Below are 46,265 nucleotides of genomic sequence, written 5' to 3' on the forward strand. Positions count from 1 at the left end.
CTGACGGGGAAATTTGCGTGTGAGGAATTATGGGCTGATGAGGAAATGCTGGCGTCGCATCATTTGCTTGCGCCAAAAGGAGTGAAGCCCCGTGCGGAATCTTTTGCATGACATGAACCCGTCCGTGAAATTTATTGCAGTGACCTTATCAATGATGGCCATCGCCTTTTTCTTCAATCCCTGGACACCACTGATTTTCTGGATTGGCGTTTTACTCTTTCAAGTTTTCATGAGCCGGCTCAATTGGAAAGTATGGGCGCTGTTCATGCTGCCGTTTGCTATCGGCGCTTTCGGTTATTTATGGACAACCATTGTGTTCGGCGCAGAAACCGGCGGCCAAATCATCTGGTCGTTCGCCGGTTTGGATGTCACCGATGAACAACTGGAGACAGCCCTGTCCCTCTCTTTCCGGGTCTTGGCGTTTTCCACTTTGTCTCTGATGTTCGCCTTCACAACCGATCCGGTAAAATTTATCATGAGCTTGATGCAGCAATTGAAATTATCTCCGAAACTTGCTTATGGCGTGATGGTCGGCTATCAATTCCTTCCGGTCATGAAAGACGAATTCACCCAAATCCAACAGGCACAGCGCTTGCGCGGAGCCGTCGAGGAAAAGAATGCATTCAAGCGGCTGCTCGATATGCGGCGGGTTCTGATGCCGATGCTTGCCGGCGCTGTGCGTAAAGCGGAACGCTCCGCTTTCGCCATGGAAGCCCGCGGATTTACCGGCGAAGCGCGAACCGACTATTATCAACCCGTCCGGATTGGCCGCATTGATTTTTGGATGTCTGCCCTTTTTGCATTGCTGCTGGCTGCCAGTTGCCTGGGCGGGATTTGGTTAAGCTGAATATAAAACAGGAAGTGAAAAGCTGGCGCCTTTCGCTTCCTGTTTTTCTTTTGTGTCTTTGTTCGTTGTTGCTGGTTTTGAATTTAATTAAATGCCCTTATGTAGTTTTATACAAGTATTACACTTATAGGACTACATAATATTTTTATTTAACAAATCCCTTCACCTTACTTCTATTAATTCGTCTAAAGGCAGTTCCAGTGCACGCATGGACAAAATAATTCTGAAGCAGATCATGCTCTTGTCCGGACAATGCCAATCCGCTGTCCGCATATTTTTCGAGCCATCACTAGAAGTTTGTCAACTGGTTCTCCCATTGTGTTCCGGCAGCCAGTTTAACCCTTGAGGCTCGAACAACGCCACGATGCGTTCGAAATCAGCGAAGGCTTTGATTTTCCCGTTATTCGATTTAAATGGCTTTGGGAAGGAATCACCAAAGCATTGATAATGCCAATTCATTAACCGAGAAAATTTGACTTCCTTCTTCATAAAGATCTGTTGATTGCATTTTTTTCTTGTTTTCTTTGTCTTTTGTGTTGTTGGCTTTACTTAGATGAATATAAATACCCTTATGTAATTTTCTACATGTATTAGAGAAAAACCGCTTTATTTTTAAAATGTAAAAAACAGCCGCTTTTGCTTGCGGCTGTTTCATTACTTTATCTCAGGGCTTCTAAGGATCGCTTTGTTATAAATCAGCCCAAAGCCGTTTTTTTCCATGTTCCGGGCTGAAGCGGTATTCGGTTCGGTAGTCACCGTGATATGCGTACAGCCCTTCTCTTTTGCATAGCGGATGCGCTCTTCAATCAACCGGTTCTGATGTCCCTTCCCCCGGTATGCCTGAACCGTGCTGGCCAAAAACAATTCGCCTAGCCGCCCGTCGATTGCCAGTGTCCCGCCCGCAGCGCTTTCCCCGTTATCCTTCAGCAGAAACCCCGTATTGTCGGGAACTTCCAAAAAAGTCCGGGTAGCTTCCATCGTTTCTTCACTGACCGTATTGTCTTTTGAAATGCCGAGGGCTACAGTCCAAGCCCATTCAAAGCTGTCTTCATTAGCCACTTCTGCAATCTCCACCGTGTTGTTGGGGAATGATTTTTCCACAGGCTTCCAAGCTTTCAAATCCAGCACCCACACCGCCAAAAATTGCTCCAATGTATAGCGCTGTTCCTGCAGCAATGCCAATAACAGCGGATCGCAGAATGGCGTCAGTTCAAACCGCGCATGTTTGACCTCTTCTTTGCTGCGGACAAACTCCTCGATTGCCGCCAAATCTTTTTTGGCGACAGTTTGATCCATGCCAAAACCGACGCCGAAACTTACACTGCCGGTGCAGAAGAAATCGCCTTTTCCTTCCAGCGACAAGCAGTCCGACAAGGTGGAAGGATTCAATTCCTGCTGTTTTTCAATATAGGATTTTGTCCCTTTTCTTTTGATGGATTCAATTTTCTTCGCCAGCTCTTTGTTGTTGACGATCGCCATGCCTTTCACCTCCAGAAAGTTCAAAAGGCATTCAAATTGGTTGCCCATTTGAATGCCTTCCTTTTACAGACTGTTTGTTGTTGCATACGTGATTTCGTCTTCGTCGTGCACATCGACGCCGTTGTTGACATGGACGATGGTCCGCAGAATCAGTTTCCCTTTCGGATTTTCCAGGATCCATCGTTCATCCGGCACAATTTCGAATTGATGCATGACCGTTGCTTTTGATTTAACAGATCCGATAAATTCGAGTGATTGTTTCGCGACAATATTTTCAATCACATCAAAATCACTGTCTTCCCGGTAATCCTCGATTTGCTTAATAACGTTCAGCTCAATAAATTCGATTTCCTGGTCGCTGTTGCCACCGGTAAAATAAACCGTCCCATTTAAGGTCTCGCCTTCTTCTAAATGCGGTCTTTCGACGACTGTATTGACTTTCAGTGAACCAATCCCGATGGAACTAAGAAATTGTTTAAAATGCATAAAGTTGCACCCTCCAGTATTTACTAGTCCTTCTTTACCACTAATGAAGTTTTCCTAAACCGTTAATGCAATTCGGTGTAATCGTATTGATGTTCCAGATTGGATTCATGTTTGTTGTAGCGCCGTTTGAATAATTTGTAGAAATGGGCTACCAGCACTTTCAGAATGGCGTAAGCCGGAATTCCAAGAATGACTCCTGCAATGCCGAACAAGGAACCGGCGGTCAGCAAGACAAATATGATTGTGATCGGATGGATGATCATCGTTTTCCCCATAACCTGCGGTGAAATCAAATTGCTCTCGAAAATCTGTACGATGGTCCAGACAATCCCTACTTTCAACAGCATAAATGGCGAAATAACAATGCCGACAATGGCAGCCGGTGTAAACGCGATTGCTGGGCCAATATACGGCACGACACTTGTAACGCCGGCAAGGAAGCCGAACAGCAACGCGTAGTCAAGTCGGATGATCAGGAAGCCGATGTAGACCATCACACCAATGAAGATTCCGACAATGATTTTCCCTTGGATATAGGCCCCGATTTGGCGGTCCGCTTCACGAAATACCGATTTCGTGTCTTCACGAAAACGCGGAGGCATCAATTTCAGGATATATTCCGGAAATTTTTCTCCATCTTTCAATAAGTAGAACAAGATAAATGGCACAATGATGATTGAGAGAACGACCCCGGTCACAGTACTGATGAATTCCGTCAAACGTGCCAGCAGGCTGGTAGCGGTTGTCTGGAAAGTTTCGTTGAATGTCTCAGGCAGCGTCGTCAGCAGCTGTTCGATATTAAAACTCGAATCCACGTAGTAATCGCCGACATAGGAAGTCCTCAAAAAGGCATCCACATTGGTCAACAGCTGCATGAAATAATCCGGAAACTCCATAATCAGCCGCTGCGTCTGTTCGCGCAGGAACGGCAGCACCAGAACGATAAGCAAAGTGGTCAGTCCGGTCAATGCCACAAAGATAATGACAATTCCCCAAATCCTTGGAATTTTGAGGCCTTCCAGCATCCGAAGAACCGGACGCAGCAAATAGTACAGCACGAGCGCCAAGATGACCGGCAGGAAGATGGTCCGCATAAACAACAGAAGCGGATCAAAGATGAACGACACTTCCCGGAAAATGAATATGACCAAGCCGATCAGCACTAATGCGATCAAAGTAAATAAGGTATTGGTTCCTCCGAGAAAACGGATAAAATTCGTATTGAAAAAAGATTGCTTTTCCGTCTCCATGCCACTCCTACTTTCTTTAAAATTCGTTATGCTGTTATTTTAGCATATTATCTGACATTTTAATTAAGTGGTTGGGACAAAAATTCCGAAAGCGCCTGGCGATTTTGTTCGACATCGATTTCAAGGACAGCACCTGCATTTGGGTAGCGTGCATCCCAGAACGTACCTTTGACAGGCACCGTCAAACGGCCAATATCACTTTTACCGCCTTTGGCAAGTTCGATGGCCAGCTTCACCTGGTCGGATGTCGGCAAATCAGTCTCAATATACCCTTGAACCGCCCCTGCCAGTTTCGGGTATTGCGGGATTGCCGAGATGCTGATCATTTCATCTTTTAACGCAGCCAAAACTTGCTGCTGGCGGCGCACGCGCCCAAAGTCCCCTTCATTGTCTGCGCGGAAACGCGCATAGCCCAGCAGTTCTTTGCCGTTTAAATCATGGACGCCTTTTTTCAGGGACACCCCGATTTTTTCGGACATATCTTTTTCCACATCGACTTCCACGCCGTTTGGCGCTGCTATATCGACCATTTGTTCAAAGTTCGCAAAATCGATTTGGGCTACGTGATGGATTTCCACCCCAAACATTTCACGCAGCGTATCGGCGAGGAGATTGGGGCCTCCCAAGTAATAAGCCGTGTTCAATTTATACGATTGGTATCCCGGTATATCTGCATAAATATCACGCATGAATGAGGTCAGTTTTACTTCGTCTGTGTTTTTATCGTGCGACATCAGCATCATTGTATCCGACCGCGACTTTTCTTCCCCGCGGGAATCCACACCGATGATCAAGATATTCTGGAAATCCCCATTCTCCGGATCTCCGTCAAATTCCAATTTAGGCAAATCTGTATTTTCAGCTAGTTTATATCCACTTTGAAATTGCACAACAGCATAAATTCCGACTGCAACAATCGCCAGCAACAGCAGGAATAAAATGCCTCTGAATCGAAGCCTTTTTCTCTTGCGCCGGCTCCGGCTTGGCTTGAGTTCTTCTTCCATAATCTACACGTTCCTTTCTAGTTGATGCCTTACATGGGACGTCATAAGGCATGAAGAAGTTTCTGCTCAACTATTATAAACATATTTATTGTCGTAAAACAGTGGGAGTGGTAAGATTTTTTCTATATTAAGGCGAAAGGAGCCACCTTTATGACAGAAAAAGCTACATTTGCAGGCGGCTGCTTCTGGTGCATGGTCAAACCGTTCGACCAGTTTGACGGCATTGACAGCGTCGTTTCCGGCTACACCGGCGGGCATGTTGAAAATCCAACATATGAGCAAGTCAAAACCGGCGCTACAGGCCATTTGGAATCAGTGGAAATCACTTTCCAACCCGATGTTTTCCCGTACGAACAGCTGCTTGAAATCTTTTGGCAGCAAATCGATCCGACCGACAACGACGGACAGTTCCAGGACCGCGGTTCGCAGTACCGCCCCGCCATTTTCGTACACAACGAAAAACAGCGTGAGCTGGCCGAACAGTCGAAGCGCGACTTGGATGCAAGCGGCCGCTTCAAAAAGCCGGTCGTCACGGAAATTCTGGAAGCCGGACCGTTTTATGCGGCCGAAGACTATCACCAGGATTTCTATAAGAAGAACCCGGAGCATTACAAAGAAGACCGCGCCATTTCCGGCCGCGACGAATTCCTTTCTGAGACTTGGGAAAAAACCGAAGTCAACAAATAAACCGGCTATTGTGTACAGTGCGAAACCTTTTATGGTTTTGCACTGTTTTTTTTGTGAGTTAGGCTAGTGGATGAGTAATCGGGCGCAATAACTGCAAAACCGGGCATAAATCATAAAAAGGCGCCCATTTTCCGGGCGCCTTTCCTTCTATTATAAACTATTCAGCGCAATTTTTTTGCCAAGTACAATCTCACGTAGTTCCAGAAGCTCCTGAATTTCATAGGTCGGCTGGATGCCGGTCGGATTTTCTTTGCCAAACGGATTGTACCAGCACGTATCGATGCCGTAATGATTGCCGCCTTGGATATCCGAGCTCAGCGAGTCGCCGACAATGAGGACCCCTTCTTTTGATGACAGCCCGAGCTGTTTAAAAGCGTAGTCAAAAATGCCGCTCTGCGGCTTTTGGTAGCCTGTTTCTTCTGAAATGATCACATGCGCAAAACGGTCGCTGAGCGGGGAATTCTGGATGCGTGCTTTCTGCACTTCCCCAAAGCCGTTGGTGATTACCGCGAGTGTGATGCCGTTAAGGCTATTCAATAGCTCATCTGCCCCCGGCATCAAATGCGATTCCTGCCCCAGGAAATCCAGATACAATGTTGAAAAGGCTTCAGCGCTGATGTCCAGCTGGTGCTCCAAGAACAAGCGCTTGAAACGCTCGATTCCCAAATCGCGGATGGCAATCCTGCCATGTTCCAGGTCTTGCCAAAGAACTTGGCTGATTTTGCGGTAGCTGCTGTGGTAATCTGCAAAACCGGTCGGCAAATCATGTTCCATAAACGTATTATGCAACGCTGCGGTCTCGGATTTTCTGAAATCCATCAAGGTATCGTCAATATCGAAAAAAATGGTTGTGTATTGTTTCATCCTAACTACCTTCCCTTATCCGTTAATCGTTTTCAAACCATCCTTTGGAATAAAACCAGGCGAACATGCCGGTTCCAAGAAGCAGCATAATCGTCAATACGGCAAAATAGCCGCCGTCCCATTCCAATTCCGGCATGTGCACAAAGTTCATGCCGTAAATGCCGGCAATGAAAGTCAGCGGCATGAAAATGGTCGTGATGACCGTCAAAGTTTTCATGATATTGTTCATGCGATAAGAATTCAGCGAAATGTAATTGTCGCGGATATCGGATGTCAGCTCGCGGTTGGAATCGATCATTTGGCTTAATTTGATCAAATGGTCATAGATATCCTGGAAATAAGCCCGCTTGTGTTCCTGCAGAATGAAACGCTTGGATTCCAGGATCCGGTAAACCAAGTCCCTCGTCGGCACCACGATTTGCCGCAATTTGAACAAATCGCGCCGCACCGTAAATGTGGTTTCCATGATCGTCTTGTCCGCTTTTTTCACCCGGTCGGCGTCTTCAATGGTCGCCAGCTGGTCTTCCAGATGCTCGACCAGCGGGAAAAAAGAATCCACCACTTTATCCATCAGTTTATACGTCACTTCCACCGGCTTAAACTGTCCATGTGCACTTGGCGGACTGAAATAATTCCAGGTCAAATTGACTTCTTTTAAATCCTGGAAATGGAACGAAACGATAAAATTGTCCCCGATAAACACATCGACTTCCTGCGCTTCCAATGTTTCCGGATCGAGCGAATGGAAAACCAGGAAATTCATATCGTCGTAATACTCGAGCTTTGGCCGCTGAAGCGAGTGGATGCAGTCTTCAATCGCCAAAGGGTGGAAGTTGAAATGGCTGCTGAGCAGTCCGATTTCCTCGTCAGTCGGATCGACAAAATCAACCCAGTACCATTTCATCCCTTCCAATTCCGCCAAAGGCGGATCAAATACCATCATATTTTGTTGGTTGATTGCTTGGATTCGGATCATTTACTTTCCCTCGCCTTTTTTATTCAACAATAATGCACAAACCGCCAGCACCAGGATATAGCCCAACAGCAAATTTAACGTGATGTCATGCGTGCCGTAGCGGTCATACAGGATGCCGATGCCAAACGGCATGATGCTGGAAATGATGTAGCCGCCGGACTGGATCATGGCGGTCCAGCTGTTGACGTCGTCTGCACGTTCATTTTCATCGAGCGGCATCAACAGCGCAATCGGAAACAAACCGCCAAGCGTAACGCCGAGCAGAACTGCGGCAAGCCAGATAAAGGCGGTCCCTTCAATCATCAACAACAGAATGCCGGCAGCACCGGATATCAGCGACACAAATGTCCAAAGAAGGCGGCTTGGAAATTTCCCTAAAAGCGCCGGAATCGACAAATTGCCAACCAGCTGGACAAGTGACATGACCGTCAAGACCGCTCCAGCCGCCAAAATGTTCATGCCTTTATCGCTCGCAATCGGTGCAAGCCATGTAATTAATGAGAAAAACAGAGCAGACTGGAAAGCGAAAAACAGCAGCATCACCCAAGCCCGCTTGTTTTTCCATGGAGAAAGGGCGGGCTCTCCCCTGATTTCCACCGCATCGCTTTCCGGTTCTTCTACGTGCTGCCAAAGAATCAACGCCGCGATGGCAAGCAAACCCCAGCTCGCAAGTGCCAGCGGCCAGTCAAGAATCGTGTAAAACACACCGGTCAAACCGGAACTGAGCGTTGCGCCAAGCCCCATCCCGAACGAATACACACCGATCAAAGAAGCCGTGCGTGTCGGGAAATTGCGTTTGATCATGGCCGACAAGAGCGGACTGATGATGGCAATCGCCAAGCCGATGAAAAAGGCGCTGGCAAGCAGCACAGGATAAGATGGCACAAGCCCGCGGACCAGCGTCAATGTGCCAATAACAATAATTAAAATCGAAATCGAACGCTTCATACCGAATTTCCGGTTAAACCCGACCGCGAGCGGTGCAAACAGCCCCATGCAAAATACCGGGACAGAGGTTAACAGGCTGATCTGGCTATTGGATAATGCCAAATCGGTGCGGATCGTTTCAAGCAGCGGCCCGATGGAAGAAATGGCCGGCCGCAAGTTCAGCGAGACGAAAAAAATGGCCAATACCATCAGGCCAAGCACCGATTTTTTGGATGGAGCAGTCACAAATCATTCCTCCTTGGACAGTTCAGGCATACAAACTTGTGTTCCCGGACCCGAGCCATTAAAATGGATGTGAAAGGCGGGCACAAGGATGAAACTCGTAAACTGGAGCTATGCAAAACGCTATAATATCAAAGCCATTTTTGACGAATTCCCGCACGTTGTGGTGCTGTTCCGTCAAATCGGCGGCTATTATTTCATCTTTTCGATGAAAGGCTTAACAAAAGAACATATTCCGACGCGCAAAGACTATGTACGCATGGAATATTTACTCAATAAAGATCTCGGGCTACTTGAAGCCTATAAAGAACGCAAATATAAATAAGATTTCCGATTGCGCTTGATGAGCCAACACTTCTGCCGCTTCCCTACATTTAGAGAGGCCGGTTTCAAAAGTTCGGTTAAAATTTCTCTTTCTTAAGTTTATCCCAGTCTGCTGCTGAATGCTATCGATTTTAGCGGTATTCATGGTATACTATTCTTATTGTGAAATTTGGGAGGTACGTATAAATGATAGCAGTAAATGATGTAAGCCTTCGCTTTGGCGACCGCAAACTTTTTGAAGATGTGAATATCCAGTTCAACCCGGGGAATTGCTACGGCTTGATCGGCGCCAATGGTGCAGGGAAATCGACATTCATCAAAATTTTGTCTGGCGACTTGGAAGCGCAATCGGGCAACGTAACAATGGGATCTGGCGAGCGTCTGGCCGTCCTGAAACAGGATCACTTCGAATACGAAGAATATCCGGTTCTTGAAACAGTTATTATGGGGCACAAAAAGCTTTATGAAATCATGGCTGAGAAAAACGCCATCTATATGAAAGAAGACTTTTCCGATGAAGACGGCATGCGCGCCGCTGAACTTGAAGGCGAATTCGCTGAGTTGAACGGTTGGGAAGCTGAATCCGAAGCGGCTATTTTGCTTCAGGGCCTTGGCATTTCCGAAGACCTCCACGACAAAAAAATGGCTGAATTATCCGGTTCAGACAAAGTGAAAGTTTTGCTTGCGCAAGCGTTGTTCGGCAAACCGGACGTTCTTCTTCTGGATGAGCCGACGAACCACTTGGACTTGAACGCCATCAAATGGCTGGAAGAATTCCTTATCAACTTTGAAAACACCGTTATCGTCGTATCACATGACCGTCACTTTTTAAACAAAGTATGTACACATATTGCCGACCTTGACTTCGGAAAAATCCAATTGTATGTAGGAAACTACGACTTCTGGTACGAGTCGAGCCAATTAGCAACCCGTTTGGCAAGCGACCAGAACGCGAAAAAAGAAGAAAAGATCAAAGAACTTCAAGCGTTTATCGCCCGTTTCTCTGCGAATGCTTCCAAATCGAAGCAAGCAACGTCGCGGAAGAAAATGCTTGATAAAATTGAGCTTGACGACATCCGTCCTTCTTCCCGCAAATACCCATTCGTCAACTTCACGATCGGCCGCGAAATCGGCAACGACGTGCTGACAGTGAGAGACCTGAGCCAAACCGTTGACGGCAATAAACTATTGAACAACATCAGCTTTAATATGAACAAAGACGACAAAATTGTCCTGATCGGCGATCCGCTTGCAAAATCGGCGCTTCTCCGCATTTTGGCTGAAGAAGACGAGCCGGCAGAAGGTTTGGTCCGTTGGGGTGTTACCACTTCACGCGCTTACTTGCCGATCGACAACTCGGCTTACTTTGAAGGCAGCGAGCAATCGCTGGTAGATTGGCTTCGCCAATACTCACCGGAAGACGAAAGCGAAACGTTCCTTCGCGGCTTCCTCGGCAGAATGCTGTTCTCCGGCGAAGAAGTGAAAAAGAAACCTTCCGTCCTTTCCGGAGGAGAAAAAGTACGCTGCATGCTATCGAAAATGATGCTCTCGCATGCCAACGTCCTGCTTTTGGATGAACCGACCAACCACTTGGACTTGGAATCGATCCAGGCACTCAACAACGGCATGATCGCATTCAAAGGTGCAATGGTCTTCACTTCGCATGACCATCAGTTTATCCAAACCGTTGCAAACCGCGTGATCGAGATCCGCGAAGACGGAAGCATCCTTGACAAGCAATTGACATACGATGAGTTCCTTGAGTGGAAAGAAACACAAGGCATTACAAATTAATAAGCAAAATCCCGCATACCGAAATCCGGTGTGCGGGATTTTTTCATTTGTTGATTCAGTTAGAAGACAAAATTAACAGGCGGCTCACTTTTGCTGATTTCCAGAATTTATTTGGACTGCTCTCGGCAAAGGGGCCAACCCATGCAAAAACCGCGGCATTTACGCCGCGGTTTTTTTAATTCATGAAACGTTTTACCAAGCGGCCTGCCGGCAGTTTGGAAACGTATTTATTGCCCGAATGCGTGACTCCGCGGACTACGGACAATAATTCAACATCCCCTGCCCAGTGTTCTTCAATCACTTCGATTGGGAATTTGTTCAATAAAGTATTGATGATGAATACTGCCACAACCACATCATCCAGGAAGCCCCCTGGCCCTACCAAGATTTCCGGCAGAAAATCCATCGGTGCGAAGAAATACAAAATCCCTGCTCCAACAGCCCCTTTGCTTTTCGCATCGATGCGTGAATCGAGCATCAATCTAGTCAGCAAGTGGAACAGATCCGGTGCAAACAAGACGTATTTCCCGATTTTGCTGACGAATCCTGAACGCTTGTCGAGCCAGTTCTCTATTTTGCTGCGCAATTTTTTATAGAAATCCTGCTGTTCTTCTTCGCTCGGAAGCGGTTTTTTCAAATAATCATTGGCATTGGCCATTGCGAATCCCCCTCTTATTTCAGTCTTAGCGTACAAGCTGATTTAGAGGAATTATACCCTCATCTATAGGTCAACTAAACAATTACCGCAGCATTCTGCAAAAAAAGAACCGCAAGTCTTTGCGGTTCTTCCTGAATTTCTTCTATATAAAGATCTTCATTTCAATCCCACTGCTGCGAAAGCGGCTTTCACACTTTTCACTTCCTGGCTGTCCACGCCGTATAAATCGGTTGCTGCCTGGACGCTTGCTGCCTGCAGCTGTCTGAATTTAGTCGTCGGCGTCAAATACTGGGTCAATGTCCGGTAAAAGATCTTCCCGGTTTTTTCGATGCCGATTCCTTCCACCTTCACGTTGAAATGGGTTCCGCCGTTTGCGAGCAAGTAGGCGGCTTTATTGCTGATTGACGAATTGATGTGGACGCCGCCGAAGTCTTCAAGCCCCAAATAGCGTTTTGTGTAATGGTCCGGCAAACCGTTTAAAGTCGGATCGGCAAGTGAGCGAAGGGCATCTCCACTCACTTCGGGCGTATAAACATCCTCGCCGATTTGCCAGTCAGGCGTTTTGCTGTAGGCATGTTCAATCAACACGCCGAAAATGTCCGACATCGATTCATTGATGGCTCCCGCATCGTTCCAGTAAATGAGCCCTGCGGTCGATTCGGTTAAGGCATGCGTCAATTCATGGGCGATGACATCGAGTGACCCCGACAAAGGCAGGAACTTCTTGCCGTCGCCGTCTCCATAAACCATCTGGCTGCCGCTCCAAAATGCATTGTTGTAGTCTTTGCCGTAATGGACCGTCGATACAATCGCTGCACCTTGGCCATCGTAGCTATTGCGCCCATGCACCGTTTTAAAATAATCAAAGGTTAAGCCGGCGTAATAATGGGCATCCACGGCCGCTCCGTCAAAAAGGGCGTCCAATTGATGGTCGACATCCAGCCACAGCGTTCCGGGAATTTCCGTCCCGTTCGCAGCATCATAAGTGAAAATCCCCTTGCCGCGCGTCCGGTCCGTCAAATAAGAACCTGCACTGTTCAACACCGTGTTCACTTTTTTCCGGTCGCCCAAAACGCCGATTCCGTCAGTAAGCGAATCGTTCCCTTCCGGTGCTGCTCCGTGGATTTGATTGTAGTATTCCAGAATTGCCCCCGTTTGGGCATCAACAAAATAATGGTAGTTGCCCGGTGCCGGCGATAAAAACTCATACCGGATATGGTAAGCAAGTACTGGAACTTCCTTATCCAGATAAATGACCAGCTCCGGTTTTTCGGCAGGAGCCATCTCCATGGCACGCCCGTAAAACTTCTCCAAGCTTTCAATCGCAGCGGCTGAAGCCTGGCCAGAATCCAAAGCTGCTGTTTCCGTTAAACCAGGAACCTCCATTAAATTCGGAACCAATTCACCGGACACCGACTTCAGCACGCCATTTGAATCGACGTGTGCGGAAATGATGGAACCGAATACCGGGATTCCGTTGAAGAGTTGCTGAAGTTTCACATTAACCAGGCCCAGTTCATCCGTCGTTTCGCTGACGGTTTGAAATTGAGCCGATTCGCCTTCAGCCAGGCCATACAGCTTCTCCTTTTCACCCAAATAGGCATGGACAATTTCTTGTGCATCTCCAGGTGAACTCGGCGTCAAGCTCCCAGCAATAAACGCAGGAGTTGTGCTATCCGAATCGACATAAACTTGTTCCGTAATCCCCGAACTTTGTGCGCCATAAACAGGCGTAGGCAAAATCAGTATGGCGGCCACTGCCAAGCAATACAAACGGCTCCTCTTCAACGGGATCCACTCCTTTATTTGTCATCCGTACATTTTGCGTTACATACATCTTACCTCCTTGTTTTTTCAGAATATATAGTCATCTTTATCTGTTTTGACCGAGTTGAATCAGGTGCAAATACCTGTATTGGAAAACGCAAAAAAGGCCACCCATAAGAGTGGCCCTGATTGTAAAATTCAGTTCACGCCGACCGCTGAAAAGGCAGCTTTCACACTGGCCACTTCCGCACTGCCTGCACCGTATAAATCCGTTGCCGCCTGGACAGTTGATACGCGGTAATGGCTGTAGTTCGAGTTTGGCGTTAAGTACTGCGTCAATGTCCGGTAGAAGATTTTTTCGGTTTTGGCGTTGCCGATGCCCGTCACTTGGACGCCGTAATGGGTGCCGCCATTTGCCAGCAAATAGGCAGCTTTGTTGCTGATGCCTGAGTTGATATGGACGCCGCCATTATCACTCGTGCCGACATAGCGTTTCGAGTAATGGTCAGGATCTCCGTTCAAAGTCGGATCGGCCATGGAACGAAGCGCATCGCCGGCTACTTTCGGCGTATAAATATCTTCCCCGATCAGCCAGTCCGGTTTGTTGTTGGCATGGTATTCCACAAGGGTCCCGAAGATATCTGAAATCGATTCATTGATGGCGCCTGATTCGTTCTGGTAAATAAGATCGGCTGTCGTGTCTGTAACTGCGTGCGTCAATTCATGGGCGATTACATCAAGCCCCCCTGACAACGGAATAAACGTTGTGCCATCGCCGTCGCCGTATACCATTTGCGAACCGTTCCAGAAGGCGTTATTGTAGCTGCGGCCGTAATGGACGGTAGAAACCAACTGTGCCCCTTGCCCATCATAGCTGTTGCGGTTATGGACATTCTTGAAATAATCGAACGTCTGTCCAGCATATACATGGGCATCTACAGCAGCGCCATCGTATGCGGCATTATACGCGTTGTCGGCATCGAGCCACAGCGTTCCCGGTATTTGTGTACGGTTCTTTGCATCGTATGTAAAAATGCCGTTGCCCCGTGTCTTATCCACTAAGTACGAACCTTTGCTGTTGACCACCGTATTCAAAGATTTTATGTCCCCGAGCACGCCTTTTCCGCTCGCGACAGAATTGGTGCCGGATGGTGCTGTAACTCCTGAAGATGGCTTCGCTTCATGGATTTGATTGTAGGAATCAAGCACACTTCCGTTTTGGGCGTCAATGAAATACTGGTAATTGCCCGGTGAAGGCGCTAAAAATTCAAATTCGACGCTGTACGCATATTTTGCAGTTCCTTCATCTATATAGACAACCAGTTCCGGTGCTTCTTCATGATCCAGTTCCGGCGATGCGCCAAGCTTTGCTTTTAAATCGGCCAGTGCCAAGGCAGAAGCTTCGGCTGCTTTTAATTGATGCCCTTTATTGAGTTTCACTTGTTTCGATAATTCGGGAACCAGTCCGCCGGATACGGAAGTCAGCACCCCTTCTGAATCAACATGGGCGGAGATGACAGAACCGAAAACCGGTACACCTTTATAGACTTGCTGAATCTTCAAATTGGTAAAGCCCAGATCGTCTTTCTTCTCGCTGAGTACTTTGAAGTTTGCTGCAGCATCTTTTCCGATTTTATAATGTCCTTCTTTTTCAGACAAATAATCGTAGACGGTGTCTTTTGCAGATTTTTCCGATGGCACAGTCAATTTCCCGACAATGAAATCAGTCTTTCCGCTTTTTTGATTGACGTGCACTTTTTCGTTGACGGCATTACTTGGAGATGCATAGACGGAGGAAGAAGCTGCCGATAAGGCTAATGCGGCGGCTAAACTTAATGTCAGTAGTTTCTTAGATTTCATTGGGTTTCACTCCTTTAATTTGCCGTCATTGTCTGGCGGTTTATTAAAGAATAGCGGTTTGCCCAAATTGAGGATATAGGCTTCAATATCTGTTTTTTATTTCCTTAAATGATGTTATTTCACCTCCGCATGTACGAATGTTCAAAATATTTTAATTTTTAATACTGCTTATGTACTGTCTTTTGATACGTTTTTGCCGATGCCATAAAAGTTGATGGTACTTTTTAGAGGCTTATGTTCCAAGCCAATAAAAAAGACCTGCTCAGTGATGAGCAGGTCTTGGAGATTAGATTTTAGTTACATTTGTAGCTTGAGGTCCGCGGTTGCCTTCCTCTACTTCAAATTCTACTTTTTGTCCTTCGTCAAGCGTTTTAAAGCCTTCGCCTTGAATCGCTGAGAAGTGAACGAATACGTCATCTCCGCCTTCAACTTCGATAAATCCGAAACCTTTTTCTGAGTTGAACCATTTAACTGTACCTTGTTGCATGTGTAAAACCTCCTGGGAATAAAAAAATTTTCAATATGGAATTTTTCCATTAAAAAAATTCACATATTCAAAAAAGTACCATCACTTGCTGATCACTTTTTTGAATAGGTGAATAGCTGTTTCTGGTGTAATCTTTAGTTCTATAAGTCTATTATAGCAATTAAAACTGATAAGTCAAATAAATCTAAAAACTTTTTATAGGCTTTTTGTTGTGCATCCATAACAATCCATGATAAATTTGAAGATTTTCTTCACAATCTTCGCAAAAAGCCATCTCGCCTTCATTCCAGAATGCGACGGCTCCCTGCCCTTTCGACTTGGTGCTGGAGAATTTTTGGCCTAAGCTTTTTTTCATTTCTTCAAAATAGGCGAGAGCTTCCTCAAACTTGTCGAAGGTTTCGTGTTCACAGATGTCTTTTTCCCATCCTTCCAACATCCACCACGGTTCTTCGAAGCCTTTCAAGTAAAAAATTTCATGCATTCAAATCTGCTCCATTCTGTCCCTATAAGCATTCTCCCAGAACTGTCTAAATATGTCTAGTGCTTTGATTGCCTTTTTTCTGGCAGTCGCAAAGTTTGTATTGGCCTCTTATTCCTTGTAAAATAGGAAGGAGACAAGGAATCATTTGAAACTTATAGCGGCTTATTTCGTATATATAGTAACAGCTGCACCAAAGGAGGACAGTTTCATGAAGCCTTTTGAAAAATTCATCCAACGGCAGACAGTCAGCCTGCCCCTTATGACCGTTATGTTTCCCGTATTGTATATGGGTGCAGAAATCGGGCTGATCGCGTCGGGAGCCGTGGCCGCCGGAACCTATCTTGCCAGCACCTCTACCATGAAACATGTACAATATTCGTCCGATTCGAAAAAGCTTGGCATGACCCGGAGCGAATACAAAAATGTACGCAACCAAGTAAAAGAAGCCAAATTAAAAATCAAACAATTGCAGAAGAGTTCTTACCAGGTGCGTTCAATCTCTTCGTTCAAGCAGTTAATGAATATGGCGAAAGTCGCCAACAAGATTGTCGCCCATGTGCAGCAAAATCCCCGCAAGTTTTATCTGGCGGAATCGTTCTTTTATTCGCATCTGGAATCCGCAGTGGAATTAACGCAGAAATACGCTTTGCTTGTCGGCCAGCCGGTAAAAGACCGTGAGTTGAAAGTGGCTCTTCAAGACACACGCGAAACGCTGCATTCCATGAGCGATGTGTTGGAACGCGATTTGAAAAAAGTGCTGTCTACGGATGTCGAACAGCTTCGGATGGAGCTCGATTACGCCCGTCTGACTGTCGACCAGCACAATAACCAGAAATTGCTTGAACAATACCCTACTGACAGTGAAGGAGACGTGGAACATGACAGAAAATCGCTCGAATCAAAGTGAACTAGACGATCTGCTCGGCAACCCATTTGGCATGGAGCCGGTCACGCAAGAAGTGAATCTTGCGAAGCCGGGCGGACAGCCTGTAGCGTTAATGGAACGATTGACCAAAGATGAACAGGAAAAAGCGCGCGAACTTGCCAAACAGATTCCAGCCGGAAACTATGAAGCTATTTTAACATATGGAGCGAATGCGCAAAACCAGTTGAGCCAGTTTTCCCATAAAATGCTGGACCACGTCCAATCGAAAGACATCGGGCCTGTCGGAGATGTATTGAATGATTTGATGAAAAAATTGCAGGAGCTGAATCCGGAAGAATTGTCCCAAAGCAAAAAGTCGGGGCTCCGCAAATTGTTCGCGAAAGCGAAATACTCTGTTCAGGAAATGATGACGAAATACCAGAAGCTCTCCACTCAAGTAGACCGCATCAGCATCCAGCTGGACCATTCAAAACGCGGGCTTTTGGAAGACGTGCAAATGCTGGAACAGCTTTATGACCAGAATAAAACTTACTTTCAGGCGTTGAACGTTTATATTGCCGCTGCCGAACTAAAGCGCGACGAGATTCTGAACGAAACAATTCCAGCTCTCCGCCGCCGGGCTGAGCAATCGAACGACCAGATGGCCTATCAGGAAGTCAATGACATGGCGCAGTTCCTGGACCGCCTGGAAAAACGGCTATATGATCTGCAGCTGTCGCGCCAGATCACGATTCAAAGTGCACCGCAGATCCGGATGATCCAGCAGACCAACCAGACCTTGGCGGAAAAAATCCAATCATCCATCATGACGTCAATTCCGTTATGGAAAAACCAGATTGCCATCGCTTTGACTTTGAACCGCCAAATGAAAGCAGTCGAAGCCCAGAAGCAAGTCACCGCTACGACAAATGAATTGCTTCTGAAAAACTCCGAAATGCTGAAAGTGAATTCCGTTGAAACCGCCAAAGAAAACGAGCGCGGCATAGTGGAAATTGAAACTTTGAAGCAAACACAGGAAAACTTATTGACGACCATCGAAGAAACGCTTCGCATCCAAGCCGAAGGACGCAAAAACCGCAAAGCGGCAGAAATTGAAATCGGCAAAATGGAAGAGGATCTGAAACAGCGTTTGCTGTCGATCCAAGACGACCGCGAAGGGCGTGCCTGATTCTTACCTTACCCCGGAAGCTTAAAAGCTTCCGGTTTTTTTTGTGTTTGCCGTACATTTCTAGCTAAGGAGAGATATTACTGAGTGAAAAATAGCGTATCCATTCCAGGAAAACAAACTACGATTCTTCTTAAATAAGCATATTGGAAAAGCCTTTCGCAATTGCGAAAGGCTTTTAAAAGAGATGCGATTTTCTTTTTTCAATGAGTCGTTGCTGCTTCAAAAGCGTATTATCATTGTTGCTGTGCGTATTTTAACCATTACCGAACATATTTTAACCTTTACTGGGCGTATTTCCCGGCCAACCGGGCGTATTCTATAATTCTCAGCAGCTTAGCCCGATTGGATCACCAAATGCAGCGTCCGCTTCAACAGCCGCAGCGTCTGTTCGACAAATTGCTCGAGCGAATCAGCGCTGACGGATTTATTGCCATACATCATGCGGTAGAATGCGGCTTGTTCGTCGGTTGTCGGTTCGCTGCTCAAAAACAGATGCAGCACTTCAATCCCTTGCTTTTTCGCTTCCGAAACCGCATTTGCCGTGTCGACGACGCCATTTTCGGCGTAGTTGTAGGCAGAAGGCTCTCCATCTGAAAACACCAGCATAAAGCGGTGCTTTTCAGGCCGTTTTTTGATGCGGTCGGTCATCCAGCGAATGGCAAAGCCATCGCGGTTATCTTCATGAGCTTCCATTGAAACGATTTCGCCGGCATGGTCGCGGCTGCTGTCTTCCATTTTATGCATCCATTCGAAGTAATTCGGCTGAGCCGCGTCGCTTGCCTCGTATGCATCTTCATAAAACAGCACGATGTCATGCGGTACATTCAATCCGCGCAGCACATCATGGAACAGCAGGACGGCTTGTTTCGTTTCATCGATTTTATCAATCATCGATGCTGAACCGTCAATCAGTAGACAAAAAACGGCATCCAATTCTTTGGACGGCGCAGTTTTTCGATAAAATGGCTTTGGCCGTTCTTCAATCACCAAGGGCAGCAGATTTCTCGACAGTCTGCCGGCGTTCAAATTGTGGCGGACGTCTTGCCGGCGCTGGGTCATGCGCTTTTTCAGCTCGCGCAAAAGCGCCCGGACATATGGCGCCTGTTTTCTGCGCCAATCTTCAATAACTGTCCGTTGATCTTTTGATGCCTCTATCCTTTTTTCCGTATAGACGACCCCGTCATTGGCAGCGCCAAATTTGCCAGACGCTTTTTTCGGTTCGCTTTCCATCCGTTGGTCGGTGGCGTCATTGTCTTCCTGATGGTCGCCGCGGGATTCGCCTTTTGCCGTCTGCTGAATATCTCCACTGCCTTCATCTTCCCGGCCGCCTTCTGCATAGCTGGAATCGCCCCGTTCAAGTTCATATTCCATCGCAGGCGCTTCGGAAATTTCCGTTTCCCGGTGCCAGGACTGGAACCATTCCTCAATCGTTTCGTTCTCTTCTTCCTGGCTTTCCTCTTCAGGCTCGATGCCTTCATGGTAGCGGTAAGGCGGCGCTTTTTCAGCCGCTTCGCCGAATGTGTAATAGGTATGCACCATGTCTTCTTCGACCATGTATTCCAGACGCGGAAGCAATCGTTCCACTACTGCCGCTGAATCAGCGGTGGACTTTGCATCGTACAATCCCGTCCATAGAAAGAACAGCGGCTCGAACGCTTCACTGTCCGGCACTTCTTCTCCTCTTAAGCGCAAAAATGCCGCATTTAAAAATGCGTCCGCCAAAAAACCTTTTTGCCGGTTCTGCCGGTATTGATCCTTGTGGTAATCCACGTAAACGGATTCTCTTATTTTGAAAGCTTCCGCTGTGCCCGGCCGTTCCCTGCTGATTTTTTCAATCAACCGGAACTCTTCTGCACACAGCAACAATTGTTCTTTTAAATATGGAAGTTCTGTAGAACTTTTCTTAAAACGCAGCCAAGCCTTGATATTGAAATGGCGCCAATACCCGGCTCCCAGCAAATACACATCGGACAAATAGCCGTGGCGTTCAATTCGCTTCGGGCGATGGCGCCAAAAAACACTGATGGACATGGAAGCTTCCGATGGCCGGAACTCAATCAATTTGCGCGTCGTCACTTTCAAATAAGGGGCATCCGCCAAAGCGCCTGCAAGCATCTCCATTTGGTGAAGCAATTTGGTATCGATCGTTTCATTATTAAATTGGATAAAGCGATTGACTGAAGCCATTGCCTTCACCTACTTCTTCCAAGTATTCGCCAAGTCCATGAACAAATCGCGTTCACTGTCATCTTCCAGTTTTTCCGCAATGGCGTATTTTACCGCACGCAGCGGATCCATGTGCTGTGCCAGCGCCGTTGCATCCAGTAAACTGCGGATCGAAGCGGATTCTTCTGACAGCAAACCGTTTTGTACTTGTTTCATCAAATCAGCAGCCAGCTCCAGCATAAAGCTTTTGAGTGCCGGGTCGGCTTCCGGGAATTCCCGGTTCCACAATTGCTGCAGCTGTTCCCCTGTCAAATACGGAACCGGATAAGCGATAAACCGGTTTTTCAATGCTTCGTTCATTGGTGCCGTACCGATATAGCCTTCGTTGATTGCGGCAATTACGCCGAAATCAGGATGTGCTTCGATCACTTCGCCGGTAAACGGATTGGTCATCATCCGGCGATGATCCAGTGCGCTGTGGAGAATCGGCAAGGTTTCAGGCTTAGCCATATTAATTTCATCGATATAAAGGAAATGGCCTTGCTTCATTGCGGTTACGACCGGCCCTTCCACAAACTCGATGCGGCTCTCGCCTTCCCGCTGGACAAGCGTCTTAAAGCCAAGCAGCGCTTCCGCATCGAGGTCAACCGAGCAGTTGATGCTTTGCATCGGCTGCTTGAACGTCGCTGAAATGCTTTCGGCCAGCTTCGTTTTGCCTGCGCCCGTCGGTCCCTTTAAAAGTACGGGCTTCCGCAGCACAACGGCAGACAGAATATCCTGCCATAAATTTTCATCCGGTGCGATATAGCCGCCTTCGCCGATCAATTTATTGTAATCGCCGTGTTCACGGCTGGTTCTGTTTTGAATATCCTGCTCGATAAATTGCATGCCAATTCCTCATTTCATAGAAAAAACCGATGAGCTTCCATCGGTCTGTTTGGTTATTTGGGTTATGGATTTCTTAAGTTCGAAACTAAACGGCTCTTTCCGCTTTTCTTGTCCAGCTGCAGCGCCTAGCCCCTCGAGGTCGCTTCGGCTTTGAATCCATGGCTGTGAAACGCCATGGCGTTCAAAACCTCCAGCGCTTGTCGGGGCTGGACAGGCGCTTCCGCTTTTCTTACTCAAAATATGTTTTGTAGAATCCTCCGACTTTGCCTGTGTTGTCTACGACAAAAAGGAATTCTTCTGTTTCATTTTTTACTTCGTAGGTTTTGCCTTCTGTCAGTACGTTTGATACCAAAAACTTCTCAGCATCGGTATGCTTGCACGTTACGGTGCGGATTGTCTCTTTTGTCAGCCATTCGTTGTGAATCACAGTCCTCATCCTTTTCAATCTGTCTATTTATTTAGTATAAGGAATTATGTTAAGGATTTCAAATGCCGTTATTTCTTTGAGGTCTTTGAATGAATATAAAGGCGAAGCACAACGGCACCCACAACAACTATGGATAATACCGTCAGCGCTACTTGGAGGTGTTCCAGAATCGATTTATAGGCGTACGGGAAAGTGCGGCCCAAATTAAAATAAATGAGCATCCATACAAATCCCGCTGTGTAGGCGTAAAGCATGTATTGGCCGAACGGATAGCGGTTTGCACCGACAATATATGGCATTGCCCACCGGACACCGGGAAGGAAAAAGCTGAACGAAATCGCCATTTTGCCATGCCGTTCCAAAAATTCCGTTACGTTGCTGACCGCTCTCTTAAAACGGGTCCGGTTCAGCTTGTTGATCAGCCGTTTGCCCAATATCCGGCCAATCAAATAAGCGAACGAGTTGCTCGTAATCAACCCCAAATAAGCAGAGATAAATGCATAGACCGGATGAAATGAGCTGATTTCGGTCAAGACGCCTGAAAAAGAAGCCGCCACTTCGTTTGGCAAAGGCATACCAAAAAGCAGCAGCCAATTGAAAATAAACATGCTGACGTAGCCGTATTCTTTTACCAATTCCATCAAAAAAGTTAAATCCATACATAACGCCTGCCTTTTGACTCATCTTCTTCTATCATGACAAAAAAAGGATGGCCCTGCAACGCAGGACCATCCTCAAAAGTAGTTAACTGTATTAATTTGTGTCCAGTTTGGGACGGCTATGCTACTTGTCCAGCTGCGGCGCTTGTCGAGACTAGACAGGCGCCTCCACTTTTCTAATTGTCCAGTTCAATGGCCAGGTCCTCGGGTCATAAGTCGTTCCGGCTGTGTGGCAAAAACACGCCACTTCGCCGATCCGTTTTATGCCTTTCGGACCTAAACGGCCATTTCCACTTTTCTAATTAAGATTCAAGCAATAGGTCTTCTGGGTTTTCGATCAAGTCTTTGACCATTTTCAGGAAGCCAACTGAGTCGCTGCCGTCGATTACGCGGTGGTCATAAGAAAGAGCCACGTACATCATTGGGCGGATTTCAATTGAATCGCCGATTGCTACCGGGCGTTTTTGGATTGTGTGCATTCCAAGAATCCCTACTTGTGTACCGTTCAAGATTGGAGTAGACATCAATGAACCGAATACACCGCCGTTAGTAATGGTGAATGATCCACCTGTCATATCGGCAATTGAAAGCTTTTTGTCGCGTGCTTTTTTCGCAAGGTCTGCAATGCTCGCTTCAATTTCAGCAAAGTTTTTCTTGTCTGTATCGCGGACGATTGGCACAACTAGTCCTTCTTCTGTAGAAACGGCAATCCCTACATCGTAGAACTGTTTCAGCAATAGATCTGTGCCATCAAGTTCAGCGTTTACGTAAGGGTATTTCTTAAGTGCTGCTGTAACTGCTTTTGTGAAGAATGACATAAAGCCAAGTCGAGTTCCGTCATGATCCTGCTGGAACTTGTCTTTTTTGCGGCTTCTCAAAGCCATAACGTTTGTCATGTCGATTTCATTGAATGTTGTCAACATCGCTGTATTTTGGCGAACTTCCAACAAACGCTTCGCAATTGTCTGGCGGCGGCGAGACATCTTCTCGCGTACGATGCGGCCAGATTCTTCATCAGAAGAAGGTGCAGATGCTTTTGGAGCTTCCGCTTTCTGTGCAGGTGCATTAGCAGCCGGTTTTGAACCGTGAGCTTCTACGTCTTGAACACGTACGCGGCCCATTGGGTCTACAGGAGAGATAGCAGCAAGGTCGATGCCTTTTTCACGAGCCAGTTTGCGTGCAGCCGGGCTAGCGATTGTGCGTTCTGAAGAAGCTTGTTCTTCAACTGCAGGAGCTTCCTCTTTTGCTTCCATTGTAGCGCCTGGCTGCGATGCTGCAGGAGCTTCTTCTTTCGCTTCCGGTGCAGGTGCAGCAGCTGGTGCAGCACTTTCGCCTGAAGATGCGCCGACGATTGCAATCACTTGTCCAACTTCAACAGTGTCGCCTTCTTGAGCCAAATGCTCTTGAACAACGCCCGCTTCTTCAGAGATTACTTCAACGTTTACTTTGTCTGTTTCCAATTCAACGATGAATTCACCTTTTTCAACTGTTTCGCCTGGCTGTTTCAGCCACTGAGCGATCGTTCCTTCTGTAATCGATTCTGCTAATTCTGGTACTTTGATTTCTGCCACAAAAAATTCCTCCTTAGATTATCTCTCTTTTATAGAGCGGAAAACTGCTGCCCAAAAGCTCTGATTGCCTTTTAGGCATTAGTAGATCCGGATATTATTTTGTTAACGCTGCATCCAGGATGCGGGCTTGTTCAACTTTATGCGATTCTCCGTCTCCCTCAGCAGGGCTTGAACGTTTGATGCGGCCGTAATAAGTCACATCTTTGTCGACAGCAATTTCTCTTAAGTAAGGTTCTGCAAATGTCCAAGAACCCATGTTCTGCGGTTCTTCCTGAACCCATGCCAATTCTTTTGCATTCGGATAGCGGTCGACAATCGCCTGGATTTTCTCAGATGGGAAAGGATACAATTGCTCAACGCGGACGATGTGCGCCCAGTCGAAGCCTTTGCCGTCTTTCACGCGCTCTGCCAAATCGATCGCCATTTTTCCGCTTGCGAAAAGAACGCGTTCCACTTTCTTCTCTTTTGAGCCCATGCCCGGCTGTTCAATAACCGTCTGGAAATGCCCTTGTGTCAAATCTTCTACATCCGCTCCAACTAATGGATGGCGCAGCAAGGATTTTGGCGACACGATAATAAGCGGACGGATTGACTCTTCTTCCAGCATCTTCGCTTGGCGGCGAAGGATGTGGAAGTAGTTGGCAGCACTTGAAAGGTTCGCAACTGTCCAGTTGTTTTCAGCAGCCATCTGCAGATGTCTTTCAAGGCGGGCACTTGAATGCTCAGGCCCTTGTCCTTCAAATCCATGAGGCAGAAGCATGACAAGCCCTGATTTTTGTCCCCATTTCGAGCGGCCAGCAGAGATGAACTGGTCAAACATCATTTGGGCCATATTGGCAAAATCGCCGTACTGGGCTTCCCAAATAACAAGTGCTTTGTTGTTTTCCACATTATAGCCGTATTCAAAACCAAGCACTGCCGATTCTGTCAACGGGCTGTTGTAAACGACGAAGGATGCTTTCGCGTCGGAGATATGGTGCAATGGCACCAATTCTTCGCCTGTCTTCTCATCATGAAGCACAAGGTGGCGATGCGCAAATGTTCCGCGCTGTGCGTCTTGGCCAGTCAAACGGATCGGGTTGCCGTCCTGAAGGATTGCACCAAATGCCAAAGTTTCAGCATGCGCCCAGTCGATTTTTCCTTTGCCGTTGAATGGATCTTCGCGGCGTTTCAAGATGCGCGCAAGTTTTCCAAAAGCAGAGAAGTCGCTTGGCCATGTCAGCAAATCTTCGTTCAATTTCACGAGCACATCTTTGTCGACGCCAGTCGGCACTTCCGGATAACCGTTTTGGACCGCTTCCGGAATCGTGATTTCGTGTTTATCATCCGATTTGTTTTCTTTGACTTTGTCGTAGGCTGCCTGCATTTCTTTTTGTGTTTCTGCATCCAGTTCCTTCACTTGTTCTTCCGAAAGAACTTGTTCAGAAGCCAATTGCTTGCCGTAAAGTTCACGGACAGTCGGATGCTGGTGGATGCCGTGATACATCAGCGGGTTCGTTACAAGCGGCTCGTCCATCTCGTTGTGGCCATAGCGGCGGTAGCCGATCAGGTCGATCAGAATGTCCTTGCCGAATTTTTCACGGTATTCGAATGCGAAACGCGCTACCGCAACTACCGCTTCCGGATCATCTCCGTTTACGTGGATGACCGGCACTTCAAAACCTTTTGCAGGGTCAGAAGAATAATGAGTCGATCTTGAATCGTATTGTTCTGTTGTAAAGCCGATCAGGTTATTGGCGATTACATGGATCGAACCGCCAGTCTGGAATCCGCGGATCCGGCTGTAGTTCAAAGTTTCTGTTACAACGCCTTGGCCTGGGAATGCAGCATCTCCGTGGACGAGGATTGCATACGCTTTTTTCGGATCCATCGCAGCAACGCCTGCCGCATCCGTCATTTCCTGAGCCGCACGGGTCTGTCCAGCCACAACCGGGCTGACGATTTCCAGGTGGGACGGGTTATACGCAAGTTTGATGTTGGTTCCTTTAGGCGAAGTATACGCTGCGCCCATATGGTATTTCACGTCGCCGAACCAGCCTTTTGTAATCTGCACCGAATTGTCTTCCGGAAGGAAGGTTTCATCCGGCACATGGGCAAATCCAGCGAACATCATATCGTAAGGTTTATGCAAAATGTGTGTAAGCACATTTAAACGACCGCGATGAGCCATCCCGATCATGATTTTTTCTGTACCTTTTGCTTCTGACAAACGCACCAGTTCGTCCATCAAAACGACCAACGTGTCTACGCCTTCAATCGAAAAGCGTTTTTGGCCGACAAATGTACGATGAAGGAATTTCTCAAAACCTTCCACACGGGTCAACAAATCAAGAATTTCTTTTTTCTTGTCTGAATCAAGAGACGGTTTGAAGTCGCCGCTTTCAATTTTTTCCTGGATCCAGTTGCGTTCCTGAAGCTGGACAATATGAGAAAATTCGAAAGCAACTTTATCGGTATATAAAGATCGAAGGTAAGTGATGGCTTCTAAACCGTTTGTGATAGTTGCCGGTGCATCGGATAGAAGAAGTGAAACCGGAACTTCCTTCAAGTCCTGTTCAGTTAAACCATATGCCGATAATTCCAGACGGGAAGTATCTTTCGGCTGGTCTTTCAGCGGGTAGATATCTGAAGCCAAGTGTCCATGGGCACGAATAGCTTCTGCCAACTGGATGGCAGCCAGAACTTTGCCGAATTTGTTCGTCTCTACTCCTGCAGCGGCAGTTTGGGCTGGAGCTGCAGCACGTGGAGTCACATCGATTGGCGGACCGTACTGTCTAAAAAGTTCTGCAAATTCCGGATCAAGCAATTCCGGAGATTCTTGGTAAAGATCGTACATTTCCATAACATATCCAAGGTTTGGGCCAGTGATGGAATTCCATGGGGATTTTGCATCTGAATAATTGCTAGACATTAAAAAAACCTCCAGATATTTGCCTTTTTGGCAGTCACTTTTATTGTATGTGTATCTTCCTTATTTTATCACGCATCCCACTAGACATAAAGCAGAAGGCGCTTCCAACGTATATGGAGAACGAATTTCCATTTCAATCTTACTACTTCCAGGAAAAAATACAATGATTTTGCGTGAAATTATTCACACAGCATTTTTCAAAGCGCTTTCATTGGATTTTAATGGATAAAAGCCTGTCTTTAAGGTGAAAAAATTCTTTCAAACTGTTTCGAGCAGGTTTTTTATTTCCATTATTACTGAAGGAGCTGCCTTCTTCCCCCGCTTCCACTGTGCTGCATAAAATCTCGGTCTGCTTTTTTTGGCATTTATTTTAGTATGTATGCCGTCCACTCCTAGCCCTGTGCGGGTTCGGCTCGGCCAAGTTGTATTATACCCTTTCACATACTCTTTTAGGGCACGGCTTGCCTATTTCAGCGTTTATTTGCAGCATTCCAGAAGATTGCCGGTTTTTTCAGCGTTTTCAGGCAAGGCGGTTTTCTCTGCAAAACGGGGACATAGCAATTGGCAAACCATTAGCTGATTTGCCAGGATGCTTTTTGATATGGATTTGGTTCAAGTTTCTTCTATATTAAGAAACAAATTGATTGGTAACGATGGACGTCTGTTCAATAAATTTCTCATAAAGTGCTTGCTCTTGGAGTTCCTCAACTAATTCCAAGCCGCTTTCCGAAGACGTGCCTTCCCACTTGAACTGTTGTTTAGCCAAATAAGTGGCATTGCCGGTCAAACGCAGACGGAAGCTGCTGCCGTTTTTTTCGACAGAACATTTCACCATGCCTCCGGGATTGTAAACGGACACTTCCCCGTATGGCACAAGGCCTGCCAGACAGCTGACAAGGGCAGACGCTGTCATGGCTGTCCCACAGGCGTTGGTAAAACCGACACCGCGTTCGAATGTTTTGACGAAAATGCCGCCGTCCACTTTTGTGGCGTAGGAGACATTTACTCCATCCCCAAAGTACTCGTTGGGGCCATTAAAAAATTCCGCCCATTTCTGCTGATGCGCCGGATTGCTTTGGTATTCTTTCGGGACAATTCCGATCAGGTGCGGATTCGGCACCGCTACAGCAGTGAAGGGAATCTCTTCCGAAACGAATGGCAGCGGCTTTAATTTCCATTCGGTTTCGCCGCCGTAAGACATCGGCAAATCAGCCATTTGGAAAGAAACCGGAGAAATCTCAACTGCATACATGGCAATGCCGTCGCCTTCCGGCTGTTCTTTCTTGACATGCAAAGATGCTTTCATCGTTTCAATCACGGCTTCTTCTACTCCGTCGCGTTCGCAAACATAGCGGGCGACGCAGCGCAGCCCGTTGCCGCACATGGAAGCTTCAGAACCATCACGGTTGATGACGCGCATTTTGGCATCCGCCTCTTTAGACGGCAATACAACCAGCAACCCGTCAATATCTGGATCAAGAACGGCAAGTTTCAATGTCATTTCCTCGTAATCATTGCGTTCTTCTCCATCGAGCATGAAAAATGTATTCATTGAACCATGAACTTTATAAAGTAGAAATTCCATAGTGAGCACCTCTTGTACTAGTTATTTATGCATCATGAACAGGCAGGAAAGCCTCGTTATTTTTTCTTGGCGTGTGCTGCTACCAGTTCAGCCATGGCAGATGCCGTTTTCGGCGCTTCCGCTTTTGTCATGCGGTCGATCAGCAATTCTTCATCCAGCTGCAGTTTTTTCATTTCCGCCAAAAAGCGTTCCGGCGTCAGTTCTTCTTCCTCGACAACGTTTGCCAACCCTTGTTTTTTAAACAGTTCCGCATTCAGAATCTGGTCACCGCGGCTTTGCTGTTTCGACAGCGGAATCAACAGCATCGGTTTTTTCAATGCCAAAAATTCAAAAATCGAATTAGAGCCCGCGCGAGACACGACAAAATCCGTCAAATGCAGCAAATGAGGCAGTTCTGTTGTGACATATTCGAATTGGCTATAATTCGGCACACTTTCCAGATTTCTGTCCACATTGTCTTTGCCGCATAAATGGACGATATTGAATTCTTTCAAAAGTGCCGGCAAGTTCGCGCGGATGGCATCGTTAATAACTGCCGAACCTTGGCTGCCGCCCATGATCATCAAAACAGGACGGCCGTTGTCGAAATTGCAGAGGCTTCTGCCGATTTCAGCAGAACCTTCCATCAGCTCCCCCCGGATAACCGATCCGGTGCATGTGGATTTTTCTTTTGGCAGATGTTTCAATGTTTCATTGAACACTGTGAAAATATGATTGGCAAAAGGCATGGCGATTTTGTTTGCAAGGCCCGGGGTTACATCGGATTCATGGATGATGACCGGCACAGACAAGGCTTTTCCAGCCATCGCAACGGGCACTGAGACAAAGCCGCCTTTTGAAAAGATCGCAGCCGGTTTGGTTTTCCGGATGATGTTCATTGCTTGAAGAAGACCTTTTCCGACACGCGCAGGATCGGTGAAATTCTTCATGGAAAAATAACGGCGCAATTTGCCGCTTGAAATGGCGTGATACCGGACTTTCGGAAAAGCCTCAGGGATCAGTTCACTCTCAATGCCGTCTTTTGAGCCAATGTATTCCACATTGTAGCCCATTTTTTCCAGTTCAGGAATCAGCGCCTGGTTCAGCGATACGTGCCCCGCTGTTCCGCCGCCTGTCAATAAAATTGTTTGCTTATTCATTTTGCTGTCCTACTCTCTTGTCTTAAAAATTGCGTATGCATCTTTCCAGGAGCGTTCCGATAAAAGGAGGCTTCTATGCTATACTTATTTTTATTTAGTATATTGTTGTTAGTTTACTGGAGGATGGATCATGTTTGAAACGAAGACAAAAACGGAGAAATTCAAGATGCTGCTTCGCATTGTTTTTCCGATTTTGGTTACACAAGTTGCGATGTACTTAGTCACATTTTTTGATATTTATATGACCGCCCGTTACAATACGGAAGATTTAGCGGGCGTCTCGATCGGGTCTTCTTTTTGGATGCCGGTTTATATCGGACTCGCCGGAATCCTCATGTCCATCACCCCAATTGTAGCACAATTAATGGGTGCAGCGAAAAGAGAAGAAGTGAAAGATGCCGTACAGCAAGGGATATACTTGGCGTTTATCCTCGCTGTCCTCATTTTCACCTTTTTCTTTTTCGGAGCCGACAGTCTCCTGGGTCTGATGACTCTCGAAGCCGCGGTCGAATCGGTAGCGGACGAATACATTTTTGCGATGAGCCTCGGGCTGATTCCGCTGTTTATCTATAACGTGCTCCGCTATTATATCGATGCACTCGGCGCAACAAGGGTTTCCATGTTCATTTCACTTCTTTCGGCACCGATCAACGTGTTTTTCAATTATTTGCTGATCTTTGGGAATTTCGGCTTTCCGGAATTGGGCGGTGCTGGAGCAGGTTATGCTTCCGCCATCACCTATTGGATTGTGCTGTTTATCGCCGGCTGGATTGTCCATACGCGAAAACCATTCAAGTCTTTTGAGATTTTCAGCGGTTGGGCAAAATTCTCAGTTGTCCGCATAAAAGAAATCAGCCGCATTGGGGTACCAATCGGCATTTCCATATTTGCCGAGACGAGCATTTTCTCTGCCGTCACGCTCATGATGAGCACTTATGGCACCATCACCATTGCAGCACATCAAATCGCCATCAACTTCACTTCGCTGTTGTATATGCTGCCGCTCAGCATTTCCATGGGAGCCACCATTCTCGTCGGCTTTGAAGTCGGAGCCAAACGCTTTCACGACGCCCGGCAGTATAGCTGGATCAGCGTCATTTCAGCGGTCGCCTTCAGTTTTGTATCGGCGTTCACCTTGTATTTCCTGCGCCACGACATTGCCGCTTTGTATTCATCAGATCCGGCTGTGATCAATCTGGCGGTGCAGTTCCTGGTGTTTGCAGCACTGTTCCAGCTTTCAGATGCCATACAGGCCCCTGTGCAAGGAGCGCTCCGCGGCTATAAGGACGTCAACATCACTTTCATCATGGCGTTGATTTCGTACTGGGTCATCGGCTTGCCATCAGGCTTCCTGCTCGCAACCTTCACCGGTTTTGAAGCGTTCGGCTACTGGATCGGTTTGATCGCCGGGTTGACTGCAGGCGCTGTCACCTTGTCATTCAGACTCAATAAAATACAAAAAAAGATTGCCGCTCAGTGAGCGGCAATCTTTTTGTATAACGCCGATAAACTGTTTTTCTCTTCCGCGTTGAGATCCGATTGGTCAATGCGGGTTAAGGCAAGTTCAAGTTTTTGCTGCCGTGTTTTGCGGACTCTTGGATGCGTCAGTTCGTCGTTGAGTTCAATCCGGATTTTTTGTTCGAGCTCTTCTTCCGTGGAGATGGCGTCCACTCCGGCCCGGTTCGGCCATAGTTTGCGGTAAGCTTCGATCACGGCAGCTCGATCCCTTCCAGGCTTTCTCCGATGACGACGATTTGCGTCTGCATTTTCATGTATTCCGGAAGCCATTGGGCCATGCCGTAAGCATACTGGAATGCGTGCGGGTATTTATCCCCTTCGAGCGGCACGTAGCCTTTGATGCGGAATACCGATTCCGGCAAGGCGCGCAGCCATTCCTCGAAATCGTCCCGTTTTACCGGGTTTTGAAACTCCAGGACTTTGGCATTTAAATTCAGTTTGGAAACCGGCGCTTCTTGGACGGTCCCGCTTTTGCTTGCGGATATTTTCTGAAGCTGAGAAAAAGGCACTTTGGACTGCACGGTTTGAATGATCTGTGCTTCCGGATTCAGCCCTTGCACTTCAAACGTCACTTGGGCCTGTTCGGCTTCCATTAAAAGATCCATCTTATTCGCCAAAATCAAATCGGCATGGCGGATCTGTTCCAGGTAAAGCGAACGGATCTGTGGCGACAACTGGCTGCGGTCGAGCCAGCGTTTGCTGTCGGCCACCGTGACGATGCCTTTGAATTTCAGTTTTTCTGCAAAAAGCGGCGAGAAAATGGCATCGAGCGCTTCTACAGGATGCGCTGCACCTGTAGTTTCAATCAGTAGGACATCAAACTCTTCTTCTGCGAGGAGCGTTTGCAGCTGGGCTTCCGATTTCTCCGAACCGGTGCAGCAAATGCAGCCGTCCAGCAGTTCTTTTAATGGGATGCCGTCTTCCACAGCATCCGAGTCAAAATTCATTTCGCCTAATTCGTTCATGAACACTGCCGGTTTTAATCCGGCATCTTTCGCTTGCTGGATGACGTGTTTCAGAAGCGTGGTTTTGCCGCTTCCTAAAAATCCGCTAAATAGGTATACATCAATCATGGAATCCCCCTCTATTAATTCGCCGTAAGAAAAGGCCCGCAAGTGCGGACCTCATTTTTTATTCTTTCGGTTCTTCTTCCGCTGATTCTTTTGCAGGTTCAGCTTTTAGGCCCGCTTCTTCCATCACGATTTTTTTCGCTTCCATAAGCTGCGGGTCTTCTTCATCGATTTTCTTGCTTAAGGCTTCCATGATGGCAAATGTAGTATCGCCCGTCACCACGCCTGTCGTTTCCAGTTCGTTGTCTTCCTGGAACTGTTCGACTGCATCTGTCAGCTGTTCTTCAAAAACGCCGTCCACTTTGCCGACTTCATAGCCGAGCGCTTCAAGCATCTGTTCAGCTGTTTTCACTTGTTCAGAAATGGCGCCATCCTTCATTTCAATCGAAGAATCCAACACTGGCAACGATGCATATTCCGGATAAGCCACTTTCACATCCGGGGCAATTCCTTTTTCATGAATCCAATTGCCGTCCGGCGTCAGCCATTTCGCTGTCGTGAACTTTAAGTTCGACCCATCGGCCATATCATTGGCTGTCTGCACGGTTCCTTTGCCGAATGTGTTTTCTCCAATCAATGTAACGTCCGCCGATTCTTTCATCGCGCCCGCTAAAATCTCGGATGCCGAAGCGCTTCCGCCGTCAATCAATAAAGTGACCGGCACTTTCACTTTCGAACCTGACTCCGCTAAGTAAATTTCAGGCTCTTCGCCTTTGGCCTGCACTTCAAACATTTCTTTTCCTTCGTCAATGAACAAGTTGGAAATTTCAAGCGCTGTTGTCAATAGACCGCCAGGGTTTTGGCGGACGTCCATGACCATGGCTTTCATCCCTTGCTTTTCCATTTCACTGATCGCGTCGGTCAATTCCTGCGCTGTGTTTTCAGAGAAGCTCGTTACTTGGATATGCGCTACGCCATCACCAATCATTTCCGGATAAACCGTTTCGATTGGAATATCGTCCCGCACAATTTTGACGTCGAGCGGTTCTGCCATATCGCCGCGCTGGATTGTTAATGTCACTTCTGTCCCTTTTTCGCCGCGGATAAGCATAACCGCTTCAGAAGCACTGAAGCCCTGGATGCTTTCGCCGTCTACTTCCAGGATTTTGTCTCCCGGTTTCAAGCCTGCTTTTTCAGCAGGAGAGCCTTTAATCGGTGAAACGATATTGATAAAGCCATTGCGTTCCTGTACTTCGGCGCCAATCCCTTGGAAGCTGGATGAAATGCCTTGTGAGAACTGGGCTGCTTCTTCTTGGTTCATATAATCGGAGTAAGGATCTCCAAGAGATTCCACCATTCCGTTAATAGCGCCATTGATCAACACATCGCTGTCGACGTCTTCAAAGTATTCTTGCTGCACTTGATCGTAAGCTGCATATAATTTTTCAAATCCCCGTCTTTCGGGAGAGCTGACTTCAACTGCCTTTTCATCCCCAAAAGTTAAAGCAAATACCGTTAATCCGGCCGTACATAGTATCAAGGTGAACACAAGCATGATAAAGTAGAATGTTTTCATCCGGATAAAATGGGCAGGCGCTTCATCAACAGGCGGAATCTGTTCTTGATTTTCGCCTGGACGCTTATCATCCATTTCTTTCACCACTTTCTTAATTGCACTTCAAACTGTATCGATTTTATCAAGCTTTTGAAAAAATTAAAAGAAAAAGACTGTCTAGACAGTCTTTACTCTTTTTATTCCGCTTTAGCGGGCGTCTGATTTGCCCGTTCAAGCTTCATTGGTTCAATGATTTCATAGCGGACTTGGTTGCCCTCTAAAAACAGCTATTATTCCTTGATCGCTGCTTCAAGTGCTACGATAATCATGTCATTGAAAGTCGTCTGGCGTTCTTCAGACGTTGTCACTTCACCTGTCAGCAAGTGATCGCTAACTGTCAAGATGGACAATGCCTGGCGGCCGAATTTAGCTGCCAATGTGTAAAGCGCTGCAGATTCCATTTCCAGAGCCAATACTCCGTACTGCGCCCATTTTTCGTGCTCTGCATGTTCATTGTAGAAGACATCTTCAGTAAAGACGTTCCCCACACGCAAGCTCAAGTTCTTTTCCAAACCAGCATTATACGCTTTCAACAATAGATCGAAATCTGCAGTCGGAGCGAAATCAATGCCATTAAAGATAATTTCGTTCATTTTCGAATCCGTTGATGCACTTTGTGCAATGATTACGTCACGGACTTTTACATCTTTGTGGATCGAACCGCACGTACCGACGCGGATCAATTTTTGGACATCGTATTCGTTCATCAATTCAGTTACATAGATGGAAATGGAAGGAACTCCCATTCCTGTTCCTTGAACTGAAATGCGTTTGCCTTTGTATGTACCCGTATAGCCGAACATGTTGCGCACTTCGTTGTAAAGTACTACATCTTCAAGAAATGTTTCGGCAATGTATTTTGCACGAAGCGGATCTCCAGGAAGTAAAATCGTATCAGCGATATCGCCTTTTTTTGCATTAATATGGACGCTCATCATAAAACCTCACTTTAATTTTAGTCGTTCTTATCATACTGTTTTTTAGCGGCAAGTGCAACGCATTGCCTTAAAGTGCTGTATATTCATCCCATATGGCATCGAAAGTGGATGCTTTCATGACCGGGTGGGCCTTTTCTTCAATATAGCGGGAAAGATCCTCAAAATCTTCCGAGCTCTTTGGAAACGAATGGTCCAGGAACATAGCATCCGCAAATCGTGAAAAATCATCCGGACGGACTTTCCCCCGGTACTTTAAAGCAAATTGATAAAAAGAACGTTTCATTTTCTTCCTCCCTTTGTTGACCAATTATAAAACCTCTGCACTAAAGCTTAGACAGAAAAAACCCGGACAGCTGTCCGGGTTTTCAGTTATTCAAACAACTGCTTGTATTCGGAGTATCCTTCTGCTTCCAGCTGCTCTTTGGGCACAAAACGCAAAGCCGCGGAGTTGATGCAATAACGCAAGCCGCCTAATGAAGAAGGCCCATCCGGGAACAAATGCCCCAAATGTGAATCGGCAGTCGCACTGCGCACTTCCGTTCTTCTCATGCCATGGCTGGTGTCAAAGCTTTCTTTAATTTCACTGCCTTCAAGCGGTTTGGCAAATGCCGGCCAGCCGCAATGTGCATCGTATTTGTCTTTTGAACTGAATAACGGTTTGCCGGACACGATGTCGACATAAATGCCTTCTTCAAAGTGCTGATCGTATTCGCCCTGGAATGGCGGCTCGGTGCCGTTTTCCTGTGTGACGTGGTATTGCATCGGCGTCAATTTTGCTTTTAGTTCTTCTTTCATGCTTGTCCACCCCAATTTTTTTCGATAAATCCTGCCCGTCCAGAACCAACAGAATAACGGTTGTAATGGGCAGGGTTTTTCTTATAATAGTCCTGATGGTAATCTTCTGCCAAATAAAACGGCTTGGCTTCCAATATTTTCGTCGCAATCGGTTTGGAGAACTTGCCGGAATTCTCTAACTCCTGCTTGGATTGTTCTGCAGCGATCCGCTGCTCTTCCGAATGGTAAAAAATAGCCGTCTGGTAAGACTGGCCCCGGTCAAAGAACTGCCCGCCCGCATCGGTCGGATCGATTTGGCTCCAAAATACTTCCAGCAACTTTTCGTATGGAAAAACTTCCGGCTGGAAGGTGATCTGGACTGCTTCGTAATGGCCCGTCGTTTCGGAACAAACTTGTTCATAAGTCGGGTTCTCAACATGCCCGCCCGTATATCCGCTGACTACCGATTCAATGCCGTCATACGAATCAAACGGTTTGACCATGCACCAAAAACAACCGCCTGCAAATGTCGCTTTTTCTGTCTTCATCCCATCACTCCGTTCTTATTGCTGAATGGTAACGCGCAACCGGATATCATCTTCCTCCAAATTGAACGAAGTTGCCTGAACCGAAATGCCGCCGTCCAGCGGAATTTCCGTCAGTTTCAACAGCACTTGTTCTTCTGCTGGCAACACGTCCATAAAATTAGGAAGATTTACCGAATCCCGTAATAATTTTAACGCAGACTCGGGTGGAATATCCAGCATGCCAACTTCTACGGATTTCTGGACCAGCAGCAAATTGCCGTCTTCCTGTACAAGCGGATCAAATCGAAGCAGGATCGGCAAGGCTACTGAGAAGACTTCAATTTCTGTCGACAGGCTGACATCGCCGTTTACCGCCAAAGTCAACGGAATGGGCGAATTGGCCATTTCCTGCTGGATATACGTATTGGCAATTCCTTCGAAATCCGCTTTTGTCACATTCAGCATGACGGAATGGCCATCTATCCCTTCTACTGAACTTGCGCTCGCCAAGGAATGGCCTTTCGCTGGAGTGGTAAGGAAAATAATAAATGCCAGAAGTGCAAGAAGGTTTAATCCCAGCAAGATAAAAAAGGCCAAGCGCCAGATTTTCATAATCATCACTTCCTATTCCTGAAAACTCAACCCGCATTCTTCCATGCGTTCAAGAATCCTGTCTGTCATTAAGTCATATCCTTTACTGTTTGGATGGAAAAAATCCGTATGATATACCAAATTATCATTGCCGATAAACAAATCGCTTACCGGCACATAACATGCCAAAGGGTCCGCTTCTGTAATTTCCCGCATCGATTCGTTGTAGTCGGAAATAATTTGATCAAATTCTTCCACTTCATCGGTGATCAGGGAAAAGGGATTGTAGACACCGATGGCAACAATGGGAACTGTCGGGTTAATGGACCGGATGGAAGCGTAGATGTTTTCATACCGCGTTTCATATACTTCCAGTTCTTCAGCAAATGCTTCGATGTTCAAAGAAAACAAATCCCGTTTGACAATCCGCATAATATCATTGCCGCCGATCGTCATGACAACGTAATCCGCTTCTGTCAACGGCCCTGTCAATTGTCCTTTCTGGAACATGGCGAGCAGCTGATCGCTTCTGCGGCCCCGTTTCGCCGTATTCTCCACAATCGCCCCCCGAACGCCTGGCCAGTCACTGATTTCACTTGCCAGTCTGCCGACATAGCCGCCCCGGTTTTCCGTATCGCCGACTCCCTGGGACAGCGAATCGCCAAGCGCTGTAATAATCAGCGCCTGAGGGACAAAGTTAGGCGGCACACGATATTCCGTAAAAGCGATCGGCACACGGGGTTCCGCTTCGTCATTGCCAAAGATGAAAGTTGAACTGCATCCCGCTAATACAAACAGTGCCAAAACTACGATGAACAGGATGCGTTTCAAGTTTATCTCCCCTTTTTGCTATTTGAATGGGTCAATCTGTATAAAACATAAAGGCAAACGCGCCTACTCCCGTATGGGTTGAAATGACGGGTGTCGTATAATCCATTTTAATATCCGTAAATCCGGCTGCTTCCAGCTCTTGTTTCAAAGGATTGGCCATATTAAAGCCTTCTGCATGGGCTATGCCGATCCCTTTCACTTGTTTCCCCTGCGTCCGCTCTTTAAAGTCATCCATCAAATACTGGACCACTTGCTTGTAGCTGCGGGCTTTTGCAACAGGCGTGTATTCTCCGCCGTCGAGCGAAGCAATCGGCTTGATTTTCAGGATAGAGCCGACCAATGCCCGCCCTTTTCCGATCCGTCCGCCTTTCACCATATTGTCAAGCGTATCCAGAATGACATAAAGCTTGGAGTTTTCGCGTATGAGGTCCAAGCGTGCCACTATTTCATCCATCGTCTTTCCTGCTCTTGCCAGATCGGCCGCCTCCAGCACTTGGAAAGCAAGTGCGTGGGAGATGTAGCGGGAATCGACGACTGTAACGTCTGTATCCGTAAGTTCAGCTGCCGTGCGTGCGGATTCCACGGTGCCGCTCATGCCGCCCGTCATGTGGATGGACAGCACTTGATCGCCGTTTTGGCCTAAGCGGTCGTACAATTCCTTGAAAACGCCCGGAGCCGGCTGAGAACTTTTCGGCAATTCAGGGCTGTTTGCCATTAATTCCAGAAAGGCTTTCGGTTCCAAGTCCACGCGGTCAAGGTAGGTTTTCCCGCCGATTTGGATGTTTAATGGAACTACATGCAGATTATATTGTTTAATGACTTCAGGGTTCAAGTCTGAGGTGGAATCTGTTACGATGTGGATTTTTGGCATGTCTTCACTCTCCTTATTTCTTATATTCCTATAATGGAACGGCCTGAAACGTCGCACCGTTTGGAAAAACAGACCTACTGGAGATCTGTTTTTTTCTGTGCCATCGCCTGGACTTCCACTTCAATTGTATTTTTGACTTTTTCGATCAATTGCTTGGCGTTCATTTTTTCAATTTCTTGGGCCGTAATCGGTTCAAGCACGCCGATTGTTACGTGCCCGGGCCGGATTTGGTTATTGTTTTTTTCCATAATATCCGATGTGCCGTGTATGGCAATCGGCACAATCGGTACTCCTGCATCCTTGGCAATGCGGATGAAACCGGATTTAAAGTCGATTAAGCCTTCGCCTTTGGAGCGGGTGCCTTCCGGAAAGATCAGGATGGAATGGCCGTCTTTCAGTTTCCCGACTGTATCCGCAATCGATTTATAAGCGCTTTTTCGGTCCGTCCGGTCCAAAAACACACAATTCATGTCTTCCATATATACCGGGATCACCGGAAATTTTTTCACTTCTTTTTTGGAAATAAACCCGAACGGCTTCGGAATTTCCGAAAGCAGCACCGGGATGTCAAAATTGCCTTCATGGTTGGCTACAAGAAGTGCGGCGCCGTCCGGCAAATGTTCAAGCCCGCTCGTTTCTATCCGGCTCCTTGTCCGCTCCATGATGCCTTTCGCCCATTTCCGGGGTTCCGTATGAATGAGGGCGTCGTATTCCTGTTTGCTCAAATTCTCTTTTTGCGCTCGGAACTTTTTCAAATTCATTGCTGCAATCGGCAAATAGCCGAATAAAAACGAGAAAGTCCGGAGAGATTTATACATGGCGGTTGTTCCGTTCCAGCACCAGGTAAACAAACCGGATGTCACCTGAAACCTGCTCTTCCGATTCGGAAACGGCTGTCCATTCCGCGCCGTATTCCGGGAAGAACGTATCCCCGTCAAACTCCTGCTTGATGAGCGTAATGTACAGGCGGTCTGCTTGCGGCAGAATGGTCCGGAAGATCTGTTCTCCGCCGATGACCATCACTTCTTCGTCCTGTTCTTTTGCAAGGCGAATTGCCTCGTCCAAATTATGCACCACATCGATGCCGTCTGCCCGGTATTCCGGATTGCGGGTCACCACGATATTTCGCCGCTTTGGCAGCGGACGCCCGATTGATTCATACGTATTGCGCCCCATCACAATCCCTTTGCCGATGGTATGTTTTTTGAAATAGGCCAGATCTTCCGGGATATGCCAAGGCAACTGATTGTCTTTTCCGATTACCCGGTTCGGATCATGTGCGACCATTAATGAAATCATCTAAACTCCCCCTTAAACTGCAACAGGCGCTTTGATGCGCGGATGCGGATCATAGCCCTCAATCGTAATATCTGCCAGCTCCAAATCAAAAATCGATGCTACGTCTTCATTGATTTTCACGGTCGGCAGTTTTTTCGGTTCTCTGGACAGCTGTTCCGTCACTTGCTCAATGTGGTTTGAATACAGATGCGTATCTCCCGTTGTGTGGACAAAATCGCCCACTTCGAGGCCGCATTCACGGGCAACCAGATGCGTCAGCAAGGCGTAGGATGCAATATTGAACGGTACGCCCAAAAAGACATCGGCGCTGCGCTGGTACAATTGGCAGGACAATTTGCCGTCTGCTACATAGAACTGGAACATGATGTGGCATGGCGGAAGCGCCATCTCGTCGATAAATTCAGGGTTCCATGCCGTCACCAAGTGGCGGCGCGAATCCGGATTCTGTTTGATCGATTCGATGACATTTTTCAACTGGTCAATCGTGCCGCCGTCGGTTTTCGCCCATGACCGCCATTGCTTGCCGTATACCGGGCCAAGGTCGCCGTATTTTTCGGCAAAGCCATCTTCGTTCAAAATTTTCTCCTGGAAAATCGCCATCTGTTCCTGATATAGTTCTGCAAATTCCGGATCTTTCTGAGAGCGTCTTCCGAAATCAGCCATATCCGGCCCCTCGTACTCGTCGCTTTCCACCCACTGGGCGAATGCCCATTCATCCCAGATGTGATTGTTTTCTTCCAATAGAGTCTTCACGTTCGTATCGCCTTTGATAAACCAAAGCAATTCCGAGACAATCAAGCGAAACGCCGTTTTTTTCGTAGTCATCAATGGAAAACCCTCATTTAAGTCAAAGCGCATCTGGTGGCCGAACACACTCAAGGTGCCTGTACCGGTCCGGTCTTCCTTTTTCGCGCCATTATGTAAAATATGCTGGCATAAATCCAAGTATTGTTTCATTTTTATTCGCCTCCATTATTATGTTTATCATAACAAAAACACACAAAAAAAACCGTTACAAATGTAACGGTTTTAAGAAGCTGTCAATATTGAAAATTTTCGCTTTTACGAAAGCCATTTAGGCGGTGTGTTTTTGGACCAGTAAATATCGCCCAGGGCAATATGCTTTTGGAAATTGTCTTCCGCTACATGGTAATGGAAATTAAAGAAAAAGCCTTCAAGCGGTTTTTTCTCGGTTCTAACATGAAAACGGATGGCATCTTTGGAAGTTTCGGTATCGTAAATGTGAAAAATCTTTTCTGAATAATCACCGGAAGGTTTTTCGGAAATTGCCAGTTTGCGCAAAGTTTCAGTATCCATGCCGGCAAAGTGCATATCAATTGCCTGCTGAATATTCGGCAAAATGGCCGTCTCGAATTCATCTTTGATCACCGGTCCGATTTTTGTCCCGAATTTAAGGTATGCCTGTTCTTCGGCCGTTTTATGTACGATATCCAGGATTGAGGGATGGGTATCGTAATAAAGTTCACTCGGATCGATCCAGTCAAAACTATATTGTTTGTCATTGCCAGATGATGCCTGCGAATTGCTTAACGCTTTTTCATCCAATAAAGTTTCCCAAATCAGATGGCTGGGTGAAATCGCTCCCAAGGTTAAGACAGCCACTGCAATCATCAAAGACTTTTGCCACCACTTCTTCATCCATATCACCTTCAATTTTGAACATTTTATTAACGCGTGTTGTAATTTATACGAATTTCGTCTGTAAAGGTTTCATCTTCTTGAAATTCATTGTACAATAATAGTAATCATTTAGCTCTGTTTTTTTGAAAAAGGAGGATTTTTTCATGGATGCTTCATTGCTTATCGGTATTGGACTATTATTTATGCTTGGATATTTAGCTTCATTGAGCTTCACAGACTGAAGAATTCTTCCAGTTCGCTGGAAAACAAAAAGGCAGCCCACTGGGCTGCCTTTTTTTATTATCGCAAGATATGGTTTTTGATTAGAAAAATCCCCCATACCAATAGCTATCGACAGCCTTCATTGCTGGCGGCAGTCAATGAAACCATAGTGGAATTTCGTATTCGGCCGCACTCTTCGGACAAAACCGTACTTTTCAAAATCAACTGACCGGAAATGCGCTTTCAGGACAACGCTTTTGCGGGCTGCCCGAACCGCTTCCTTGACCCATTCGCCCGTCAGCTGGCTATTGTTTGCCGTTCCCCGAAGCGGTGTAAAATTCGAGGCTTCTGTAATTTCTTCCGTAAACATCGGGTCCATGTACACCACGTCCACGGCATTGTCCGGCAAACTTTTCAATACATCCACTGCGTTCTTTGAAACAACCCGGATCCGTTTCATCGCCTCATCCAAGTGCGGCATCGCATCATATTGGCCCAAGCCTTGTTCGATGACGTAAGCGAGGACTGGGTGGCTTTCACAGCCGATGACTTCGCCTTTACTGCCGACCCGGTAGGCCGCAACGATGGCGTCTGATGCCATGCCAAGCGTGCAATCAAAAAAGACTTCTCCCGCTTCAAGGTTTGAAACGGCTATAAGCGGATCTTCTTCAATCGGGCGTTTTGTCCGGAAAGCTGCCGAATTGGGATGAAAAAAGAACGGCTCGGTTTTGCCCAATGGGTAAAACTCGAGTCGTCCTTTTGCTGCAACCAGCACATCCGCGCATTCTTCCGCATGGATTTTTTCAATCGAACGCTTTTTCCGGAGCACAAACGGGATGGAAAGATCTGTTGCCGCTTGAGCTGCCAGTCGGTCGGTTTTGCCGTTCGGCCGGTATGCTGTCGTTACAATGGTCTTCACTGTGCTGATACCTGCTCCAACACTTGAGTCAAGTGATCGCGGATATGGTCTACATCGTGGTCTTCAATTTGTTCACGTGGAATAAAATACGCCAGCTGCCCGTCTTTCAAAACGGCAATCGAAGGCGAAGAAGGCGGGACATCTTCAAAGTAACTGCGCATTTGAGCCGTCGCTTCTTTGTCCTGCCCTGCAAAAACCGTTACTAAGTGATCCGGTTTCGCAGCAGTTGTCTCCAAAGCTTCGATTACTGCCGGACGTGCCAGTCCTGCTGCACAGCCGCAAACTGAGTTGATTACCACTAAGCTGGTTCCTTGTGCTTCCGCCATATGTTCGTTTACTTCTTCAGCTGTCGTTAATTCTTTGAAGCCGTTTGTTGTCAGTTCTTGGCGCATTGGGACAACAATGCCTTTCATGTACTCATCATATGCGTTCATGGTTTCCCTACTTTCGTATAGTCTGTTTTCCGCTGGGTGAATAGCGTTTTCTCCTTACCATTCTAACCCAAGACTTATACGCTTTCATAGTTTTTCGCTTCTGCAAGTATTTGTCTGCTTGTCTTAATCCATTTTTCAATCATCTATTTCAAATTTCCTCTTGGTCCGCATCCGTTCAAATCGCTTAAGGCAAAAGCCTCGGGAGGAGCTAAAAGGCCTCGTTAAAATAGGATTTTTTTTAATGGACAACCATGACTTCTACCACTTCGTCCAGCGGCAATCGCTTGATCCCGAATGGATCGTCGTAGTAGATGGATTTTGTGTCGGGGTTCATTCGTTTAATGGTACCGATATGATACTGAAACTCATGGTCTTTCCAGGATTTTATTCTGACGGTGCATTTGCTTTGCATGGCCGCTTCAATTTCCTCTTGAATCACCTGTGAGTCCCAATCGTCCAGTTCCGGCTTGTTCTCGCTGTTATTTTCTTCGAACCACTGGCTCAGTTTACTTATATGTCTAGTCAGCTTCAGCCCTTGGATATGCTCTTGGCCATTGGCATGATCGCTTTTTTCAATTTTTCTTGTCAATACCATGGTAGTTCCTCCTTTATGAAGAGTTAAGAACGTTTGTTCTATTAATATACCATAAAGTATTCGGAAAATACAAATATAATAAAAAAATATTAATTTGTTAATTAGGTCCAGAGAAATTGCTTATTGATCTAACTCATCCAAGCTTTTATCAACACTCCTCCCACCCAATGCCACATATGTATGTTTTATGAACAAGGTAACAATGAACCCTCCATAATTTTTATTTTCAAGTGAACATGTCTTGTAAAATACTGATAGCCATACTAATATAAGTGCAACGTTGACCTGAGTTAAATTTCATTTCTATAGGCTTGCGTGAAAAAGGATCCACTATAGAGAAGGGGTTGAAGCCCATGGATACAGTAAAGGATGTAGAGATTTACCTTTTAAGCAAAAAGAACAATTTAACGGCGCGGCGTTGGGCAAGAAACAAACGGCTCAAGCAGCGGATTTTGGAAAAGCACCTGACATGGAACGGCGACCAACTAAAAATCAATCGAATCGATAGGCTGAAGCCTTTGCACTCGAATATCGATCATTATTTGGAGAATCCCGCATTAATAGATGACCAATTCAGGCATGAAGCAGATCAAGCTTGAACTTCTTTTATTGAATCCCGAAACTATTGTTAAACTGAAAAGCAGTGGATGACCTTAAATGGCCATCCACTGCTTTTTAATATTTTGTAAATCTGGTTTAAAGAATTTTATCCAAGCCCGTTAAATTTGTGTGATTGCACAAAATGCCCCTGCCGGGTACTCGATCACTGCATAGCTGCCCGATCCAATTGAAGTTTTCGGTTCATAATGGACTTTTCCGCCCAGTTTTCTGCATGCACCAAGGCTCTCGTTCAAATCGTTTACCGTAAAGTAGACCAGCCAGACCGGAGGCAATGCTGCATTTTCTCCTTCCGGATGGCAGATGCCTGCCACGGGTTGTCCGTCTGTACGCGTCATGACATAATCATCGTAATTCCCCATGCTCAATCCGCCATGCTGCCATCCGATTACTTGTTCATAAAAATCCCTTACTTGTTCAGTGTGAGCAATGGTTAAATCAGCGGATAGGATGGCACCGGGGATGGGTTTCCGGTCTTCCATTTTCATTCCTCGCTTTCATTCAATTGGTTTCATTGCTGAACTACGTGCCAAGATTCGGGTATCTTCTGTTTGCATTTAATTTTCTGCACAGTTTATGGTGGGATTCAGATCCAATGTCATCCGGCAAAGTCACGGGTTCAGCTTCAATTACAATATTCTCCGCCATATAACGGCTTGCATCCAATTTCTCGTAATAATGATGGACATTTATGACATAAAAAGCGCAAAGCCCATCATCTTCCCGAAAATTAAGAAAGTCTCCGGGAATCGGCCGATAAAAAGAGTCTTCGGAAATCGGGATGGTAAACTGCATCTCCCCGCCTCCCGGAGGCACAACATGTACAGCAATTTCCAAAGTGAAGCACCTTCCTTTCAACTAAAAAATCAAATTGCAGCAAGAATGCGGTGCAGTCCATATATTTCATTTACATGTCTTTCCTGTAAAAATCCCCTAAAAAAAGGGAACCCATGGTATACTGTAGCTATTGCAACACATGGATTCTATTTGACTTTTCTTAGTCACTTTCCATTTCGGAAAGGAGAATGCAAATGTCTTATGAAAGCATTAAAGACCTTTTAGCAACAGTCCGTTATTACCACACCGTCAATATTGAGCAGTCTTTCCACCGGGAGGATCAAGCTTATATCTCCGTCAAGTGCCTTAAAAATACCCGCACTTTGGAATTGACCTTTATTGACAGCAAAGCAATCGTTCTCTATGAAAGTATTGAAGATGCCGCCCTTGCCATCTACGAAGCGATTAATACACCAGAGATTTCCCAAACTTCCTGAATTTCAGGAAGTTTTTTTATATAGTTGCTTAAAACCATTTATCATTGTCCCGAAAATCAGAATTGCTCGTATTTGTGATTGATGAAGTGGAGCATTTCTTCAAACAAGCTGGCATCATACCACACATACGGCACCACTTGGGTTACGCCGTCGCTTTTGATTTGCAGGTTGGTGGCGCTTAACTGAACAATTTTTGAGTCATCGACGTCTTCCTCTTTTTCTTTGATTTCGCGGCCCGAAAATTCCCGTTTCACCTTATCAAAAAAATAATTGCGTTTTTTTTCACTGTCAAAGTCCCAAGATTCGTATTTCCCTTGGCATAAAATCTCGATGGAATAAATTTCGTTGTCCAGTTCCAGTTCGTTGTCCATGTATATACCCCCTATTGGCTTTAACTGCTGAATTTAATGGTTTAGTGCAGTTTACCTCTTTCGGGTCTTTGGAAAACCTTTTCAATCATAAAAAGCCGACGGATTTTATTCCGCCGGCTTTCTATGCTGTCGAGAAACCCTGACAGTCTGAACCATTCCGCTTCAGGCGGACGCTTTTCGCGGGCTCGCGCCGAGCCGCTTCGTCGCTTCGCGACTCCAGGGTCTCGACGGCTTCGCTTTCCCGCAGAAAAGGCATTGGCCGAAGCCTGCGAGGGCAGGCCTTTGCGACGAAGCTAGCGCTGCGATGCAGGAGCAGTGGTTTTTCGCCGCCTTCCGCTTCATTCTATTCCTGCTTCTTTACCAGGATCTACGTGAAAAGAGGGAATAAAATGAAGCACACCTTGGTTTCTTGCCTTCCCTTGATATGGAGCAAACCAGCGGAGACGCCTGCGGGAAAGCGAGATAGCCGAGACCCCGCAAGGCGCAAAGCGGCTGAGGAGGCTTGGCGGATCGCCCGCGGCAAGCGGAGCTGGTTTGCGGAATATCGGAGATATTCTCAGCTTGTTGAGAAACTAAGGTTTTGACCATCAAGCTCTTTGTTTTTGAATGAAAAATCAATTGAACATCGAGTTTTTAGACCCTCCTGTTAAGCAGGAGGGTCATTTTTTTGATATTCTGCGCTG

Annotated in this window: 51 protein-coding genes (1 of these 51 only partly in view); 10 read left to right on the forward strand and 41 right to left on the reverse strand. The window is 46.6% G+C overall.

Annotation, left to right across the window (positions count from 1 at the left end):
* A protein-coding gene (locus HU147_RS15450) for an ABC transporter ATP-binding protein (protein ID WP_224077109.1) crosses the window boundary here: on the forward strand, positions 1-111 show its final stretch. 1,326 nt of this gene lie to the left of the window's left edge; 111 of the gene's 1,437 nt are visible here — the last part of the coding sequence; its start codon lies off the left edge, out of view; its stop codon occupies positions 109-111.
* A complete protein-coding gene (locus HU147_RS15455) occupies positions 92-847 on the forward strand; it encodes an energy-coupling factor transporter transmembrane component T family protein (RefSeq protein WP_224077058.1) in 756 nt (251 codons plus the stop codon). Before HU147_RS15450 ends, HU147_RS15455 begins: the two co-directional genes overlap by 20 nt.
* A gap of 430 nt (positions 848-1,277) precedes the next feature.
* On the opposite strand, the gene HU147_RS15460 is transcribed toward HU147_RS15455, so the two are convergent.
* The 5 genes from HU147_RS15460 to HU147_RS15480 form a co-directional block, all read right to left on the reverse strand.
* Complete coding sequence (locus tag HU147_RS15460) at positions 1,278-1,502, reverse strand: hypothetical protein (protein WP_224077059.1); 225 nt, start codon at positions 1,500-1,502, stop codon at positions 1,278-1,280.
* On the reverse strand, positions 1,502-2,374 hold the full coding sequence (locus tag HU147_RS15465; RefSeq protein WP_224077060.1) for a GNAT family N-acetyltransferase: 873 nt from the start codon (positions 2,372-2,374) through the stop codon (positions 1,502-1,504). Before HU147_RS15465 ends, HU147_RS15460 begins: the two co-directional genes overlap by 1 nt.
* 15 nt (positions 2,375-2,389) lie before the next feature.
* Positions 2,390-2,812 (reverse strand): sporulation protein, encoded by a 423-nt coding sequence (locus HU147_RS15470; protein WP_224077061.1) that lies wholly within the window; start codon positions 2,810-2,812, stop codon positions 2,390-2,392.
* A gap of 62 nt (positions 2,813-2,874) precedes the next feature.
* Positions 2,875-4,062: an AI-2E family transporter gene (locus HU147_RS15475; RefSeq protein ID WP_224077062.1), complete on the reverse strand. Its 1,188-nt coding sequence runs from the start codon at positions 4,060-4,062 to the stop codon at positions 2,875-2,877.
* A 59-nt stretch (positions 4,063-4,121) separates the two neighbouring features.
* Entirely contained in the window at positions 4,122-5,066 is a 945-nt protein-coding gene (locus HU147_RS15480) for an LCP family protein (RefSeq protein WP_224077063.1), read from the reverse strand.
* 150 nt (positions 5,067-5,216) lie between these two features.
* Here HU147_RS15480 and msrA (HU147_RS15485) point away from each other — a divergent pair, with 150 nt between their 5' ends.
* Positions 5,217-5,753, forward strand: coding sequence for a peptide-methionine (S)-S-oxide reductase MsrA (gene msrA, locus HU147_RS15485; RefSeq protein WP_224077064.1), 537 nt, complete (start codon positions 5,217-5,219; stop codon positions 5,751-5,753).
* A gap of 150 nt (positions 5,754-5,903) precedes the next feature.
* On the opposite strand, the gene HU147_RS15490 is transcribed toward msrA (HU147_RS15485), so the two are convergent.
* Genes HU147_RS15490 through HU147_RS15500 form a run of 3 tightly spaced genes read right to left on the reverse strand, consistent with a single transcriptional unit; the run spans position 5,904 to position 8,766 of the window.
* The gene (locus tag HU147_RS15490; protein WP_224077065.1) at positions 5,904-6,617 is read right to left on the reverse strand and encodes a YjjG family noncanonical pyrimidine nucleotidase; all 714 of its coding nucleotides are present in this window, start codon (positions 6,615-6,617) and stop codon (positions 5,904-5,906) included.
* 22 nt (positions 6,618-6,639) lie between these two features.
* Positions 6,640-7,593 carry a magnesium/cobalt transporter CorA gene (gene corA, locus HU147_RS15495; protein WP_224077066.1) on the reverse strand — a complete coding sequence of 318 codons (954 nt, stop codon included), beginning with the start codon at positions 7,591-7,593 and terminating at the stop codon, positions 6,640-6,642.
* Positions 7,594-8,766 carry an MFS transporter gene (locus HU147_RS15500; RefSeq protein WP_224077067.1) on the reverse strand — a complete coding sequence of 391 codons (1,173 nt, stop codon included), beginning with the start codon at positions 8,764-8,766 and terminating at the stop codon, positions 7,594-7,596.
* 88 nt (positions 8,767-8,854) lie between these two features.
* Here HU147_RS15500 and HU147_RS15505 point away from each other — a divergent pair, with 88 nt between their 5' ends.
* Positions 8,855-9,088, forward strand: coding sequence for a hypothetical protein (locus HU147_RS15505; RefSeq protein ID WP_224077068.1), 234 nt, complete (start codon positions 8,855-8,857; stop codon positions 9,086-9,088).
* A 185-nt stretch (positions 9,089-9,273) separates the two neighbouring features.
* Positions 9,274-10,881: an ABC-F family ATP-binding cassette domain-containing protein gene (locus HU147_RS15510; protein WP_224077069.1), complete on the forward strand. Its 1,608-nt coding sequence runs from the start codon at positions 9,274-9,276 to the stop codon at positions 10,879-10,881.
* Between the two features lie 175 nt (positions 10,882-11,056).
* On the opposite strand, the gene HU147_RS15515 is transcribed toward HU147_RS15510, so the two are convergent.
* From HU147_RS15515 to HU147_RS15535, 5 genes are all read right to left on the reverse strand, one after another.
* Positions 11,057-11,539 (reverse strand): YkvA family protein, encoded by a 483-nt coding sequence (locus tag HU147_RS15515; RefSeq protein WP_224077070.1) that lies wholly within the window; start codon positions 11,537-11,539, stop codon positions 11,057-11,059.
* A gap of 156 nt (positions 11,540-11,695) precedes the next feature.
* Positions 11,696-13,327 carry a M4 family metallopeptidase gene (locus HU147_RS15520; RefSeq protein ID WP_224077071.1) on the reverse strand — a complete coding sequence of 544 codons (1,632 nt, stop codon included), beginning with the start codon at positions 13,325-13,327 and terminating at the stop codon, positions 11,696-11,698.
* A 177-nt stretch (positions 13,328-13,504) separates the two neighbouring features.
* On the reverse strand, positions 13,505-15,166 hold the full coding sequence (locus HU147_RS15525) for a M4 family metallopeptidase (protein ID WP_224077072.1): 1,662 nt from the start codon (positions 15,164-15,166) through the stop codon (positions 13,505-13,507).
* Positions 15,167-15,452: 286 nt separating this feature from the next.
* Complete coding sequence (locus HU147_RS15530; RefSeq protein ID WP_036803234.1) at positions 15,453-15,653, reverse strand: cold-shock protein; 201 nt, start codon at positions 15,651-15,653, stop codon at positions 15,453-15,455.
* 184 nt (positions 15,654-15,837) lie between these two features.
* A complete protein-coding gene (locus tag HU147_RS15535) occupies positions 15,838-16,134 on the reverse strand; it encodes a DUF1033 family protein (protein ID WP_224077073.1) in 297 nt (98 codons plus the stop codon).
* Between the two features lie 208 nt (positions 16,135-16,342).
* On the opposite strand from HU147_RS15535, the gene HU147_RS15540 reads away from it, so the two are divergent.
* Both HU147_RS15540 and HU147_RS15545 read left to right on the forward strand, forming a co-directional pair.
* A complete protein-coding gene (locus HU147_RS15540; RefSeq protein WP_224077074.1) occupies positions 16,343-17,041 on the forward strand; it encodes a 5-bromo-4-chloroindolyl phosphate hydrolysis family protein in 699 nt (232 codons plus the stop codon).
* Complete coding sequence (locus tag HU147_RS15545; RefSeq protein WP_224077075.1) at positions 17,013-18,188, forward strand: toxic anion resistance protein; 1,176 nt, start codon at positions 17,013-17,015, stop codon at positions 18,186-18,188. The genes HU147_RS15540 and HU147_RS15545 overlap by 29 nt, the downstream gene beginning before the upstream one ends.
* 333 nt (positions 18,189-18,521) lie before the next feature.
* Here HU147_RS15545 and HU147_RS15550 read toward each other — a convergent pair whose 3' ends face one another.
* The 8 genes from HU147_RS15550 to HU147_RS15585 form a co-directional block, all read right to left on the reverse strand.
* Complete coding sequence (locus HU147_RS15550) at positions 18,522-20,375, reverse strand: vWA domain-containing protein (RefSeq protein ID WP_224077076.1); 1,854 nt, start codon at positions 20,373-20,375, stop codon at positions 18,522-18,524.
* A gap of 9 nt (positions 20,376-20,384) precedes the next feature.
* Entirely contained in the window at positions 20,385-21,242 is an 858-nt protein-coding gene (locus HU147_RS15555; RefSeq protein ID WP_224077077.1) for an AAA family ATPase, read from the reverse strand.
* A gap of 229 nt (positions 21,243-21,471) precedes the next feature.
* Positions 21,472-21,669 carry a DUF6501 family protein gene (locus tag HU147_RS15560; protein ID WP_036803226.1) on the reverse strand — a complete coding sequence of 66 codons (198 nt, stop codon included), beginning with the start codon at positions 21,667-21,669 and terminating at the stop codon, positions 21,472-21,474.
* Between the two features lie 68 nt (positions 21,670-21,737).
* On the reverse strand, positions 21,738-22,328 hold the full coding sequence (locus tag HU147_RS15565) for a DedA family protein (RefSeq protein WP_224077078.1): 591 nt from the start codon (positions 22,326-22,328) through the stop codon (positions 21,738-21,740).
* A gap of 302 nt (positions 22,329-22,630) precedes the next feature.
* Positions 22,631-23,899 carry a 2-oxoglutarate dehydrogenase complex dihydrolipoyllysine-residue succinyltransferase gene (gene odhB, locus HU147_RS15570; protein ID WP_224077079.1) on the reverse strand — a complete coding sequence of 423 codons (1,269 nt, stop codon included), beginning with the start codon at positions 23,897-23,899 and terminating at the stop codon, positions 22,631-22,633.
* Positions 23,900-23,993: 94 nt separating this feature from the next.
* The gene (locus tag HU147_RS15575) at positions 23,994-26,810 is read right to left on the reverse strand and encodes a 2-oxoglutarate dehydrogenase E1 component (RefSeq protein WP_224077080.1); all 2,817 of its coding nucleotides are present in this window, start codon (positions 26,808-26,810) and stop codon (positions 23,994-23,996) included.
* 628 nt (positions 26,811-27,438) lie between these two features.
* Positions 27,439-28,395, reverse strand: coding sequence for a diaminopimelate epimerase (dapF, locus tag HU147_RS15580; protein WP_224077081.1), 957 nt, complete (start codon positions 28,393-28,395; stop codon positions 27,439-27,441).
* Between the two features lie 56 nt (positions 28,396-28,451).
* Positions 28,452-29,534, reverse strand: coding sequence for an undecaprenyldiphospho-muramoylpentapeptide beta-N-acetylglucosaminyltransferase (locus HU147_RS15585; RefSeq protein WP_224077082.1), 1,083 nt, complete (start codon positions 29,532-29,534; stop codon positions 28,452-28,454).
* A gap of 130 nt (positions 29,535-29,664) precedes the next feature.
* Here HU147_RS15585 and HU147_RS15590 point away from each other — a divergent pair, with 130 nt between their 5' ends.
* Entirely contained in the window at positions 29,665-31,014 is a 1,350-nt protein-coding gene (locus HU147_RS15590) for an MATE family efflux transporter (protein ID WP_224077083.1), read from the forward strand.
* On the opposite strand, the gene HU147_RS15595 is transcribed toward HU147_RS15590, so the two are convergent.
* From HU147_RS15595 to HU147_RS15675, 17 genes are all read right to left on the reverse strand, one after another.
* The gene (locus HU147_RS15595; RefSeq protein ID WP_224077084.1) at positions 31,008-31,247 is read right to left on the reverse strand and encodes a hypothetical protein; all 240 of its coding nucleotides are present in this window, start codon (positions 31,245-31,247) and stop codon (positions 31,008-31,010) included. The two genes, HU147_RS15590 and HU147_RS15595, sit on opposite strands and share 7 nt — an antisense overlap.
* The gene (locus HU147_RS15600; protein ID WP_224077085.1) at positions 31,244-32,125 is read right to left on the reverse strand and encodes a CobW family GTP-binding protein; all 882 of its coding nucleotides are present in this window, start codon (positions 32,123-32,125) and stop codon (positions 31,244-31,246) included. Before HU147_RS15600 ends, HU147_RS15595 begins: the two co-directional genes overlap by 4 nt.
* 58 nt (positions 32,126-32,183) lie before the next feature.
* Positions 32,184-33,713 carry a S41 family peptidase gene (locus tag HU147_RS15605; RefSeq protein ID WP_224077110.1) on the reverse strand — a complete coding sequence of 510 codons (1,530 nt, stop codon included), beginning with the start codon at positions 33,711-33,713 and terminating at the stop codon, positions 32,184-32,186.
* Between the two features lie 194 nt (positions 33,714-33,907).
* Positions 33,908-34,612, reverse strand: coding sequence for a purine-nucleoside phosphorylase (gene deoD, locus HU147_RS15610; protein ID WP_224077086.1), 705 nt, complete (start codon positions 34,610-34,612; stop codon positions 33,908-33,910).
* A 70-nt stretch (positions 34,613-34,682) separates the two neighbouring features.
* Positions 34,683-34,898 (reverse strand): YozE family protein, encoded by a 216-nt coding sequence (locus HU147_RS15615; protein ID WP_224077087.1) that lies wholly within the window; start codon positions 34,896-34,898, stop codon positions 34,683-34,685.
* Positions 34,899-34,984: 86 nt separating this feature from the next.
* Positions 34,985-35,410, reverse strand: a complete 426-nt coding sequence (gene msrB, locus HU147_RS15620; RefSeq protein WP_224077088.1) for a peptide-methionine (R)-S-oxide reductase MsrB — start codon at positions 35,408-35,410, stop codon at positions 34,985-34,987.
* On the reverse strand, positions 35,407-35,937 hold the full coding sequence (gene msrA, locus HU147_RS15625) for a peptide-methionine (S)-S-oxide reductase MsrA (RefSeq protein WP_224077089.1): 531 nt from the start codon (positions 35,935-35,937) through the stop codon (positions 35,407-35,409). The genes msrB and msrA (HU147_RS15625) overlap by 4 nt, the downstream gene beginning before the upstream one ends.
* Before the next feature lie 15 nt (positions 35,938-35,952).
* The gene (locus HU147_RS15630; RefSeq protein WP_224077090.1) at positions 35,953-36,528 is read right to left on the reverse strand and encodes a YpmS family protein; all 576 of its coding nucleotides are present in this window, start codon (positions 36,526-36,528) and stop codon (positions 35,953-35,955) included.
* A 12-nt stretch (positions 36,529-36,540) separates the two neighbouring features.
* Positions 36,541-37,338, reverse strand: coding sequence for a GDSL-type esterase/lipase family protein (locus HU147_RS15635; RefSeq protein ID WP_224077091.1), 798 nt, complete (start codon positions 37,336-37,338; stop codon positions 36,541-36,543).
* Between the two features lie 31 nt (positions 37,339-37,369).
* The gene (locus HU147_RS15640) at positions 37,370-38,209 is read right to left on the reverse strand and encodes a DegV family protein (protein WP_224077092.1); all 840 of its coding nucleotides are present in this window, start codon (positions 38,207-38,209) and stop codon (positions 37,370-37,372) included.
* Positions 38,210-38,283: 74 nt separating this feature from the next.
* The gene (locus HU147_RS15645) at positions 38,284-39,027 is read right to left on the reverse strand and encodes a lysophospholipid acyltransferase family protein (protein ID WP_224077093.1); all 744 of its coding nucleotides are present in this window, start codon (positions 39,025-39,027) and stop codon (positions 38,284-38,286) included.
* Positions 39,020-39,508, reverse strand: a complete 489-nt coding sequence (locus HU147_RS15650) for a dihydrofolate reductase (protein WP_224077094.1) — start codon at positions 39,506-39,508, stop codon at positions 39,020-39,022. Before HU147_RS15650 ends, HU147_RS15645 begins: the two co-directional genes overlap by 8 nt.
* Positions 39,509-39,520: 12 nt before the next feature.
* Positions 39,521-40,465, reverse strand: a complete 945-nt coding sequence (locus tag HU147_RS15655; RefSeq protein ID WP_224077095.1) for a thymidylate synthase — start codon at positions 40,463-40,465, stop codon at positions 39,521-39,523.
* 105 nt (positions 40,466-40,570) lie between these two features.
* A complete protein-coding gene (locus HU147_RS15660; protein WP_224077096.1) occupies positions 40,571-41,167 on the reverse strand; it encodes a YpjP family protein in 597 nt (198 codons plus the stop codon).
* A gap of 343 nt (positions 41,168-41,510) precedes the next feature.
* Entirely contained in the window at positions 41,511-42,290 is a 780-nt protein-coding gene (locus HU147_RS15665) for a class I SAM-dependent methyltransferase (RefSeq protein WP_224077097.1), read from the reverse strand.
* Positions 42,287-42,724, reverse strand: a complete 438-nt coding sequence (locus tag HU147_RS15670; RefSeq protein ID WP_224077098.1) for a BrxA/BrxB family bacilliredoxin — start codon at positions 42,722-42,724, stop codon at positions 42,287-42,289. Before HU147_RS15670 ends, HU147_RS15665 begins: the two co-directional genes overlap by 4 nt.
* A 238-nt stretch (positions 42,725-42,962) precedes the next feature.
* Positions 42,963-43,319, reverse strand: a complete 357-nt coding sequence (locus HU147_RS15675; RefSeq protein ID WP_224077099.1) for a YolD-like family protein — start codon at positions 43,317-43,319, stop codon at positions 42,963-42,965.
* A 353-nt stretch (positions 43,320-43,672) separates the two neighbouring features.
* Between HU147_RS15675 and HU147_RS15680 the strand changes: the two genes are divergently transcribed.
* The gene (locus HU147_RS15680) at positions 43,673-43,918 is read left to right on the forward strand and encodes a hypothetical protein (RefSeq protein ID WP_224077100.1); all 246 of its coding nucleotides are present in this window, start codon (positions 43,673-43,675) and stop codon (positions 43,916-43,918) included.
* A gap of 120 nt (positions 43,919-44,038) precedes the next feature.
* On the opposite strand, the gene HU147_RS15685 is transcribed toward HU147_RS15680, so the two are convergent.
* Entirely contained in the window at positions 44,039-44,425 is a 387-nt protein-coding gene (locus HU147_RS15685) for a VOC family protein (RefSeq protein ID WP_224077101.1), read from the reverse strand.
* Positions 44,426-44,459: 34 nt separating this feature from the next.
* Positions 44,460-44,732 (reverse strand): hypothetical protein, encoded by a 273-nt coding sequence (locus tag HU147_RS15690; protein ID WP_224077102.1) that lies wholly within the window; start codon positions 44,730-44,732, stop codon positions 44,460-44,462.
* Positions 44,733-44,968: 236 nt separating this feature from the next.
* On the opposite strand from HU147_RS15690, the gene HU147_RS15695 reads away from it, so the two are divergent.
* Positions 44,969-45,211 (forward strand): hypothetical protein, encoded by a 243-nt coding sequence (locus tag HU147_RS15695; protein WP_224077103.1) that lies wholly within the window; start codon positions 44,969-44,971, stop codon positions 45,209-45,211.
* Positions 45,212-45,267: 56 nt separating this feature from the next.
* On the opposite strand, the gene HU147_RS15700 is transcribed toward HU147_RS15695, so the two are convergent.
* Positions 45,268-45,582 carry a hypothetical protein gene (locus tag HU147_RS15700; RefSeq protein WP_224077104.1) on the reverse strand — a complete coding sequence of 105 codons (315 nt, stop codon included), beginning with the start codon at positions 45,580-45,582 and terminating at the stop codon, positions 45,268-45,270.
* Positions 45,583-46,265: the final 683 nt, after the last annotated feature.

The sequence above is a fragment of the Planococcus chinensis genome (assembly GCF_020071995.1).
GTDB lineage: Bacteria > Bacillota > Bacilli > Bacillales_A > Planococcaceae > Planococcus > Planococcus chinensis_A.

Excerpts from the sequence above, each read along its gene's own strand:
- HU147_RS15460 (WP_224077059.1), bottom strand. The coding sequence starts at position 1,502 with ATGAAACAGCCGCAAGCAAAAGCGGCTGTTTTTTACATTTTAAAAATA.
- HU147_RS15465 (WP_224077060.1), bottom strand. The coding sequence starts at position 2,374 with ATGGGCAACCAATTTGAATGCCTTTTGAACTTTCTGGAGGTGAAAGGC.
- HU147_RS15470 (WP_224077061.1), bottom strand. The coding sequence starts at position 2,812 with ATGCATTTTAAACAATTTCTTAGTTCCATCGGGATTGGTTCACTGAAA.
- HU147_RS15475 (WP_224077062.1), bottom strand. The coding sequence starts at position 4,062 with ATGGAGACGGAAAAGCAATCTTTTTTCAATACGAATTTTATCCGTTTT.
- HU147_RS15480 (WP_224077063.1), bottom strand. The coding sequence starts at position 5,066 with ATGGAAGAAGAACTCAAGCCAAGCCGGAGCCGGCGCAAGAGAAAAAGG.
- msrA (WP_224077064.1), top strand. The coding sequence starts at position 5,217 with ATGACAGAAAAAGCTACATTTGCAGGCGGCTGCTTCTGGTGCATGGTC.
- HU147_RS15490 (WP_224077065.1), bottom strand. The coding sequence starts at position 6,617 with ATGAAACAATACACAACCATTTTTTTCGATATTGACGATACCTTGATG.
- corA (WP_224077066.1), bottom strand. The coding sequence starts at position 7,593 with ATGATCCGAATCCAAGCAATCAACCAACAAAATATGATGGTATTTGAT.
- HU147_RS15505 (WP_224077068.1), top strand. The coding sequence starts at position 8,855 with ATGAAACTCGTAAACTGGAGCTATGCAAAACGCTATAATATCAAAGCC.
- HU147_RS15510 (WP_224077069.1), top strand. The coding sequence starts at position 9,274 with ATGATAGCAGTAAATGATGTAAGCCTTCGCTTTGGCGACCGCAAACTT.
- HU147_RS15515 (WP_224077070.1), bottom strand. The coding sequence starts at position 11,539 with ATGGCCAATGCCAATGATTATTTGAAAAAACCGCTTCCGAGCGAAGAA.
- HU147_RS15525 (WP_224077072.1), bottom strand. The coding sequence starts at position 15,166 with ATGAAATCTAAGAAACTACTGACATTAAGTTTAGCCGCCGCATTAGCC.
- HU147_RS15530 (WP_036803234.1), bottom strand. The coding sequence starts at position 15,653 with ATGCAACAAGGTACAGTTAAATGGTTCAACTCAGAAAAAGGTTTCGGA.
- HU147_RS15535 (WP_224077073.1), bottom strand. The coding sequence starts at position 16,134 with ATGCATGAAATTTTTTACTTGAAAGGCTTCGAAGAACCGTGGTGGATG.
- HU147_RS15540 (WP_224077074.1), top strand. The coding sequence starts at position 16,343 with ATGAAGCCTTTTGAAAAATTCATCCAACGGCAGACAGTCAGCCTGCCC.
- HU147_RS15545 (WP_224077075.1), top strand. The coding sequence starts at position 17,013 with ATGACAGAAAATCGCTCGAATCAAAGTGAACTAGACGATCTGCTCGGC.
- HU147_RS15550 (WP_224077076.1), bottom strand. The coding sequence starts at position 20,375 with ATGGCTTCAGTCAATCGCTTTATCCAATTTAATAATGAAACGATCGAT.
- HU147_RS15555 (WP_224077077.1), bottom strand. The coding sequence starts at position 21,242 with ATGCAATTTATCGAGCAGGATATTCAAAACAGAACCAGCCGTGAACAC.
- HU147_RS15565 (WP_224077078.1), bottom strand. The coding sequence starts at position 22,328 with ATGGATTTAACTTTTTTGATGGAATTGGTAAAAGAATACGGCTACGTC.
- HU147_RS15575 (WP_224077080.1), bottom strand. The coding sequence starts at position 26,810 with ATGTCTAGCAATTATTCAGATGCAAAATCCCCATGGAATTCCATCACT.
- dapF (WP_224077081.1), bottom strand. The coding sequence starts at position 28,395 with ATGGAATTTCTACTTTATAAAGTTCATGGTTCAATGAATACATTTTTC.
- HU147_RS15585 (WP_224077082.1), bottom strand. The coding sequence starts at position 29,534 with ATGAATAAGCAAACAATTTTATTGACAGGCGGCGGAACAGCGGGGCAC.
- HU147_RS15590 (WP_224077083.1), top strand. The coding sequence starts at position 29,665 with ATGTTTGAAACGAAGACAAAAACGGAGAAATTCAAGATGCTGCTTCGC.
- HU147_RS15600 (WP_224077085.1), bottom strand. The coding sequence starts at position 32,125 with ATGATTGATGTATACCTATTTAGCGGATTTTTAGGAAGCGGCAAAACC.
- HU147_RS15605 (WP_224077110.1), bottom strand. The coding sequence starts at position 33,713 with ATGGATGATAAGCGTCCAGGCGAAAATCAAGAACAGATTCCGCCTGTT.
- deoD (WP_224077086.1), bottom strand. The coding sequence starts at position 34,612 with ATGAGCGTCCATATTAATGCAAAAAAAGGCGATATCGCTGATACGATT.
- HU147_RS15615 (WP_224077087.1), bottom strand. The coding sequence starts at position 34,898 with ATGAAACGTTCTTTTTATCAATTTGCTTTAAAGTACCGGGGGAAAGTC.
- msrB (WP_224077088.1), bottom strand. The coding sequence starts at position 35,410 with ATGAAAGAAGAACTAAAAGCAAAATTGACGCCGATGCAATACCACGTC.
- msrA (WP_224077089.1), bottom strand. The coding sequence starts at position 35,937 with ATGAAGACAGAAAAAGCGACATTTGCAGGCGGTTGTTTTTGGTGCATG.
- HU147_RS15630 (WP_224077090.1), bottom strand. The coding sequence starts at position 36,528 with ATGAAAATCTGGCGCTTGGCCTTTTTTATCTTGCTGGGATTAAACCTT.
- HU147_RS15640 (WP_224077092.1), bottom strand. The coding sequence starts at position 38,209 with ATGCCAAAAATCCACATCGTAACAGATTCCACCTCAGACTTGAACCCT.
- HU147_RS15645 (WP_224077093.1), bottom strand. The coding sequence starts at position 39,027 with ATGTATAAATCTCTCCGGACTTTCTCGTTTTTATTCGGCTATTTGCCG.
- HU147_RS15650 (WP_224077094.1), bottom strand. The coding sequence starts at position 39,508 with ATGATTTCATTAATGGTCGCACATGATCCGAACCGGGTAATCGGAAAA.
- HU147_RS15655 (WP_224077095.1), bottom strand. The coding sequence starts at position 40,465 with ATGAAACAATACTTGGATTTATGCCAGCATATTTTACATAATGGCGCG.
- HU147_RS15660 (WP_224077096.1), bottom strand. The coding sequence starts at position 41,167 with ATGAAGAAGTGGTGGCAAAAGTCTTTGATGATTGCAGTGGCTGTCTTA.
- HU147_RS15670 (WP_224077098.1), bottom strand. The coding sequence starts at position 42,724 with ATGAACGCATATGATGAGTACATGAAAGGCATTGTTGTCCCAATGCGC.
- HU147_RS15675 (WP_224077099.1), bottom strand. The coding sequence starts at position 43,319 with ATGGTATTGACAAGAAAAATTGAAAAAAGCGATCATGCCAATGGCCAA.
- HU147_RS15680 (WP_224077100.1), top strand. The coding sequence starts at position 43,673 with ATGGATACAGTAAAGGATGTAGAGATTTACCTTTTAAGCAAAAAGAAC.
- HU147_RS15685 (WP_224077101.1), bottom strand. The coding sequence starts at position 44,425 with ATGAAAATGGAAGACCGGAAACCCATCCCCGGTGCCATCCTATCCGCT.
- HU147_RS15690 (WP_224077102.1), bottom strand. The coding sequence starts at position 44,732 with ATGCAGTTTACCATCCCGATTTCCGAAGACTCTTTTTATCGGCCGATT.
- HU147_RS15695 (WP_224077103.1), top strand. The coding sequence starts at position 44,969 with ATGTCTTATGAAAGCATTAAAGACCTTTTAGCAACAGTCCGTTATTAC.
- HU147_RS15700 (WP_224077104.1), bottom strand. The coding sequence starts at position 45,582 with ATGGACAACGAACTGGAACTGGACAACGAAATTTATTCCATCGAGATT.